Annotated in this window: 34 protein-coding genes and 1 pseudogene; 15 read left to right on the forward strand and 20 right to left on the reverse strand. The window is 64.3% G+C overall.

Annotated elements, in window-relative coordinates; all coding sequences use genetic code 11:
• Positions 1-347 precede the first annotated feature (347 nt).
• Positions 348-743 (forward strand): pilus assembly protein N-terminal domain-containing protein, encoded by a 396-nt coding sequence (locus ACFFWD_RS27085; RefSeq protein WP_376970364.1) that lies wholly within the window; start codon positions 348-350, stop codon positions 741-743.
• 207 nt (positions 744-950) lie between these two features.
• Positions 951-2,261, forward strand: coding sequence for an ABC transporter substrate-binding protein (locus ACFFWD_RS27090; RefSeq protein WP_376970366.1), 1,311 nt, complete (start codon positions 951-953; stop codon positions 2,259-2,261).
• A 194-nt stretch (positions 2,262-2,455) separates the two neighbouring features.
• Here the strand turns inward: ACFFWD_RS27090 and ACFFWD_RS27095 are convergent, their stop codons facing one another.
• The 6 genes from ACFFWD_RS27095 to pcaF all read right to left on the reverse strand — a co-directional run bounded on the left by ACFFWD_RS27095 (position 2,456) and on the right by pcaF (position 7,255).
• On the reverse strand, positions 2,456-3,625 hold the full coding sequence (locus ACFFWD_RS27095; protein WP_376970367.1) for a Gfo/Idh/MocA family protein: 1,170 nt from the start codon (positions 3,623-3,625) through the stop codon (positions 2,456-2,458).
• Positions 3,626-3,666: 41 nt separating this feature from the next.
• On the reverse strand, positions 3,667-4,131 hold the full coding sequence (locus tag ACFFWD_RS27100; protein ID WP_376970369.1) for an SRPBCC domain-containing protein: 465 nt from the start codon (positions 4,129-4,131) through the stop codon (positions 3,667-3,669).
• A gap of 10 nt (positions 4,132-4,141) precedes the next feature.
• Positions 4,142-4,465 (reverse strand): ArsR/SmtB family transcription factor, encoded by a 324-nt coding sequence (locus ACFFWD_RS27105; RefSeq protein WP_376970371.1) that lies wholly within the window; start codon positions 4,463-4,465, stop codon positions 4,142-4,144.
• Positions 4,466-4,633: 168 nt separating this feature from the next.
• Entirely contained in the window at positions 4,634-5,239 is a 606-nt protein-coding gene (gene pcaG / locus ACFFWD_RS27110; RefSeq protein ID WP_376970373.1) for a protocatechuate 3,4-dioxygenase subunit alpha, read from the reverse strand.
• On the reverse strand, positions 5,240-5,941 hold the full coding sequence (gene pcaH, locus ACFFWD_RS27115; RefSeq protein WP_376970375.1) for a protocatechuate 3,4-dioxygenase subunit beta: 702 nt from the start codon (positions 5,939-5,941) through the stop codon (positions 5,240-5,242).
• A gap of 105 nt (positions 5,942-6,046) precedes the next feature.
• A complete protein-coding gene (gene pcaF, locus ACFFWD_RS27120; protein WP_376970377.1) occupies positions 6,047-7,255 on the reverse strand; it encodes a 3-oxoadipyl-CoA thiolase in 1,209 nt (402 codons plus the stop codon).
• Positions 7,256-7,469: 214 nt separating this feature from the next.
• Here pcaF and mutS point away from each other — a divergent pair, with 214 nt between their 5' ends.
• Positions 7,470-10,196, forward strand: coding sequence for a DNA mismatch repair protein MutS (gene mutS / locus ACFFWD_RS27125; protein ID WP_376970379.1), 2,727 nt, complete (start codon positions 7,470-7,472; stop codon positions 10,194-10,196).
• 201 nt (positions 10,197-10,397) lie between these two features.
• On the opposite strand, the gene ACFFWD_RS27130 is transcribed toward mutS, so the two are convergent.
• The 3 genes and pseudogenes from ACFFWD_RS27130 to ACFFWD_RS27140 all read right to left on the reverse strand — a co-directional run.
• Positions 10,398-11,198 carry a hypothetical protein gene (locus ACFFWD_RS27130; protein WP_376970381.1) on the reverse strand — a complete coding sequence of 267 codons (801 nt, stop codon included), beginning with the start codon at positions 11,196-11,198 and terminating at the stop codon, positions 10,398-10,400.
• Between the two features lie 132 nt (positions 11,199-11,330).
• Positions 11,331-11,840 carry an OsmC family protein gene (locus tag ACFFWD_RS27135; protein ID WP_376970383.1) on the reverse strand — a complete coding sequence of 170 codons (510 nt, stop codon included), beginning with the start codon at positions 11,838-11,840 and terminating at the stop codon, positions 11,331-11,333.
• 57 nt (positions 11,841-11,897) lie between these two features.
• A pseudogene (locus tag ACFFWD_RS27140) lies at positions 11,898-12,343 on the reverse strand (ABC transporter ATP-binding protein); the annotation flags it as partial.
• A 313-nt stretch (positions 12,344-12,656) separates the two neighbouring features.
• Here ACFFWD_RS27140 and ACFFWD_RS27145 point away from each other — a divergent pair.
• The 4 genes from ACFFWD_RS27145 (at position 12,657) to ACFFWD_RS27160 (ending at position 18,607) form a co-directional block, all read left to right on the forward strand.
• Complete coding sequence (locus ACFFWD_RS27145) at positions 12,657-15,449, forward strand: [protein-PII] uridylyltransferase (RefSeq protein WP_376970385.1); 2,793 nt, start codon at positions 12,657-12,659, stop codon at positions 15,447-15,449.
• A 254-nt stretch (positions 15,450-15,703) separates the two neighbouring features.
• Positions 15,704-17,473, forward strand: a complete 1,770-nt coding sequence (locus ACFFWD_RS27150) for a PAS domain-containing sensor histidine kinase (protein WP_376970387.1) — start codon at positions 15,704-15,706, stop codon at positions 17,471-17,473.
• Positions 17,467-18,135 (forward strand): response regulator transcription factor, encoded by a 669-nt coding sequence (locus ACFFWD_RS27155; RefSeq protein WP_376970388.1) that lies wholly within the window; start codon positions 17,467-17,469, stop codon positions 18,133-18,135. Before ACFFWD_RS27150 ends, ACFFWD_RS27155 begins: the two co-directional genes overlap by 7 nt.
• Before the next feature lie 97 nt (positions 18,136-18,232).
• The gene (locus ACFFWD_RS27160; protein ID WP_376970438.1) at positions 18,233-18,607 is read left to right on the forward strand and encodes a response regulator transcription factor; all 375 of its coding nucleotides are present in this window, start codon (positions 18,233-18,235) and stop codon (positions 18,605-18,607) included.
• A gap of 788 nt (positions 18,608-19,395) precedes the next feature.
• Here ACFFWD_RS27160 and ACFFWD_RS27165 read toward each other — a convergent pair.
• A complete protein-coding gene (locus ACFFWD_RS27165) occupies positions 19,396-19,920 on the reverse strand; it encodes a methylated-DNA--[protein]-cysteine S-methyltransferase (protein ID WP_376970390.1) in 525 nt (174 codons plus the stop codon).
• Positions 19,921-20,150: 230 nt separating this feature from the next.
• Between ACFFWD_RS27165 and ACFFWD_RS27170 the strand changes: the two genes are divergently transcribed.
• A complete protein-coding gene (locus ACFFWD_RS27170) occupies positions 20,151-21,377 on the forward strand; it encodes an ABC transporter substrate-binding protein (protein WP_376970392.1) in 1,227 nt (408 codons plus the stop codon).
• 237 nt (positions 21,378-21,614) lie between these two features.
• Complete coding sequence (locus ACFFWD_RS27175; protein WP_376970394.1) at positions 21,615-22,841, forward strand: ABC transporter substrate-binding protein; 1,227 nt, start codon at positions 21,615-21,617, stop codon at positions 22,839-22,841.
• Between the two features lie 227 nt (positions 22,842-23,068).
• On the opposite strand, the gene ACFFWD_RS27180 is transcribed toward ACFFWD_RS27175, so the two are convergent.
• Positions 23,069-23,494, reverse strand: coding sequence for a DUF1330 domain-containing protein (locus tag ACFFWD_RS27180; protein WP_376970396.1), 426 nt, complete (start codon positions 23,492-23,494; stop codon positions 23,069-23,071).
• 232 nt (positions 23,495-23,726) lie between these two features.
• Here ACFFWD_RS27180 and ACFFWD_RS27185 point away from each other — a divergent pair, with 232 nt between their 5' ends.
• Positions 23,727-25,946, forward strand: a complete 2,220-nt coding sequence (locus ACFFWD_RS27185; protein WP_376970398.1) for a transglycosylase domain-containing protein — start codon at positions 23,727-23,729, stop codon at positions 25,944-25,946.
• Between the two features lie 142 nt (positions 25,947-26,088).
• On the opposite strand, the gene ACFFWD_RS27190 is transcribed toward ACFFWD_RS27185, so the two are convergent.
• The 4 genes from ACFFWD_RS27190 to ACFFWD_RS27205 form a co-directional block, all read right to left on the reverse strand.
• Positions 26,089-26,928 carry a M48 family metallopeptidase gene (locus ACFFWD_RS27190; RefSeq protein WP_376970400.1) on the reverse strand — a complete coding sequence of 280 codons (840 nt, stop codon included), beginning with the start codon at positions 26,926-26,928 and terminating at the stop codon, positions 26,089-26,091.
• A gap of 199 nt (positions 26,929-27,127) precedes the next feature.
• Positions 27,128-28,456, reverse strand: coding sequence for a polyhydroxyalkanoate depolymerase (locus ACFFWD_RS27195; RefSeq protein ID WP_376970402.1), 1,329 nt, complete (start codon positions 28,454-28,456; stop codon positions 27,128-27,130).
• A gap of 128 nt (positions 28,457-28,584) precedes the next feature.
• Complete coding sequence (locus ACFFWD_RS27200; RefSeq protein WP_376970440.1) at positions 28,585-29,352, reverse strand: ABC transporter permease; 768 nt, start codon at positions 29,350-29,352, stop codon at positions 28,585-28,587.
• Positions 29,353-29,405: 53 nt separating this feature from the next.
• Positions 29,406-30,221 (reverse strand): ABC transporter ATP-binding protein, encoded by an 816-nt coding sequence (locus tag ACFFWD_RS27205; RefSeq protein WP_376970404.1) that lies wholly within the window; start codon positions 30,219-30,221, stop codon positions 29,406-29,408.
• Positions 30,222-30,329: 108 nt separating this feature from the next.
• Between ACFFWD_RS27205 and ACFFWD_RS27210 the strand changes: the two genes are divergently transcribed.
• Entirely contained in the window at positions 30,330-31,652 is a 1,323-nt protein-coding gene (locus tag ACFFWD_RS27210; RefSeq protein WP_376970406.1) for an ActS/PrrB/RegB family redox-sensitive histidine kinase, read from the forward strand.
• A 119-nt stretch (positions 31,653-31,771) separates the two neighbouring features.
• Positions 31,772-32,326 (forward strand): ActR/PrrA/RegA family redox response regulator transcription factor, encoded by a 555-nt coding sequence (locus ACFFWD_RS27215; RefSeq protein ID WP_376970408.1) that lies wholly within the window; start codon positions 31,772-31,774, stop codon positions 32,324-32,326.
• 128 nt (positions 32,327-32,454) lie between these two features.
• On the opposite strand, the gene ACFFWD_RS27220 is transcribed toward ACFFWD_RS27215, so the two are convergent.
• Positions 32,455-32,940 (reverse strand): MmcB family DNA repair protein, encoded by a 486-nt coding sequence (locus tag ACFFWD_RS27220; RefSeq protein ID WP_376970410.1) that lies wholly within the window; start codon positions 32,938-32,940, stop codon positions 32,455-32,457.
• A 156-nt stretch (positions 32,941-33,096) separates the two neighbouring features.
• Here ACFFWD_RS27220 and ACFFWD_RS27225 point away from each other — a divergent pair, with 156 nt between their 5' ends.
• Positions 33,097-34,215: a vWA domain-containing protein gene (locus tag ACFFWD_RS27225; RefSeq protein ID WP_376970412.1), complete on the forward strand. Its 1,119-nt coding sequence runs from the start codon at positions 33,097-33,099 to the stop codon at positions 34,213-34,215.
• Between the two features lie 96 nt (positions 34,216-34,311).
• On the opposite strand, the gene ACFFWD_RS27230 is transcribed toward ACFFWD_RS27225, so the two are convergent.
• Both ACFFWD_RS27230 and ACFFWD_RS27235 read right to left on the reverse strand, forming a co-directional pair.
• On the reverse strand, positions 34,312-35,916 hold the full coding sequence (locus ACFFWD_RS27230; protein WP_376970414.1) for an alpha-amylase family glycosyl hydrolase: 1,605 nt from the start codon (positions 35,914-35,916) through the stop codon (positions 34,312-34,314).
• Positions 35,917-36,016: 100 nt separating this feature from the next.
• The gene (locus tag ACFFWD_RS27235; protein WP_376970416.1) at positions 36,017-36,829 is read right to left on the reverse strand and encodes an RMD1 family protein; all 813 of its coding nucleotides are present in this window, start codon (positions 36,827-36,829) and stop codon (positions 36,017-36,019) included.
• A gap of 174 nt (positions 36,830-37,003) precedes the next feature.
• Here ACFFWD_RS27235 and ACFFWD_RS27240 point away from each other — a divergent pair, with 174 nt between their 5' ends.
• A complete protein-coding gene (locus ACFFWD_RS27240; protein ID WP_376970418.1) occupies positions 37,004-37,672 on the forward strand; it encodes an MBL fold metallo-hydrolase in 669 nt (222 codons plus the stop codon).
• 26 nt (positions 37,673-37,698) lie between these two features.
• Here the strand turns inward: ACFFWD_RS27240 and ACFFWD_RS27245 are convergent, their stop codons facing one another.
• Together ACFFWD_RS27245 and ACFFWD_RS27250 are read right to left on the reverse strand one after the other, a co-directional pair.
• The gene (locus ACFFWD_RS27245) at positions 37,699-38,877 is read right to left on the reverse strand and encodes an extracellular catalytic domain type 1 short-chain-length polyhydroxyalkanoate depolymerase (RefSeq protein ID WP_376970420.1); all 1,179 of its coding nucleotides are present in this window, start codon (positions 38,875-38,877) and stop codon (positions 37,699-37,701) included.
• 215 nt (positions 38,878-39,092) lie between these two features.
• Positions 39,093-40,499: an MFS transporter gene (locus tag ACFFWD_RS27250; RefSeq protein WP_376970422.1), complete on the reverse strand. Its 1,407-nt coding sequence runs from the start codon at positions 40,497-40,499 to the stop codon at positions 39,093-39,095.
• A gap of 301 nt (positions 40,500-40,800) precedes the next feature.
• Between ACFFWD_RS27250 and ACFFWD_RS27255 the strand changes: the two genes are divergently transcribed.
• A complete protein-coding gene (locus tag ACFFWD_RS27255) occupies positions 40,801-42,042 on the forward strand; it encodes an LLM class flavin-dependent oxidoreductase (RefSeq protein ID WP_376970424.1) in 1,242 nt (413 codons plus the stop codon).
• The last annotated feature ends 105 nt before the right edge of the window (positions 42,043-42,147 follow it).

Below are 42,147 nucleotides of genomic sequence, written 5' to 3' on the forward strand. Positions count from 1 at the left end.
CCGGATTCGTGCCACTGATTTGCTCGACGACGGAAGCGGAATATTTTTCGTTCGAACACTTGCGCCGTCGGGCAAATCAGCGCTAACGGCGCCGCCGGACGAAGGCTGCAGCCAGAACCGTAGGGCGGATCAGCCGGAAGGCGTAATCCGCTATCGCCCTCCGCGGTGGCGGCGCGGCGGACTAGACTTCGCTTATTCGCGCAGAGCCGAGTTGGCGCGCCCCGTTAGCCGCGACGGCGCGCCGCAATTGAACCGGCAATATCCTCGCGAAGTGTGGGCCACTTCACTGCGCCGCGCCTGAGGTGCCCTAACCTTTCGAGGCGATCGAGTCCGCAAAAGGCCTTGCAATGATCACGGGTCTTCGCGCCGTCGTCCTAATCATCCTGCTGCTCGCCGCGGCGTGCGGCGCGCGGGCCGAAGATCGCGCGCTCGTGCTCCGGCCCGGCACCGCATCGCGGCTCGTGCTGGACGCGGCGTTTGCGACCGTGATCCTCGGCGATCCCCATGTTGTCGACGTTCACACCGGCGGCGACCAGTCGGTCATCGTCGAGGCGCTGAACCCCGGCGCGACGAACCTCGTCTTCGTCGACGCGCGCGGTATGGTGATCGCCAATATCAGGGTGTCGGTGTGCGATGCATCCGCATTCGGCGGCTGCGATGCCGCAGCATCCACCGGGGATCGCGGGTGGCGGAGCCCGTCATCCGTGACCGCGCCAGGACCACGACAGGACGGCGGAACTTAAGCAGCGACCACGACTTCCGCCTAGAGCTTCGGTTCTGATGGCATCAGAACCGAAGCTCTAGATTCTTGTTTTGACGCGTTTTCCTTACGCGAACCGGCATCCACTTCGCTCGAAAACGCTCTAGATTGACTTTCCAGCACCTCCTCCCAATACTCGGCAAAAATGCAGAAAAACCCGTCAAAAACGACGGTTCAATGGGAGGATGCGATGCCGACGTCACGCAGGACGCTGCTGAAGACTTCCGCGGCGGCCGCCGCTGCATTCAGCTTCGATTGGACACGCGCACAGGCCCAGTCCGAAACCGTGCGCATCGGCGTGATCTACGACCTGACCGGCCCGTTCGCCGCCGGCGGCTCGGTCGCCTCCTCGATCGGCACCCAGATCGCGATCGATCTCGTCAACGAGAAGGGCGGCATCGGCGGCAAGTACAAGATCGTCCCTGTCGCCGCCGACTCCCAGAGCAAGCCCGACGTTGCGATCAATGAGGCCAATCGCCTGATCGACCAGGAGAAGATCGAGATCCTCAACGGCGTTTATGCGAGTTCGCACGCGGTCCCGCTCGCGGCCAAGGTCGAGCAGCAGAAGAAGATCCTCTGGATCACGACCGCGGTCTCGACCGCCGTGTTCAAGGACAAGAACCTGCAATATGTGTTCCGCGCGCAAATCCATTCCGACCAATATGGCCAGGCCTTTGCGAACTTCCTCGCCGAGCACGCCAAGGGCAAGCTCGGCATGGAGGCGAAGGACGTCAAGGTCGCGATCATCCACGAGGACGGCCCCTATGGCGTCGGCGTGGCCGCCGCCGACGAGGCCTATGCCAAGGAGGCCGGGCTGCAGGTCGTCTTCAAGGAAGGCTACTCGGCCTCCGCGCCTGACCTTTCGGTGCTGGTGACCAAGATCAAGCGCGCCAAGGCCGACGTGATCTCGCACGCCGGCTACAACCCCGACATCACGCTGTTCCTGCGCCAGGCGCGCGAGAGCGGGCTGAAGTTCAAGATGCTGTTCGGTGCCGGCGCGGGCTACAGCCAGCTCGACAAGCTGCGCGCGACCTTCGGCCCCGACATCGACAATTTCTGCAACATCGATCCGGTGCCGGCGCAACTGCTCGATCCGGCCAAGCTCGCGCCCGGGGTCGGCGACCTGATCAAGACCATGATCGCGCGCTACCAGGCCAAGACCAGCGCGACCGACGTGCCGCCGCACTGCTCGATGGGCTTCAACCAGACCTGGGTGCTGCTCAATTACGTGCTGCCGATCGCCAAGGAGAAGTACGGCGGCTTCGATCCGGAGGCGATCCGCAAGGCCGCGCTCGACGTTGACATCGCACCGGGCGGCACGATCCAGGGCTATGGCGTGAAGTTCTACCGGCCAGGCACGCCGCTCTCCGGCCAGAACGAGCGCTCGACCCCGGTGGTGATGCAAAATGCCGGTGAGCACATCTCGGTGGTGTGGCCGACCAACATCAGAACGCAGGACCCGGTATTCCCGCTGCCGAAGGGCTCGACCTACGCGGCGTAGGGCTGACATGTAGCGACTCGCCGCCGCATCGGAAGTGTGCTCCCTCTCCCGCTTGCGGGGGAGGGCTGGGGTGGGGGTGCCGCCACGGTCCCGCTCTTTGAAGGGAGAGAGCCCCCACCCGGATTGCATCTACGATGCAATCCGACCTCCCCCGCAAGCGGGAGAGGTGAAGCGCGGCGCGCGGCACGAACAGATCACAGCACCACCCGCCGCCCCTCGTCCGCTGCCCAATAACCGGCGTAGTTCATCTTCGTCGTCTCATACGCCAGCGCGAGGTCGGCAAGCGGCTGCCTCCTGGTCGCGACGCATTCCATGAAATCCTGGATCTCCTGCAAATAGCCGCGGGTCCATTCCTCCTCGAGGCAGACATATTGCCAGCCGGTTTTGCGGTCGACCTTCTCGGTGATGTAGACGGAAGCGAGCTTCTCCTCGCTGGCCTGGTAGCTCGTCAGATGCGTGTTCGGCGTGATGTTGGCGAATAGTGAACCGCCTGACGTATAGGTCTCGATCAAATTGCGCACGCCGCCCATGATCATATCGCCTGAAAACACCGTCGCCTTGGTGCCGTCGGAAAAGGTTAACGTCAGCGTGCCCCAATCCTCGACATCGACCGGATTGGCCTTGATAAAGGCACGCTCCTCCGGCTTGAGGCCGGCGGTGACGTTGCCGACGTCGCAGGTGACGCTCGCGACCACGATCGTTTCACCGCGCGCGCGGGCCTCGACCTGCTTCAAATAGAGCACCGCCGACAGCGGATGGCAGCCCATCCGGATCAGCGCGCCGCCGCCGGTCATCGCCCATTGCGCGGCATGCGCCGCGTGCGAGCCGGAATGGCTCTCCTCGCCCTTCATGAACAGGATCTTGTCCTTGGTGGCGCGGATGATCTCCGCGGTCTTGGTCACCGCCGGCGCGTAGATCCAGTCCTCGGCATACATGAAAAGCTTGCCGGTCCTCTCGATCGCAGCGCGGGTTGTCTCCATCTCCTCCATCACACGCTGATACATCAGTGCCTTCGGCACATGCTTGCCGATCGGCTGCGGATCGCCCTCGCGGCCGAAATAGCCGCTGAACGGCTTCTCGCAGATCACGTGCTTGCCCGCCTGCATCGCCGCGACGATCATCGCGGCGTGTAAATTGGGCGGCGTGCAGATGTCGATGACGTCGAGTTCGCGGTCCGCAACGAGTTCGGCAAAGCTGCGGTAGGCGTTCGGAATCCGGTGCTTGCGCGCGAAGCCCACGACGTGATCGCCGCGCGCCGCAACCGCCCTCACCTCAACGTCGACGCCATAGACGCGCCGATAGGCGTACATATGCAGCTCCGACACGAAGCCGCAGCCGGCCAGACCGATCCTGATCCTTGTCATCAGAGGATATCCCCGCGCGTCAAGCCGACGGAGCGCAGCGTTCAGCTCATGCCGTCAAGCCGAGCATAGCTGGCTTCCATGCCCTGCTCCATGCCGCTCGCGAGCATCGCCGCGCGCGTCGCAGCATCGGGCAGCGTCATGCGCATGGTCATCAACGTGCCGCTGCCGTCGACTTCGAAGCGCGTCTCGACATGGTTGTCCGGCGTCGGGTCCGGCAGGTGCATGCGCTCGACATGGACGATGCGACTGAACGGCTCGAGCTCGAGATATTCGCCGGTCAGGTAAAACCCGCCGCCCTTGCCGTCCGCCCACTCGTAGCGGATCTTTCCGCCGGGACGCACTTCGCTGATGCAGACCGGCATGGTCCAACCTTCAGGACCGAGCATCCATTTCTGGACCAATTCCGGCTCGGTATGGGCGTGGTACACCGCCTCGGGCGGGGCCTTGAAGCGCCTGGCAACGACGACGTAGCGCTCGCCTTCGGTCTTCAGCGTCAGCTTGCTCATACTCTTCCTTTCACTGCTCTGGCTTCATCGCGGCGAGGACTCCGTCCAGCCGGTCGTAGTTTGCTTCCAGCGCTTGCCGCAGCATGCCGAGCCATTGATCGATCTCGGCGACCGCCGATGGCGCGAGCCGGCACGGGCGCTTGGTCCCTTCGACCCGGCGCACGATCAGGCCGGCGCTCTCGAGCACCTTGAGATGGCGGGAGATCGCGGGCTGGGTGAGCTCGAACGGCTCGACCAGCTCCATGACTGTCGCCTCGCCGAGCGCGAGCCGCGCCAGGATCGCTCGGCGCGTCGGATCGGCGAGCGCGGAGAAGGCAGCGTCGAGGTTGGCCATGATTGATCCGATCTAAGTTATATAATACATATGTTATATAACAAGAAGCGCATGTCAACCGGAATCCGCTGCGGCGAAGGCGCGCAGCGGACATTCGGGACGCGTGGCACTTAGGACTGGAATTGCGCGCCGCTGACGGCGTTGCAAAAGCAGATACGATCGGCCGGACTAGACGTCGAAGAAGACGGTCTCGTTGTCACCCTGCAGATGGACGTCGAACGTGTAGACCGCGTTGCCGGAGCCAGCCTTGCGCTTGGCGATCAAGGTCCCGCGGCGATCGGCCGGCACCAGCGCGAGCACCGGATCATTGGCGTTATCAGCCTCGTCGTCGAAATAGATCCGGGTGTAGAGGTGCAACAGCATGCCGCGCGCGAACGCCGCGAGCACGATATGCGGCGCCTGCGGCTTGCCGTCGGCATCCGGCACGGAGCCCGGCTTGATCGTGTCGAAGGCGTAGCCGCCGCTCTTGTCGGTGCCGACGCGGCCGAAGCCCTTGAAGGAGGAATTCGGCTGCGCGCGCTTGTCCTGCGGATCGGAGAAGCGGCCTTGGGCGTCGGCCTGCCAGATCTCGAGCATGCAGTCCGGGATCACGGCGCCGTCGCCGTCATAGACCGTGCCCTCGACGCGGATGCGCTCGCCCGAGGTGTCAGACGTGACGAGGTTGTTGTTGAAGGCGTCGTTCCATTCGTATTCGCCGGATGGCGTCAGCCCGTACTTGAAATAGGGGCCGACGGTTTGCGACGGCGTGATCCCATCAGGACGCTGGTTCGACACTTACTTGGTCTCCATCGGCGTGGCGTTGCGCCCGCGCAGCACAATATCGAAGCGGTAGCAGAGCGCCCATTCCGGCTTGGTGTTCTCGAGATCGAACGACGAGATCATCCGGGCGCGGGCCTTCTCATCCGTCACCGAGTTGAAGATCGGATCGAATGGGAACAGCGGGTCGCCCGGGAAATACATCTGCGTGACCAGGCGCGAGACAAAGGAATGGCCGAACACCGAGAAGTGGATGTGCGCGGGCCGCCAGGCATTGTGGTGATTGCCCCAGGGATAGGCGCCGGGCTTGATGGTGACGAACCTGTAATAGCCGTTGGCGTCGCTCTGGGTGCGGCCGGCGCCGGTAAAATTCGGATCGAGCGGTGCCGGGTGCTGGTCGACGACATGGATGTAGCGGCCGCAAGCATTGGCCTGCCACAACTCGACCAGCGTGTTGGGCACGCCGCGGCCGTCCTCGTCGCGCACGTAACCGTGCACGATGATGCGCTCGCCGAGTGGCTCGCCCTTGTGCTGGATGGTGAGATCGTTGTCGTGCTCGCGAACGGTCTCATGACCATAGACCGGCCCGGTGAGCTCCGAGAGCGTGTGCCGCATCGGGATCAACGGCTTGGTCGGCGAGCGCTTCACGGTGGAGCGATAGTCCGGCGACAGCCGTGCCGGATGGGCCGCAAGCGATTGCACCGGGTAGAGCAAGGTCATGGCGAATTCCTCCGCGGCCCACGCGCCCCGTGAGCTCACATCAGATCATTATAGTGCATAACCAAATTGGGGAAGGGCTGTTTTCAGCCCTTCCAAGCCATTGGCTTAGTTCAGCTTTTCGATCGCCGCCGCGACGCCTTGGCCAACACCGACGCACATAGTTGCCAAGGCAAGCTTCCCGCCCCGCTTCTCCATGCCGTGGACGGCGGTCAGCGCCAGCCGCGCGCCGCTCATGCCGAGCGGGTGGCCGAGCGCAATCGCGCCGCCATGCGGATTGACGAAATCTGCATCGTCCTTGACGCCGAGCTGGCGCAGGCAAGCGATACCTTGCGACGCGAAGGCTTCATTGAGCTCGATCAAATCGAAATCGGAGATCTTCTTGCCGAGCCGCTCCATCAGCTTGCGGGTGGCCGGCACCGGGCCGATGCCCATGATGCGCGGCGGCACGCCCGCCGACGCAAGGCCAAGAATTTTTGCACGCGGGGTCAGGCCGTGCTTCTTCACCGCCGCCTCGGAAGCGAGGATCATCGCGGCGGCGCCGTCATTGACGCCGGACGCGTTGCCCGCGGTCACCGTGCCCGCGTTGCGCACGATCGGCTTCAGCTTGGCCAATCCTTCGAGCGTGGTTTCGGGACGCGGATGCTCGTCCTTGTCGACGGTCACAGGGCCGGCCTTGCCGCCGGGCACCTGGATCGGGGTGATCTCCTCGGCGAAATAGCCTGATGCGATCGCAGCACCCGCGCGCTGCTGCGAGCGGATCGCGAAGGCGTCCTGGTCGGCGCGCGAGACCTGGAATTCCTCAGCGACGTTCTCGCCGGTCTCCGGCATCGCATCGACGCCGTACTGCGCCTTCATCAGCGGATTGATGAAGCGCCAGCCGATCGTGGTGTCGAAGATATCGGCCGAGCGCGAGAACGCCTCCGCCGCCTTGCCCATCACGAAGGGCGCGCGCGTCATCGATTCGACGCCGCCGGCGATCGCGAAATCGATCTCGCCGGCGCGGATGGCGCGGCCCGCGGCGCCGACCGCATCGAGGCCGGAGGCGCAGAGCCGGTTCAGGGTCTGGCCGGGAACCGTGTCGGGGAGGCCTGCGAGCAGCAGCGCCATGCGCGCAACGTTGCGGTTGTCCTCGCCGGCTTGGTTGGCGCAGCCGAAGAAGACCTCGTCGACCTGTGTCCAGTCGAGCGTCGGATGCTTGGCCATCAGCGCCTTGATCGGGGCCGCAGCAAGGTCGTCGGCGCGTACCTTGGCAAGCGAGCCGCCGAAACGGCCGATCGGGGTCCTGACGGCATCGCAAATGAACACATCACGCATTGAATCTCTCCCTGAATGCCGTGGTTTAGGCGCTGGATGGTTGGAACTTGAGTGGAGTTTTAGGAGCGTGCCCGCGACAGGTCAATTGATGCGGCTGCGCGTCAAGCGCGCATTGCCGTGACGTTCCGTCATATCTTGCGGCCGTGGAGAGGGTGGAAAACCCCGCCGTCGCGGATAGGACCGCGCGGCGAAATTCGGTAGTTTCCGGCCCCTCATGACGATTCAGCAGCCCATCCCCGTTCCACCCGAACCTGCTCCTGCCGAGGCGCCGTCGCGCGTCACGCCGATGATGGAACAGTACCTCGAAATCAAGGCCGGCCACCCCGGCCTCCTACTGTTCTACCGGATGGGCGACTTCTACGAGCTGTTCTTCGAGGACGCCGAGATCGCCTCGAAAGCGCTCGGCATCGTCTTGACCAAGCGCGGCAAGCATCAGGGCATGGACATCCCGATGTGCGGCGTGCCGGTGGAACGCGCCGAGGACTATCTGCACCGCCTGATCGGTGCCGGCCACCGCGTCGCGGTGTGCGAGCAGACCGAGGACCCGGCCGCCGCACGCGCCCGCGGCAACAAGAGCGTGGTGCGCCGCGGCGTGGTGCGGCTGGTGACGCCGGGCACGCTGACCGAAGACACGTTGCTCGACGCCCGCACCAACAATTATTTGATCGCAATCGCGCGCGCGCGGGGCTCGTCCGGCGCCGATCGGCTCGGGCTCGCGTGGATCGACATCTCGACCTCCGAATTCATGGTGACGGAGTGCTCGACCGCCGAGCTCGCGGCGACGCTCGCGCGCATCAATCCCAACGAAGCGATCGTCACCGATGCGCTCTACTCCGACAACGAGCTCGCGCCGGTGTTGCGCGAACTGCCGGCGGTCACCCCGCTGACCCGCGACGTGTTCGACAGCGCCACCGCCGAGCGGCGGCTGTGCGACTATTTCGCGGTCGCGACCATGGACGGCCTGTCGGCGATGTCGCGGCTGGAGGCGACCGCTGCGGCCGCCGCCGTCACCTATATCGACCGCACGCAGGTCGGCAAACGTCCGCCGCTGTCGCCCCCGGCGAGCGAGGCCGCCGGCACCACGATGGCGATCGATCCCGCGACCCGCGCCAATCTCGAATTGACGCGCACGCTCGCCGGCGAGCGCCGCGGCTCGCTCCTGGATGCGATCGACTGCACCGTGACCGCGGCGGGCTCGCGATTGCTGGCACAGCGGCTCGCGGCGCCGCTCACCGACGTTGCCGTGATCGCGCGACGGCTCGACGCTGTCTCGGCCTTTGTCACTGATGCCGCGGCGCGCGAGGACGTCAGAACCGTGCTGCGCGCGGCGCCCGACATGTCCCGCGCGCTGGCGCGGCTCTCGGTCGGCCGCGGCGGCCCGCGCGATCTCGCCAGCCTCCGCGACGGCCTGCTCGCCGCCGACCAGGCGCTCGACCTCTTGGCGCAGCTCGAAAATCCGCCGGCGGAGATCACCGCCGTGATGGCGGCGCTGCGCCGGCCGTCGCGCGACCTTGCCCACGAATTCGCCCGCGCGCTGTCCGAGCAGCTGCCGCTGATCAAGCGCGACGGCGGCTTCGTCCGCGAGGGCTATGAGGCCGCGCTCGACGAGAGCCGGAACCTGCGCGACGCCTCGCGCCTCGTCGTCGCCGCGATGCAGGCACGCTACGCCGAGGACACCGGCATCAAGACGTTGAAGATCCGACACAACAATGTGCTCGGCTATTTCGTCGAGGTGACCGCGCAGCACGGCGAGAAGCTGATGGCGCCGCCGCTCAACGCAACCTTCATCCATCGCCAGACGCTGGCGGGGCAAATCCGCTTCACTACCTCAGAGCTCGGCGAGACCGAGGCCAAGATCTCCAATGCCGGCGAGCGCGCACTCAACCTCGAGCTCGAGATCTTCGATCGCCTGAGCGCGATGGCGCTTGCCGCGAGCGAAGATCTGCGCAATGCCGCGCATGCCTTCGCGATGCTCGACGTCGCGACGTCGCTGGCCAAGCTCGCAGTCGACGACAATTACGTGCGGCCCGAGGTCGACGGCTCGCTCTGTTTCGCGATCGAGGGCGGCCGGCACCCGGTGGTCGAGCAGGCGCTGAAGCGCGATGGCCAGCCGTTCATCGCCAATGCCTGTGACCTTTCCCCCGCGCCGGGACACAAGTCCGGCCAGCTCTGGCTGATCACCGGTCCGAACATGGCCGGTAAATCGACCTTCCTGCGCCAGAACGCGCTGATCGCGCTGTTGGCACAGATCGGGAGCTACGTGCCGGCCTCGCGGGCGCGGCTCGGCATCGTCGACCGCCTGTTCTCGCGCGTCGGCGCGGCGGATGATCTGGCGCGCGGCCGCTCGACCTTCATGGTCGAGATGGTCGAGACCGCCGTGATCCTGAACCAGGCGAGCGAGCGTTCGCTCGTGATCCTCGACGAGATCGGGCGCGGGACGGCGACCTTCGACGGTCTCTCGATCGCCTGGGCCGCGATCGAGCACCTGCATGAGAGCAACCGCTGCCGCACGCTGTTTGCCACGCACTATCACGAGCTGACGGCGCTCTCGGCCAAATTGCCGCGGATGTTCAATGCGACGGTGCGGGTGAAGGAGTGGCAGGGCGACGTCGTGTTCCTGCACGAGGTGCTGCCGGGCTCGGCCGACCGCTCCTACGGCATCCAGGTCGCGAAGCTCGCCGGCCTCCCGCCCGCCGTGATCGCGCGCGCCAAGTCGGTGCTGGCGAAGCTGGAAGCCCAGGACCGCGGCCAGACCGCGCGTGCGCTGGTCGACGACCTGCCGCTGTTCGCCGTCCCCTCCCGCGCCGCCGCCGGCGACGCACCGCCGAGCGAAGCCGATCTGCTGGTGGACGCGGTGAAGGCCCTGCACCCCGACGAGATGTCGCCGCGCGAGGCGCTGGACGCGCTCTATGCGCTGAAGGCGAAACTGCCGAAGGGATAATAAGTAGCCCGGATGAAGCGAAGCGAAATCCGGGACGCCCTCGCCAGATGCGCGACTGACCCCGGATTGCGCTGCGCTCCATCCGGGCTACGAATTTTTTGCATCATTGCGCGAATCGTAGGGTGGGCAAAGCGACAGCGTGCCCACCATTGCCGCCAATGCTCTGATGGTGGGCACGGCGCAAGGGCGCCTTTGCCTACCCTACGCTTTTGCGCGCTTCCTTCTTCCGATCCACCACAGCGCCAGATTCCAGGCAATGCAGGTGGCGAGCGCACAGCTCAGTCCGATCGCCGAGCCGAAGTGCAGCACCGCGACATGCAGCACGGCGACGCCGAGGCCAAAGCCGAGCAGGCCCCAGGCGCTGTTGGCGAGCACGGCGGCGGTCGCAGGTCCCCCGATGCGCGGATGCAGGATCAGCATCATCGAGGAGAACACGATCGGGAACAGCGCCATCACGCCAGTGACCCGCGGCCCAACCCAGCTCGACGCCGTGACCACGGTTCCTACCAGGCTCGCGACCAGCGCCGCACGCAGCGGAATGTCGTACCAGCGCCGCGCGATCAACGGCATCTTTGCAACGTGCCGATAGGGCTTGAGCAGCGGAATGCAGATCGCAAAGGTGATGGCGTTGACGATCAGCCCGCCGGCCAGCGACCACCCGAACTGGCGGATGATCGAGGCCAGCACCAGCCACACCGCGATCGCCGAGCCGGCGCTGATCCACATCCCGAAGCGCTGCGCCAGCACGGCATAGGTCAGGGCCATATAGATCGTCGCCGCGTTGACAGGCAGGCTCGCCAGCGCGCCCTCGGCGATGAAGGCGGCATCATGATCGAGCGCGAGGAAGGTGTAGGACGGCCCCGCCGAGATCGGCAGCGTGGCAATCAGCGCCCCGATCACTGGCCCCGAACGCTCCGTGATGATGGACGCGCTGACCACGAACGCCGCAGCAATGGCCATGCGCAGCACGAGGATGAGGAGGAAGTGGAGTTCGGGGGACATCCAGTGTCGTCCCGGCGAAGGCCGGGACCCATAACCACGACTATTGGTGGGGCGCGAAAGCCGTCGAACAGAGCAGCTTGAATCGAGGGGACACGGCGTATGGGTCCCGGCTTTCGCCGGGACGACAAGAAATCACACGCGCTGCATCGTCACGGTGACCTTCGGGCCGTTTTTGATGGTCTGATAGACCACGCAATAGCGCTCGGTGAGCTTCAGCAGCAGGTCGAGCTTGTCCTGCGGCGCGTCGGTGCCGACCTCGAAGCGCAGGCGGATCTCGCGGAAGCCGACTGGAGCCTCCTTGTCGACGCCGAGCGTGCCGCGGAAATCGAGATCGCCCTCGGCGAACACGTGGCCTGATATCAGCGGCACCTCGACGGCGGTCGCGACCGATTTCATCGTGACGCCGGCGCAGGCGACCAGCGCCTCCAGCAGCATGTCGCCGGAGCAGAGCTCGAGCCCGGAGCCGCCGGTTGCCGGGTGGAGGCCGGCGATCGCGAGCGCGCGGCCGGTCTCGACCTTGCAGGAAATGCCTTCGCTCTCGATCGAGCCCTTGGCCTTCAGCGTGATCACGGCGGCCGAGGGATCGGCCTTGTAGCGCTCCTTGATCGGAGCCTGCATTGCGCGGAGTTCGGCGGCGTCCATGGTCTGTCTCCCGGCCAGTCTTCTTGTCTGCCGGTGTAAGGCCTTAATGCGCCGATGTCACCACCACATGGCTTCGCCGGCGCTTGATTTATCCGTGATGTCGCGCACCGAACGGTCCAGCGAGCGGTCGAGCGCGGTCAAGACGCGGCGCTTGAAGGTGTCGAACAGCTCCGAATTGCGGTCGCGCGGCCGCGCCAAATTGATCGTGATCTCCTGAAACAGCCGGCCCGGCCGCGGCCGCATCACCAGCACGCGATCGGCCAGCACCACCGCCTCATCGACGTCGTAGGTGACCAGGATCAAGGTCGGCCGCGTGTCGGCCCAGAGATCGAGCAGATGATCCTGCAGGTCGCGCCGCGTGAAGGCGTCGAGCGCGGAGAACGCTCGTCGAGCAGCAGCACTTCCGGCTGCGGCACCAAAGCCCGCGCAATCGCGACCCGCTGCGCCTGCCCGCCGGAGAGCTCGCGCGGCCAGGCATTGGCCTTATCGGCGAGGCCGACGCGGAGCGCCACCACATAGGCCGGCAGCACCGCGGGCAACAGGATGCGGCGGATCATCGCGGGCCCGGAGAGGCGGAAGATGCGCCCGACCTCGACGATCTTGCGATCGACTGGGCATTCGTCGATCTCCTCAGGGCAGTTATGAAACAGCCTTTTAATTCAATGAGTTAGACTTGCGGTCGACGAGAAAATCCATACTTTGGATCGCGCGGCGTAAGAACGGCTTTGCTCAAAGCGCGCCTCGCGCAGCATGAGACACTGTCCTTATACTTTGGTCAGTGACAGTCAGGGCTGGGTCCTTTATTCGGATTGGTACATGGACAGTGTTGTAGTTGAGGCCCGCCCCGACGCGGACGATCGTTTCGAGACCGCGCGGGTCACCGCCGCGATCGATGCACTCGCCGAGAAGCACTCCGGCCGCGAGGATCAATTCCGCGCGGCGATGGCGCAGCTGCTCAAGGCCGAGCTGATCGCAGCGCGCGCCACCGCGCAGGCGCTGCTCTTGAAGGACCGCCACGGCCGCCGCTGCGCCGAGCGGCTCTGCTTCGTGCAGGACGAGATCATCCGCATCCTCTATGCCGCTGCGACGCGGCATCTCTATCACTCGCCGATTCCGTCCGGCGCCGAACGCATGGCCGTGGTCGCGACCGGCGGCTATGGCCGCGGATTGATGGCGCCGGAATCCGACATCGATCTGCTGTTCATCCTGCCCTACAAGCAGACCGCCTGGGGCGAGCAGGTCGCGGAAGCGATCCTGTATTGCCTGTGGGACATGGGGCTGAAGGTCGGCCACGCCACGCGCTCGGTCGATGAATCGATCCGCCAGGCGCGCGGCGACATGACGATCCGCACCGCGATCCTCGAGACCAGGTTCCTGACCGGCGACCAGCCGCTCTATGACGAACTGGTCGAGCGCTTCGACAAGGAGGTCGTGCAGGGCACCGCCTCCGAATTCGTCACCGCCAAGCTCGCCGAGCGCGAAGAGCGCCATCGCCGCGGTGGCCAGTCGCGCTATCTGGTCGAGCCCAATGTGAAGGACGGCAAGGGCGGCTTGCGCGATCTGCACACGCTGTTCTGGATCGCCAAATATGTCTACCGCGTGCGCGAGACCGACGAGCTCCTGGAGCGCGGCGTGTTCGACGCCCAGGAATATCGCACCTTCCGCCGCTGCGCTGATTTCCTCTGGTCGGTCCGCTGCAACCTGCACTTCTTCGCCGGCCGCGCCGAGGAACGGCTGTCGTTCGACATGCAGCGCGAGATCGCCGTCCGCCTCGGCTACACCTCGCATCCCGGCATGCAGGACGTCGAGCGCTTCATGAAGCACTACTTCCTGATCGCCAAGGACGTCGGCGATCTCACCGCGATCCTGTGCGCCAAGCTCGAGGAAGAGCAGCAGAAGCCGGCGCCGGTGCTAAGCCGCATGGTGGCGCGCTTCCGCCCGAGCGCCAAGCGGCGCCGGGTGCCGAACAGCGACGACTTCATCGTCGACAACAACCGCATCAACCTCGCCGCGCCCGACGTCTTCAAGCAGGATCCGGTCAATCTCATCAGGATCTTCCGGCTCGCGCAGCAGAACAACCTCGCCTTCCATCCCGACGCCATGCGCACGGTGACGCGCTCGCTGAAGCTGATCAACACCCAGCTCCGCGAGAACGAGGAAGCCAACCGCCTGTTCATGGAGATCCTGACGTCTGATAACGCGGAGACCGTGCTGCGGCGGATGAACGAGACCGGCGTGCTCGGCCAGTTCATCCGCGCCTTCGGCAAGATCGTGTCGATGATGCAGTTCAACATGTACCACCACTACACGGTGGACGAGCATCTGATCCGCTGCATCGGCTTCCTGCAGGAGATCGAGCGCGGCGGCAATGACGAGTTCATCGTCGCGAGCGATCTGTTCCGCAAGATCCGCCCCGAGCACCGCGCGGTGATCTACATCGCGACGCTGCTGCATGACATCGCCAAGGGTCGGCCCGAAGATCACTCGATCGCCGGCGCCAAGGTGGCGCGGCGGCTGTGCCCGCGGCTCGGCTTCTCGGCCGCCGACACCGAGCTGGTGGCCTGGCTGATCGAGGAACATCTGACGATGTCCACGGTCGCGCAATCGCGCGATCTCTCCGACCGCAAGACGATCGAGAATTTTGCCGCCGTGGTGCAGTTGGTCGAGCAGATGAAGCTGCTCACCATCCTGACCACCGCCGACATCCGCGGCGTCGGTCCGGGGGTGTGGAACGGCTGGAAGGCGCAGCTGTTGCGTACGCTGTATTACGAGACCGAGCCGGTCCTGACCGGCGGCTTCTCGGAAGTGAACCGCGCCCAGCGCATCGCGGTGGCGCAGGCGGAATTCCGCGCCGCCTTCACCGAATGGCCGGAAGCCGAGCTCAACGCCTATATCGGCCGGCACTATCCGGCCTACTGGCTCAAGGTCGAGCTGCAACGCAAGATCCGCCAGGCGCGGTTCATCCGCTCAAGCGAGCAGGCCGGCCACAAGCTCGCGATCAACGTCGGCTTCGACGAGGTCCGCGACGTCACCGAGCTGACCATTCTCGCAACCGACCATCCCTGGCTGTTGTCGATCATCGCCGGCGCCTGCGCCTCCGCCGGCGCCAACATCGTCGACGCCCAGATCTACACCACGACCGACGGCCGCGCGCTCGACACCATCTCGATATCAAGAGAATACGACCGCGACGAGGACGAAGGCCGTCGCGCCACGCGGATCGGCGAGATGATCGAGAACGTGCTGGAAGGCAAGCTGCGCCTGCCCGAGGCGGTGGCGCGGCGCGCGGTGCGCAGCAAGACGCGGCCGTTCATCGTCGAGCCCGAGGTCACCATCAACAACCAATGGTCCGACCGCTACACCGTGATCGAGGTCTCCGGCCTCGACCGGCCCGGCCTGTTGTACCAGCTCACCACCGCGATCTCGAAGCTCAACCTCAATATCGCGTCCGCCCATGTCGCGACCTTCGGCGAACGCGCCCGCGACGTGTTCTACGTCACCGATTTGCTGGGCGCCCAGATCACCGCGCCGACCCGGCAGGCCGCGATCAAGAGCGCGCTGTTGCACCTCTTGTCGAGCGAGGACACCGCGGCGAAACCGGCGGCCTGACCCGATCGGAGCGAGTCGGATCAAAAGCGTAGGGTGGGCAAAGCGCGAGCGTGCCCACCTTCACCAGCACGGCGTTTGATGGTGGGCACGGCGCTGGCGCTCCTTTGCCTACCCTTGTATTAGCACGCCAAAGGTCTCGCATGATATCGTCCGGACGTCGAAAAGCTGCTAATATCCAGCCTGTTAGGAGGGCGACGTTGTCGCCGCTGATGATAGCAGTCACCTAGCGACGCAGCGCGGCCCGTGATGGCCAAGTGCTGGTGCTGCCGATGATGCGCACCCCGACCGTGAAGTCCTGGTCTGCCGAGCAGTGGCTGCTCGGCAGCATGGTGCTGGCGCTGGGTGCGGCTGCCGGCATCTGGCTGGTGCTTGGTCCGCAGCCAGCGGCTCCCGCCAATTTGATTGCCGTCGCGCTGCTGATCGCCGCGCTTGCCGCCGCATTGATCGTGATCCGCCTTTTGGGCACTAGCCAAAGGCAGACCGAAGCCGTGCTGCACGGCCGCGCGAGGGACGAAGAGCGCGCGATAGACACGCTGCGCAGCAGCGAGGCGCAATGGCAGGAGGTGTTCGAGCACAACCCCGTTATGTACTTCATGGTCGATGGCACCGGCACCGTCCTGTCCGTCAATACGTTCGGCGCGGCACAACTGGGTTACTCTGTCGGCGAACTGCTCGGGCAATCCGTGCTGAAGGTCTTTGCTGCCGAAGACCGACCGATGGTCCTGAGCAACGTTGCGACGTGCCTCGACGGGATCGGCCAACCCCACAGTTGGGAAATCCGGAAGGTCCGCAAGGACGGTTCGCGGCTTTGGGTGCGTGAAAATGCCAAGGCCGTGCGGCGGCTGGACAATCAATTGATCGTCCTGATTGCATGCGAGGACATTACTGACCGCAAGCAAGCCGAGAATGCGCTGCGGCAGAGCGAAATGTACCTGGCCGAAGCCCAGCGATTGAGCCACACCGGCAGCTTCGGCCTCAACGTTGCCAGTGGCGACCTCATCTGGTCGGAAGAGACTTTCAGAATATTCGGATTCGACAAGGCTCCGTCCATCAAGCTCGACACCGTCCTTCAGCGCATCCATCCGGATGATCGCGCGCGCGTGCAACGGACGATCGACCGCGCGTCCCGCGAGCGGACGGACTTCGAGCACGGATACCGATTGCTGATGCCCGACGGCGCGATCAAATATGTCCACGCCACTGCACATGCGGTGGCTGATGCTTCGGGCGACACTGAATTTATCGGAGCGGTCACTGACGTCACCGCCCGCAAGCGGGCCGAGGCGGAATTGCATGAATTGCAGACAAACCTCGCACATGTCACACGCGTGACCGCCCTGGGAGAACTCGCCGCATCGATCGCCCATGAGGTGAACCAGCCGCTCGCCGCCGTCGTTACCAACGCCGCGGCATGTCTGCGTTGGCTCGACCGGCAGCCACCTAACCTGAAAGAAGCGCTCGGAACCGTGCAGTCGATCATCAAGGACGGCAATCGGGCCGGCGAAGTCATCCAGCGTGTCCGTGCACTGGTGAGCAAGACGACCGATCAAAGGGCACCGCTCGACATCAACGACGTCATCAACGAGGTTGTCAGCCTGGTGCAGTATGAGCTGCTCAGCCACCGGGTGTCACTGCGGCTGGAACTCGCGCCCGCACTCCCGCTCGTCGTCGCCGATCGCATCCAGCTGCAACAAGTGATCCTCAATCTGGTCATCAACGGCATCGAGGCGATGCAGCCGGTGACGGACCGACCGCGGGAGCTCGTGATCCGGACCGGTCAGGACGACGCCCGGCAAATCCTGGTCTCGGTCCGCGACTGCGGCCTCGGGATCGCCACCGAAAATGCCGGCCGGCTGTTTGACGCCTTCTTCACCACCAAATCCAGCGGGATGGGAATGGGGCTGTCGATCTGCCGCTCGATCGTCGATGCCCACGGAGGTCACCTCTCCGTGGCGGGCAACGACGGCCCCGGCGCGACATTCGCGTTCACCCTGCCAACGCATCAAGAGGATCGTGCATGGTGACCGGGCGCTCTGCATCGCCACCCACCCTCGCAGGCGCCGAGGAGCCGATCGTCTTCGTCGTCGACGACGACGCATCGGTGCGTGACGCACTGAGCAACCTGTTCCGGTCAGTCGGCTTGCGGGCCGAGGCGTTCGGATCGGCCCACGAATTCTTGCAGAGCAAGCTTCCGAATGCCCCAAGCTGCCTGATCCTCGACATCAGGTTGCCCCGGCTGAGCGGCCTGGATTTTCAGGCCGAGCTGGCGAAGGCCGACATTCATATTCCGATCATCTTCATGACGGGTCATGGCGATATCCCGATGACGGTCAGGGCGATGAAGGCCGGGGCCGTTGACTTCCTGACCAAGCCATTCCGCGATCAGGACATGCTGGATGCCGTAACGACGGCGATCGAACGCGACAGAAGCCGTCGTGATGAAACAAGGATTCTCTCAAACCTGCGCGTGGCATTCGCGACCCTGACGCCTCGTGAGCGGCAGGTGATGACACTCGTTACGGCGGGGCTCATGAACAAGCAGGTCGCGGCCGAAATCGGCGTGGCTGAAATCACCGTGAAGATACACCGCGGGCACATCATGCGGAAAATGGCGGCGAAGTCGTTGCCTGATCTGGTGAGAATGGCGCAACTTCTCGGGATCGAGCCCGCATCGGGCCAAACCTAAGTATGATTCTCCGGTCCTGTTTTGCAGCACACTCTGCCGTTCCGCAAAGGACACCGTGTGGCTGTCTCCAGGAAGGACCTCCTTGTCTAGTCCGCCAGTGATCTCAATCATCGACGATGATGAGTCGGTTCGTGCCGCAACCCAGAATCTCGTCAGGTCGCTTGGCCATGTGGTCCACACATTTGCATCGGCTGAGGAATTCCTGCGTTCGCCGCACCTCAATGACACATCGTGTGTGATAACGGACGTCAGAATGACGGCCATGAGCGGGCTCGATCTACAAGCCCATTTGCTTGCCGACGGACGGAGCTTTCCGTTCATTTTCATCACCGCTTTCTGCGTCGAAAGCGACCGTGCCCAGGCGATGAAGGCGGGGGCAATCTGTTTTCTGAGCAAACCCTTCGACGGGGAAGCTCTGATCAAATGCCTCGATACCGCCCTGACGCGAAACGGCGCGTCGGCGAGCCAATGAGTTCAATCGGCATAGGCGGCCTGCCGGCCGCCGTCTCGTAGAACGCCGATGCTCTGCATCGGCTATGGCGCGAGCGGCCTATACCTAAGGATGATCCCGCCAAACATCTAGACAAGTTGAATGCGGGCGGCGGCAACACAAGACTGCGCGTCGTCGACCTTCGAGAGGACCGAAGGCACAGACAGCATCAGACATTTTTGATCGGCAAATGGCAATTCCTCGGAGGAAGGTCGCCATGCATACGGAACCGCGGTGCTCTCAATGTCACAGCGATAACCCCAAGATCATCTGTTTGCGAAATCCGGCACGCGAACGCTACTGCGGACGCCTGTGTCTTTACAAAGGTCAGGAGGACTTCATTCGCTGGATGCGGCGCGCCATTGCGGAGGCCGCATCATGACGAACCGTTGCGGAAATCCAGAGTGCCGGCGCCCCTTCGGATTGATCCGGCGCAGCTGGTATTTTGAGCAATTTTGCTCGACCAAATGCCGCGAGGCTTACAAGCGGCAGCTACAGCGCAACAGGGCCTACTGGAAATGGCTCTGCCACTCGCCGGAGCCGGCGGCCCAGCGAAAGAATTGATCCAACGACTGGGGTGAGCGACATCCCAAGGAGTGACCATGACGACAGTGGATGCGATGCTGGTCGGAGCGATACTGGCGTGGGCGCCTTCGCTGATTGTATTCCTCTATATTGTACGCGACCTGCGCGACATGCCCGGCAAAGACCTCGATTGATCCTCTGGCGGCGGCGCTGACGCGCCTTCGCCCGCCCTAGCGCGCGCAGACTTAGATCTCCACCCCCTCGTGGCGCAGCAACCAGCGCTTTCGCTCCAGCCCGCCGCCATACTTCACCAGCGAGCCGTTGGCGCCGATCAGGCGGTGACAGGGCAAGACGACGCTGATCGGGTTGGAGCCGTTGGCGTGGCCAACCGCGCGCATCGCGTTCGGCGCCTTCAGTTTCGCCGCCAGCGCGCCGTAGCTCATCGTGGTGCCGGGCGGGATCTTCGGCAGCGCGGTCCAGACCTTCCTTTGGAACGGCGTGCCGGCCACGCGCCATTTGATCGTGGCAAGCCGATCGAGATCGCCCTTGAAGTAGCCACTTAAGGCGGCGCGCAGATCGGACGGGGCGCCCGCTGCCGTCAGCGTCACCGCGCCGTAATGCAGCCGCAGCAAATCGCGCATCCGCGCTTCGTAATCCTCCCAATCGAGTGCGCGCAGCGCGCCGTCGTCATCGGTCACCAGCAGCGCTACGCCGATCGGCGTCTTGAGGCGATCGAGGTTGAAGGTCTGAGGTGTCTTGCGATCGGCCATCTCGTCTCGCGGGGAAATCGGCATCCTGTCACGCATATTTTCCACCGTCCGCGCGCAAGCGTCCACCCGAATTCCGCCTGCCGGTTTGGAACGCCGCGTCATGTGCCCGCTCGCGACGCGCTCGGGGCGTACCTTGCAATGCAACCACCATTCCTCCATCATCCCTGCAACGATGACATCTGCGGCACCAACCGGTGGACAAGATCATCGGCAACATGGGAGGTCAGGATATGAAGAGCGGCATTGTTCAAATGCTTGCCGGGACAGCGCTTGCGATCGCGTTGTCGGTGACATCAGCCACCGCGCAGAAGAAATATGATACCGGAGCGACCGACACCGAGATCAAGATCGGCCAGACCGTGCCGTTTTCGGGCCCCTATTCCGTCTACGCCGGCATCGGCAAGACCCAAGCCGCCTACCTCAGGATGATCAACGATCAGGGCGGAATCAACGGTCGCAAGCTGAATCTGATCCAGTATGACGACGCCTATTCGCCGCCGAAGACGGTCGAGCAGGTTCGCAAGCTCGTCGAGGGCGACGAAGTCCTGTTCACCTTCCAGGTCATTGGTACGGCAGCTAACGCCGCTGTCCAGAAATACCTCAATGGAAAAAAGGTGCCGCAACTGCTCGCCTCGACCGGGGCCGCGCGCTTCACCGATCCGCAGAACTATCCCTGGACCATCGCCTTCAACCCGAACTATGTGTCCGAAGCGCGCATCTACGCGAAATATATTCTCGCCAATCACCCCAATGCCAAGATCGGCGTCCTCTATCAGAATGACGACATGGGACGAGACTACCTCGCGGGATTGAAGAGCGGGCTCGGTGCGAAGGCGGCAAGCATGATCATCGGTGAAGTGTCCTATGAGGTCTCCGATCCGACGGTCGACTCGCAGGTGGTCAAGCTGAAATCGCTAGGCGCCGATCTGCTCTTCGACGCCTCGACGCCGAAATTCGCGGCACAGGCGATCAGGAAGGTCAATGATCTGAACTGGAATCCGGTGCACATTCTCGACATCAACGCGAGCCCGGTGTCGGCAACGCTGAAGCCTGCGGGGCTCGACATCTCCAAGGGCATCATCTCGACCAACTACGGCAAGGATCCGGGCGATCCGCAGTGGCAGAACGACCCGGGCGTGAAGGCCTATTTTGCCTTCATGGACAAATATTACCCGGAGGGCGACAAGCTCAATACGGTCAACACCTACGGTTATTCGGTGGCTGAACTCCTGGTGCAGATCCTCCGCCAATGCGGTGATGATTTGACGCGCGAGAACGTCATGCGGCAAGCAGCCAACCTCAAGAACTTCGTCGGCAGCCTGTCGCTGCCCGGCATGTCGGCAAACACGTCGCCGACCGACTATCGCATCAACAAGCAGATGCAGATGATGAAGTTCAATGGCGAGCGCTGGGAGCTGTTCGGCCCGATCATCGAGGACACCGGTCCGGCGGGCTAGCTCCGATCACGACCCGCCCAGCAAGAGACCGGCGCAGCGTTCCCCGCTGCGCCGGTTCGCGTTTGGGCCGCCCCCTACTTTCGTTGACCTGAAATCACTCACCTTTTCGGCACGGCTCATCTTGCGTTGCAACAAGGGTTCCTCCAGTATCCCCGCCCAGCGATGGCATCCCCGCGGGAATTTGGGCCTGCGGACAAGATCATCGGCCAATCATCAATCACGTGAGGAAACAGCATTATGAGGAACGGGATTTTCCATCTGGTCACGGCAACCGCGCTGACGATCGCGCTGTCGGCCTCGTCCGCCTCCGCGCAGAAGAAATACGACACCGGCGCGAGCGATACCGAGATCAAGATCGGCCAGACCAATCCATTCAGCGGACCGGCCTCCGCCTATGCCACGATCGGCAAGACCCAGGCCGCCTATATCAAGATGATCAACGATCAGGGCGGCGTGAACGGCCGCAAGATCAATCTGATCCAGTATGACGACGCCTACTCGCCGCCGAAGGCGGTCGAGCAGGTGCGCAAGCTCGTCGAGAGCGACGAGGTGTTGCTCACCTTCCAGCTGCTCGGCACGCCGTCGAACGCGGCGGTGCAGAAATATCTCAACTCCAAGAAGGTGCCGCAGCTGTTCGCCGCAACCGGCGCTTCGCGGTTCTCCGACCCGAAGAACTATCCCTGGACGATGGGTTTCAACCCGAACTACTTCGTGGAGGGGCGAATCTACGGCCAGTACATCATCAAGAACCATCCGAATGCCAAGATCGGCATCCTTTATCAGAACGACGACCTTGGTAAGGACTACCTGAACGGCATCAAGGCCGGCCTCGGCGACAAGGCCGCGAGCATGATCGTGGCCGAGGCTTCTTACGAAGTCTCCGATCCAACCATCGATTCGCAGATCCTCAAGATCAAGGACGCCGGCACCGACCTGTTCTTCTCAGCCTCGACGCCGAAGCAGGCGGCGCAGGCGATCAAGAAGATCCACGAGCTCGACTGGCACCCGGTGCACATCCTCGACATCAACGCCACCTCGGTCGGCGCGGTGATGAAGCCGGCGGGGCTCGAGGCCTCGAAGGGCGTGATCAGCGTCAACTACGGCAAGGATCCGCTCGATCCGACCTGGAAGGACGATCCGGGCATGAAGAAATATTTCGAGTTCATGGCGAAGTACTATCCGGATGGCGACAAGGATTCGAACTTCAACTCCTACGCCTACTCGACCACGCAGCTCCTGATCCATGTGCTCAAGCAATGCGGCGACGACCTGACACGCGAGAACGTCATGAAGCAGGCGACCAGCCTGAAGAACGTTCAGCTCGACCTGTCGCTTCCGGGCATCGTCGCCAACACCTCGCCGACTGACTACCGCGTCAACAAGCAGCTTCAGATGATGAAGTTCAACGGCGAGCGCTGGGAACTCTTCGGCCCGATCCTCGAGGACGCCGGCCCGGCGGGCTAGCGATGCCGCAGGATTGAGATGCAATCGGCGGCCTCAAGGGCCGCCGATTTGTTTTTGATCTGCGTAAAAATCTATCCCCGTCATGCTGAGGAGGCCGTGCAGCGGCCGTCTCGAAGCACGACGGCCCGACCGTGGCCGTGCGTCCTTCGAGACGCGCGTTCCGCGCTCCTCCAGCGACAACGGCGAAGCCGTTGCGCGGGGATGACGGGGATAGCGATCAACTCGGCCTACTTCGGAATCTCCCCGAACGTCTTGCCGATCGGCAACACGGCATGCCGGATCAATCGCGAATCCTCCACCGCGGCCTGGCGATGCTTCACCGCCTCGCGATAGACGGGATCGCGGATCATCTCGACGAAGGCTTGGACGCTCGGATACTCCGCGATGAAGCAGTGGTCCCAGCGCTCCTCTTGCGGGCCGATCAGCATCAACTCGAACCGGCCCTGCCAGACGATGCGGCCGCCGAGCCGCTCGAACACCGGCCCGCTCTCGCGGCCATAGGCCGCATAGGCTTCCGCGCCTGTCGCCTTGCGGCCGTCGGGATAGGCGGCCTGTTCGCGGAGGCGGACCAGGTTGAGCATGTGGATCGGTCCCGGCCGGTTGTTGTCCCGGAATTGCGCGAAGATTTCCTTGGTCGGATCGATGTGGCCCATGCGGTGCTCCTTTGATGATCCACCGCTATTTAGCAACGCGGCGCCCTACCTCCTAATCCCGCGTTAAGCTTTGCGTAACCGCCCCTTAAACCGGGAACGCTAGCGTGCGCGCCGGACCGGAGCCCGGTTCTGATTCCATCAGAACCGGGCTCCTACTTCTTGTTTTGACGCGTTTTCTTCACGCGAACCGGAGTCCACTTCGCTTGAAAACGCTATCGTGTGAGCGTTGCGTATGGCGTGGGGACGGAAAAAAGGCGGTGCGCGCAAGGAGCCGCTGTTCGGGCTTCCGGCCGCGCTTGCCGATCTGCGGCTGTCGCCCGACGACCGCGTTCCCGGCGGCGGCGACGACAAGCCCGCCAAATCCAAACGCAGGAGTGACGATTCCTCTAGCGAGAAGCCGCGCGCCTCGCGCAGCGGCAGCAAGCGCCGCAGCAAGTCGCGCGGCATTCGCGTCGGCCGCCTGTTCTACTGGACCGCCGTGCTCGGCCTGTGGGCCGGGATCGCGGTGATCGGTGTCGTGGTGTGGGTCGGTGCGCATCTGCCGCCGATCCAGTCGCTGGAGATTCCGAAGCGGCCGCCGACGATCCAGATCGTCGGCCTCGACGGCAGCGTGCTGGCACAGCGTGGCGAGATGGCCGGCGCCAATGTTGCGCTGAAGGACCTGCCGCCCTATCTGCCGAAGGCGTTCATCGCCATCGAGGACCGCCGCTTCTATTCGCATTATGGCGTCGACCCGGTCGGCATCCTGCGCGCGGCGGTGACCAACATCCTGCATCGCGGCGTTTCGCAGGGCGGCTCGACGCTGACCCAACAGCTCGCCAAGAACCTGTTCCTGACCCAGGAACGCACCATGCAGCGCAAGCTGCAGGAGGCCGAGCTCGCGCTGTGGCTCGAGCGCAAACATTCCAAGAACGAGCTGCTCGAGCTCTACCTCAACCGCGTCTATTTCGGCTCCGGCGCCTATGGCGTCGAGGCCGCGGCGCAGCGCTATTTCGGCAAATCGGCGAAGAACGTGACGGTAGCGGAGGCCGCGATGCTGGCCGGCCTCGTCAAGTCGCCGTCGCGGCTCGCGCCGAACCGCAATCCGGAAGGCGCCGAGCAGCGCGCGCAGGTCGTGCTTGCGGCGATGGCGGACGCCAAATTCATCACCGAGGCGCAGGCCAAGGCCTCGATGGGCCAGCCCTCGATCAATGTGAAGCCGGCCGGCGCCGGCACCGTCAACTACGTCGCCGACTGGATCGGCGAAGTGCTGGACGACCTCGTCGGCCAGATCGACCAGGACATCGTGGTGCAGACCACGATCGATCCGAAGCTGCAAGGCGTCGCGGAGGCCTCGATCATCGACGAGCTCGCGGCCAAGAGCGTGAAGTTCAACGTCAGCCAGGGCGCGCTGGTGGCGATGACGCCCGACGGCGCGGTGCGCGCCATGGTCGGCGGGCGGAACTACTCGGAAAGCCAGTACAACCGTGCCGTCACCGCCAAGCGCCAGCCCGGCTCGGCGTTCAAGCCGTTCGTCTACCTGACCGCGGTCGAGTCCGGGCTGACCCCGGACACGATCCGCCAGGATGCGCCGCTCGATATCAAGGGCTGGAAGCCCGAAAATTACACCCATGAGTATTTTGGTTCGGTGACGCTGACCCAGGCGCTGGCGATGTCGCTGAACACGGTCGCGGTGCGGCTCGGCCTCGAGGTCGGCCCGAAGAGCGTGGTGCGTACCGCGCACCGGCTCGGCATCTCCTCGAAGCTCGAAGCCAACACATCGATCGCGCTCGGCACCTCGGAAGTGTCCGTGATCGAGCTGGTCGGGGCCTACGCGCCGTTCGCCAATGGCGGGCTCGGCGTCTCGCCGCATGTGGTGACGAAGATCCGCACAAGCACCGGCAAGGTGCTGTACGACCGGCCCGCGGACCAGCTCGGCCAGGTGATCGAGCCGCGCTATGTCGCGATGATGAACAGCATGATGCGCGAGACCTTGATCTCGGGCACCGCGCGCAAGGCCGAGATCCCCGGCTGGACGGCGGCGGGCAAGACCGGCACCAGCCAAGATTATCGCGACGCATGGTTCATCGGCTACACCGCCAATCTCGTCACCGGTGTCTGGCTCGGCAATGACGACAACTCGCCGACCAAGAAGGCGACCGGCGGCGGCCTGCCGGTGGAAGTGTGGTCGCACTTCATGAAGGCTGCGCATCAGGGCGTGCCGGTGGCGGCGTTGCCGAACTCACAAGCGAGTTGGGGGCCATCGAACCTGATGCAGATCTCGTCGCAGATCAGCCCGCCGCAGGCCACGGTGGGTCGGGCACCGCCGCCACCGATGCCGGCTCCATCCGCCGGCGGCTATCGCCCGCCACCGCCGACCCGCGCCTCGGCGCCGCCGAATCCAAACGCGCGCCCCGAACCGGCGGCAGGATTGGATGGCTGGCTGGTGGACCGGCTGTTTGGCGGACGTTGACGGTGTTGTAGCCCGGATCGAGCGCAGCGAACCCCATCGCTTTCGCCTGTCATGATGGGTTTCGCTTCGCTCTACCCATCCTACAAGCTGGTTCGCCCGCTTTCGCGGGTGATGACAGCACGACGTGAGGCGAAGAACGAGGCTAATCCTCGATCCCGTAGCGATGCAGGTCGTTGCCGTGGGTATCGAGCCAGCTCTTGGCACGATCGACCGACGAACAGATCCGGCCGACAACCCGCCAGAACCGCGCCGAATGGTTCATCTCGACGAGGTGCGCGACCTCATGCGCGGCGAGGTAATCGAGCACGAAGGCCGGCGCGAGGATCAGCCGCCAGGAGAACGACAATGAGCCATGCGAGGTGCAGGAGCCCCAGCGGCTCGACTGGTCGCGGATCGAGATTCGCTTGACCCGTACGCCGAGTTCCGCGGCGTAATGCTGCGCGGCCTTCTGCAAATCCTTGCGCGCCTCGCGCTTGAGGAAATCGTGCACGCGGCGGTCCATGTGCTCGACGCCGCCGGCGACGCACAAGACCTTCTCGCCGGAGTCACGGGTCTCGGTCCACACCGTGCCGCGCTCGCCGGCGCGATGCACCAGCCGATGCGGCACACCGCGCATTGGCACCACCGTACCGGGTTGAAACGGCGCAGCTTTCGGCAAGCGACCAAGGCGAGCGGCAATCCAACCACCGTGGAGCTGCGCGAAGTCCTTTGCTTCCGCGATCGTGCCGCGAGGCGGCATGGTCAGGATCGCTTCGCGGTCGGTGGGATGGATTCGCAGGGTGTAGCGGCGCGCGCGTCTGTGCCTACGAAGCCTGATGGCGAAGTATTGAGAGCCGTGTCTGACCAAAACAGTCGCGGGTTCGGCGGGCCGCCGATAGAGGAGCGCGCGAGTAGCCATTTCTGAGAGTCCGGGGAGCAGGAGTTCACCCGGATTCTGCCATATCCGCCGCCAGGGAAAGCGCTCGGCGCAAAAACAAATCATTTGCCCAATATACAGGGGCTGGTCAGTTATTGACCCCTACCTGCAGGGGGCGGAACCGACTTTTTTTAAAGTGAATCAACCTTGCAAGCAGCGCTCAAGGAATGAGGCCACACTCATCCCTTGAGCGACCCGGGAATCGGGATTCTTTTAGTTAATTCAGCGACTTATGCGACCACCGAAATCGCGGCTGAGTCGATACCTATTCAGCAGCCCGGACCAGAGCGAGCCTCGTATTGGCCGCCGAGACCATGAAATCGGAGATCCGCGGAACGATTTCGGAGCGGAAACGCGAGCCGTTGAACACGCCGTAGTGCCCAACCCCCTTCTGCACGTAATGCACGCGGCGTTGATCGGGGATCGAGGTGCACAGCGCATGCGTTGCCTCGGTCTGGCCGAGGCCCGAAATGTCGTCCTTCTCACCTTCCACCGTCATCAGCGCGACGCGACGGATCTTCGACGGCATCACTGGCTGGCCGCGATGGGTCATCTCGCCCTTCGGCAGCGCGTGCTTGACGAAGACGGTGTCCACGGTCTGCAGGTAATACTCCGCCGTGAGGTCCATCACCGCGAGATACTCGTCATAGAACTCACGGTGCTTGTCGACGAGATCGCCGTCGCCCTTCACCAGATTGGCGAACAGCGACTTGTGCGCGTCCATGTGCCGATCCAGGTTCATGCTGATGAAGCCGTTGAGCTGCAGGAAGCCCGGATAGACGTCGCGCATCACGCCCGGATGCGGGAACGGCACCTTGGTGATAACATTGTTGCGGAACCACTCGATGCCGCGCTCTTCGGCAAGCTGGTTCACCGCGGTCGGATTGCGGCGGGTGTCGATCGGGCCGCCCATCAGCGTCATCGACAACGGCACGAAGGGATCGTTGTTGGCTTCCATCACGGAAACCGCTGCAACGACCGGCACCGACGGCTGGCACACCGCGATGACGTGCATGTTGCCGCCGAGCGTATGCAGCATATCGATCACGTAGTCGACGTAGTCATCGAGATCGAAGCGGCCGGCCGCGAGCGGCACCATGCGCGCGTCGGCCCAATCGGTGATGTAGACCTCATGCGTCGGCAGGAAGGCCTCGACGGTTCCGCGCAGCAGCGTCGCGTAATGGCCCGACATCGGCGCGACGATCAAGACGCGCGGCTGCGGGTTGCGCAGCGGGCGCGTCAGATTGCGGTCGAAATGCAGAAGACGGCAGAACGGCTTTTCCCAGATCGAACGCACCTCGACGGGCGTGCGGATGCCGTTGACCTCGGTCGTCGGCAGGTTCCATTCGGGCTTGCCGTAGCGGCGCGTGGTACGCTCGAACAACTCGCTGGCCGCGGCGATCGACTTCCCGAACTCGGTGTGCGACCACGGATTGAGCGGATTCTGGAACAGGATCTTGGTGGCGTCGGCGACTGCGCGCACCGGATTGAGCGACGCATGCGCCATCTCGTACATCCAGTACAGCGGCGTCGTGAGTGCCGGACTGCCTCCCACCGCCAGTGGCGGGGCACCGCCAAATTCACCAATCGGCATCGTCTTCAAGACCCCCTGTTTTGCGCCGCAGCATACTGACGAATGCGTAATATTGCGTCAATGCGACGATCGGCAAATTTAGGGGCCGTCACCAGCTAAAAGGGCGAAAATCCACGGGAAAGTGACCTTTATTCACCTCCTGACAGCAGCGAGCCGTTGCGCTTGGCGCTGCGCAAAAGGGCAATGAAGGTCGCAAAAGATGCAACGAACAGCCCGGCGTTGATGACGAGCGCATCGATCATCAGGTCGGCGCGGAAGACATGATCGATGAGAAGCGCGCGCATGCCCTCGAACACGTAGGTCGGCGGCAGCGTCCAGGCGATGTACTGCAGCCAGACCGGCAGGACGTCGGCCGGATAGTAGATGCAAGCGAGCGGCATCACCGCGAACATCAGCGTCCAGACGATGCTCTCGGCACCCAGCCCGTTGCGCAGCACGAGGCCCGAGGCGAACACGCCGACCGACCAGCTCGTGAAGATCAGATTGCAGAAGAACGCGATCAGCGGCAGCCCGAGGCTGTAGAAGTTGAAGCCGAAAAACCACAGCGCCATCAGCGTCATCGGGATCACGCCGATGGCGAGCCGGATCACGCTCATGATCATCAGCGAAAGCAGGAACTCGATCGGCTTCAGCGGGCTCATCATCAGGTTGCCGAGGTTGCGCGACCACATCTCCTCGAGGAACGAGATCGAGAAGCCGAGCTGACCGCGGAACAGGATGTCCCACAGGATGACCGCGCCGATCAGCGTCCCGCCGGCCCGCGCGAAGAAGCCTGATGTCTGGGAAATGTAGGTCTGTAGAAAGCCCCAGGTGATGATCTGCAGCGTCGGCCAGTACACGAGCTCCAGCAGCCGCGGCCATGACGAGATCAGGAGATACCAATAACGCAGCACCATCGCATTGATGCGATGCAGTGAAATCCTGCGATCATGACGGCTGACGATCTCGCTCACGTCGTGCCCTCCCGCACCCGGCCGCGCGCGACGTCGAGGAACACCTCTTCCAGCGTGTCGCGGTTGTAGCGCGCCATGATCCCGTCGGGACTGTCGTCGTCCTCGATCTTGCCGCGCTTCAAGATGATGACGCGGTCGCACAGACGCTCGACCTCCAGCATGTTGTGCGATGCAAGCAGGATCGTCGCGTTGTGGGTCTTGCGATAGGTCTCCAGGTGCTGGCGCACCCAGTCGGCGGTATCGGGATCGAGCGAAGCGGTCGGCTCGTCCAGCAGCAACAGGTCCGGCTCGTTGATCAACGCCTTCGCCAAGGCGACGCGCGTCTTCTGTCCCGCCGACAGCTTGCCGCTGGCGCGGTCGATGAAGTCCGTCAGGTCGAGGTCGGCCGCAAGCTGCGCGATGCGTTCGCGCAGCTGCTTCACCGCATAGAGCCGGCCGAAGATGGTGAGGTTCTGCCGCACGGTGAGCCGCATCGGCAAGTCGACATAGGGGCTTTCGAAATTCATCCGGCCGAGAACGTCATAGCGCTGCTCGGGGATATCAGCGCCGAGCACCTGGATGCGGCCCGAGGTCGGCAGCACCAGGCCCATGATCATCGCGATCGTCGTGGTCTTGCCGGCGCCGTTGCCGCCGAGCAGCCCGGTGATGCTGCCGCGCGCGATACGGAACGTGACGTCATCGACCGCGCGGGTGGTCTTGTAGACCTTGACCAGATGCGCGACATCGATCGCCGCCGGCGCTGTTGGATCGGCTGCCGGCGCTTGGACATCGGCCGCCGGCGACTGCCCCTGACCTGTCTCGCGTTGCTGCATTTGGCCCGTTCATTGGGCCATTGCGACAATAAGCGCAAGGGTTGCCCCGAAACCATTGAGCTAAGTCGCGAATTTGTGCGCCAACCGCAGTGCAGCTAAAGTCCTGGAATGACCGACGTCGCAGCTTCCGATTTCCGCCTCCCACGCCGCTATGTCCGTCTGGATACGATTCTGCGGCTGCGTTGGCTGGCGGCGCTCGGCCAGCTCGTTGCGATCTTCATCGTCGCGCAGGGGCTGGAATTCGAACTCCCTATCGTTCCCTGCGTCGGCATCGTCGCGTTCTCGGCCATGCTCAATCTCGGGCTGCAGATCGCCTTCAACCCGATGCAGCGGCTGGAGCCGGTCTATGCGGCCGCGCTGCTCGCGCTCAACATCGTCGAGCTCGCCGGGCTGCTCTATTTCACCGGCGGCCTGCAGAACCCGTTTTCATTCCTGTTCCTTGCGCCGGTCCTGATCTCGGCGACGGTGCTGCCGATCCGGCTGACCATCGCGCTTGGCTGCCTCGCGGTGGCCTGCGCCTCGGCCTTGTTCTTCTTCCATCTGCCGCTGCCATGGGAGGCCGACGATCCCCTGGTGCTGCCGCCGGTCTATCTGCTCGCCGTCTGGCTTTCGATCGTGCTCGCGATCGGCGTCACCAGCCTCTACGCGTTCCAGGTGACCGAGGAGGCACGCAAGCTGTCCGATGCGCTCGCCGCGACCGAATTGGTACTGACGCGCGAACAGCATCTGACCCAGCTCGACGGCCTTGCCGCGGCCGCCGCCCATGAGCTCGGCACACCGCTCGCGACCATCTTCCTGATCGCGCGCGAGCTCGAGAAGACGGTCAAGGACCCGCAGCTCGCGGCCGACCTGAAGACCCTGCACGAGCAGGCGCAGCGCTGCCGTGACATCCTGAGCAAGATCGCACAGCTCTCCTCCAGCGGCGCGCCGTTCGACAACATGAAGCTGTCGACGCTGATCGAGGAGGCGGTGGCGCCGCATCGCGATTTCGGCATCAACATCAAGGTGCGGCTTGCTGTCGCACCTACGCGCGAGCCCGCCTGCGCCCGCAATCCCGCGATCCTTTATGGCGTCGGTAATATTCTCGAAAATGCCGTCGATTTCGCGCACCAGGCCGTCGAGGTTAACGCGTGGTGGAATGCCGAGACCGTCGAGATCGTAATCTCCGACGACGGCCCCGGGATCGCGCCGGCCCTGCTGAAACGGATCGGGGAACCTTATTTGTCGCGCCGCCGCGGCGCGGATGAAGTGAAAAGCACGCATGGCGGCCTTGGTCTGGGCGTTTTCATCGCCCGCACGCTGCTGGAACGGACCGGCGCAAAGGTCTCGTTCTCGAACCGCACCTTCCCCGATCACGGCGCGGTCGTGCAGATTGTCTGGCCCCGCGACCGTTTCGAGGCGGTCGAAACAGAACCTGAACCGGCGTCTTAAGAACGATTCTCGATAACGCGTCTGTCATTAGGGACGACGGCGCCGCGACTTTAGGCTGCCTTGGCAGCGCCGCAGTGCGACGCCATATGTTTGGTATTGGACACAGGGAAAACAGGACCGTGAACGCCATCGCCGAACTGAATGATCTCACCGACCGCTCGCTCCTCATCGTCGAGGACGACAAGCCGTTCCTGGAGCGCCTGTCGCGCGCCATGGAAACGCGCGGCTTCGCGGTGAAGTCGTGCGATACGGTGTCCGACGGCCTGGCCGAAATCGGCCGCGCCGCGCCGGCCTTCGCCGTGGTCGACCTCCGGCTCGGCGACGGCAACGGCCTCGACGTCGTGTCGGCGCTGAAGCGCAAGCGCCCCGACGCGCGTGCGATCGTGCTCACCGGCTACGGCAACATCGCCACCGCCGTCACCGCCGTGAAGATGGGCGCCGTCGACTATCTGTCGAAACCGGCCGATGCCGACGACGTCGTCGCAGCGTTGCTGGCGAGCGGCACCGAGAAGTCCGAATTGCCGACCAATCCGATGTCGGCCGACCGCGTGCGCTGGGAGCACATCCAGCGCATCTACGAGATGTGCAACCGCAACGTCTCGGAAACCGCGCGCCGGCTCAACATGCACCGTCGCACGCTGCAACGTATCCTCGCCAAGCGCGCGCCGCGGTAAGCGTCGTTTCACGTCGTTCTTCGTCATGGCCGGGCTTGTCCCGGCCATCCACGTTTTTGGTGCCGCGCGGAGAATAAGACGTGGATGCCCGGGACAAGCCCGGGCATGACGACGACGAAGCGACGTCTCTAAAACTCCCCATGCCCCTGTGGATCGACCAGCCGGTTCATCCGCTGCGCCGCGGCGATCGCAAAGCGCACCATCATCGCCTTGCGGGTCGGTGCCGGCAGGCGATGCTCCGGCGCCTCGCAATGCAGATGCGCGCCGTAGGCGTCGGCGATGATCAGCCCGGTGTCGGCGGGAAAGATCTCGCACGACAGATCCTGCGTGAAGGCAAAGAACAGCCGGTCGCAGTGCATCCGGTAGTCCTGCCATTTCTGGTCGGCGCGCAAATCCTCCACCGAGGATTTGATCTCGACGATCCAGATCTCGCCGCGCTCGTTCAGCGCCACCAGATCGGCCCTGCGGCCCGACGGCAGCGGCAGTTCGCTGATGCAGGAAAATCCCAGCGATCGCAAAAGCCTCGCCGTGCCGCGCGCGATCGCAAGCGCGGTCTCCGACTTGCGTCGGTCGGGTGCTGGCACAAGCGCGATCTGGCGGGCGGGCGATTCCATCCCCTGAAGACTAGCCGATTCCGCGGAGGCCGCCCAACGGGCTGCGGCCCGAATCGGCCGCAAATTCGCGGCCGGGCCGCCTTGTTTTGGGCCTCAAGCCACCGTGAAGCCGATGGAACTTTGGTTCCGAGGGGACGGAACCACTGGAGGAAGCCCATGAGGTCACGCATCACGCTTCGCTCGCTCGCCTTCGCTCTCGCAGCCCTTCCGCTATCCGCAGGACTATCCACCGCCATCGCCAAGCCTGTGGTCGAGGTCGCCTTCGTGCTCGACACCACGGGGTCGATGGGCGGACTGATCGAGGGCGCCAAACGTAAGATCTGGTCGATCGCCACCGCGATCGTCGATTCCAACCCCGACGCCGACATCCGCATGGGGCTCGTCGCCTATCGCGACATCGGCGACGACTATGTCACCAAGAAGATCGAGCTTACCCGCGACATCCAGGACCTCTACGCCAATCTACTTGAGCTGAAGGCGCGCGGCGGCGGCGACTGGCCCGAGAGCGTCAACGAGGCGCTCGATGTCGCCGTCAACAAGCTGCAATGGACGAAAGGCGCCGACGGCACGCGCATCGTGTTTCTGGTCGGCGATGCGCCGCCGCACATGGACTATGCGCAGGACACCAAATATCCGGTCACGCTCGCGGTGGCCAAACAGAAGAACATCATCGTCAACGCCGTGCTCGCCGGCAATGCACGCGACACCGAGCGGGTGTGGCGCGACATCGCGCAGAACGGCAACGGCGAATTCATCCCGATTCCGCAGGACGGCGGCCAGGTCGTCCTGATCGAGACGCCCTACGACGAGGACATCATCATCCTGCAGCGCGAGATCAACGGCACCGTGATCCCCTACGGTCCGCGCGCGTTGCAGCGGCGCACCGAATCCAAGACCAAGCAATTGTCTGAAGTCGCCGCGGCCTCGCCGGCGCGCGCCTCGGAGATGGCGAGCTTCATCAACAAGCGCGCGAAGGCGACCTCGGAAGCCGTCACCGGCGAAGGCGACCTCGTCGCTGATGTTGCCACCGGCGGCAAAGATGTCTCCGGAATCAAGGACGAAGACCTGCCGGACCACCTCCGCGCCATGACGCCCGCGCAGCGCACCGCCGAGATCAACAAGCAGATCGAGCAGCGCAAGGCGCTCAACGAGAAGCTCGCCGCGCTGGTCACCAAGCGCGACAAATACGTCGCCGACCAGCGCACCAAGGCCCCGAAGACGTCGTCCTTCGATCGCGTCGTCGAGGAGACGCTGAAGGCGCAGGTCAAGCGGTAGGATCTGGCGATACACCCTCCATTCCCTCCCCCGCTTGCGACCCGCCAGCGGGAGAGGGAGCCCGACCATTGTGCTCTCCTTACGAGAGGTTGATCGTCACGGCGATGGCGGCCCGAGGATCACACCTTCATTGCCGCGCAGTTCGAGCACGCCTTCGACCTTCTCGCCCTCCCGGTCCAGGGCGGTCGACAGCAGGATCTCATTGCTGAAGCCAATCGCGCTTGACGTGATGGTCGCCGGCTCAGCGCCGAAATTCAGCGCGATCACCACCACGCCTTCCTCGCAACGCCGCCGATAGAACAGGACATTGCCCTGCGCCGCCACCGGCTCGTAGCTGCCGCTGACGAGCTGCGGCAGCCTTCGCCGCAATGCGATCAGCGCCTTGTAGAGATTCAAGATCGACGACTTGTCCGCTTCGAGGCTCGCGACATTCCCCCTGATGAAATCGTGCGCCACTGGCAGCCACGGCGTGGCGTTCGAAAAACCGGCATTGGGCCCGGTGCTCCATTGCATCGGCGTGCGGCAGCCGTCGCGGCCGACGCCGATATCAGGCACGTTCTTCTCAAAGGGATCGCGCACCTGGTCCGGCGCGATGGGTTGCTGGCGCAGGCCGATCTCGTCGCCGTAGTAGAGCGTCGGCGTGCCGCGCAGCGTCAGGAGCAGCATCGCCGCGACCCGCGCCTGGTCCGGCCCGACCCGGCTCGCGACCCTCGGCCGGTCGTGGTTGCCGAGCACCCAGTTCGGCCACGCGCCCGGCGGCAGCGCCTTCTCGTAGTCGGCGATGATTGCCTCGACCGAGCGCGCGCTCCATAAGGTCGACAGCAGCGCAAAATTGAACGGCATCTGCGCGCCGCGCAGATCATTGCCGTAGTAGGCGACCAGCCGATGCAGCGGCAGATAGACCTCGCCGATCAGCACGCGATTGTCGAACTCCTCGGTGACGCGGCGCATCTCGGTAATGACGGCATGCACTTCGGGCTGATCAGTCGAATATTGCGTCAGGACCTTCTCGTGCGGCGGGCGGCCCTCGCGATAATGCGGGTTCGGCGGGTTGTCGCGGAATTCGGCGTCCTTGATCAGGTGCCAGATCACGTCGACGCGGAAGCCGTCGACGCCCTTGCCTAGCCAGAAGCGCATCACGTCATAGATCGCCTGCCTGACGTGCGGATTGCGCCAGTTGAGGTCGGGCTGCTGGGTCAGGAAGGCGTGATAGTAGTATTGACCGGACGCATCATCATACGTCCACGCGCTGCCGCCGAATTCCGACAGCCAGTTGTTGGGAGGCCCGCCGCCGGGCGCCGGGTCGCGCCAGATATACCAGTCCCGCTTCGGGTTATCGCGCGAGCTCTTCGCCTCGATGAACCAGGGGTGCTGGTCGGAGGTGTGGTTCGGCACCAGATCGAGGATCAGCTTGAGGCCGGCGTCGTGAGCGGCCGCGATCAACTCGTCGAAATCCTCCATCGTCCCGAACAGCGGATCGATGCCGGTGTAGTCGGAGATATCATAGCCGAAATCGACCATCGGCGAGGGGAAGATCGGCGACAGCCAGATGGCATCGACGCCGAGCCGCGTCAGATAAGGCAGCCTTGCGATGATGCCCTTGATATCGCCGACGCCGTCGCCATCGGTGTCCTGAAACGAACGCGGATAGACCTGATAGAAGATCCCGTGCCGCCACCAGTCTCTGTCGCCGTGATCCATCCCGCCCCCAAGCTCGCAAGCCGGCCCAACGAAGGCAACGCCCGATGCCGCCGTTTGGTTCAGGGATGACCTGCAATTCGGGAAGGAAAATGGCGGCTGATCAGTGCCGGCCCATAGCGATCTGGTAGATGGAGATCAGGACCTCGAACAGGATCAGGAGGATGATGATCAGCTCCAGCCGCAGCGAGCGGCTGGTGTCGATGATATCGGTCAGCACCTGCGCACTCTCGGCGATGACGGCGAGCTTGCGGTTCAACGCTTCCGCACGTTCCTTCAATTCGTATTCATCCTCGAGCCGGGAATAGAGCCGCTCGAGCTGCGGCTTGTCCCAGAGGATGTCAGGCTTCTCCGCGATCTCGACCGGGCCGGCCACGCGATGCCGCAGCGACAGCGCGTTGCCGATATGCTTGAGGATCGCGATGCGGCCGCCATGCATCCGCCCGCTCTTGGCAAGGTCGCGCGCGAACGGCTCGGTGGTGTCGAACACCGCCGCGACCTCGCGCTCGTGGCGGGCCAGCACCACGCTCTTGGCGAGCGCCTCACCAACCAGAATCAGCCGCTCGGGCGACAGGCTTTGCAGGTAGATCGGGCCACCGGGCGGAATCTGGTCGTCCTTTTCGGAGGCGAGCTCGATGATCGCGATCTCCTCCTCGCGCCGCGTGAACGGGCCAGCCATGCGCGACTGCAGCCCGCGCAGGAATTCATCCTCCTCCAGCGCGTTGAGGCCGATCAGGACGACGACGCCGTAACGGAACAGGATCGCGACGCCATTGTCGCTGACGCGGAAGGCCAGCGGCGTGGTCGCCAGCACGTCGCCGCGCTCGAGGCCGGATGTGTTGATGCGGTCCGCGACGAAGAAGGCGCGTGCGGTGGTCCGGGGTCCGCCGAGCGGCGATTTGGAGGCCTGGGTCATGGAATTCCGGACTGCGAGGGCCTAAATCACGGTGGAGAGCAACGGCATACCGACCTGCCCTCAAATTGTGCGGTCGAACCCGACCTTATCACGGTCTGTTTTGGGATCACACGCCACCCGATGTGCGTTTCCGGTCCGTGTTGACGGCTCCTTCGGGAGGCCTATGGTGACCTCATGGATGACAAGACCGAGACTAAGCCGAAGGCTGGCGCGATCATCGTGCCGGTGACGCTGTTCGAACAGAACTGCACCATCATTTGGCATGAGCCGACCAAGAAGGCCGTGGTGATCGACCCCGGCGGGGACGTGCCGAAGATCCAGGCCGCGATCAAGCAGACCGGCGTCACCGTCGAGAAGATCTGGCTGACGCACGGCCACATCGATCATGTCGGCGGCGCCGCGGAGCTGCGCGACGCGCTGCAGGTCAAGATCGAGGGCCCGCACATCGCCGACAAGTACCTGCTCGACAATGTCGTCTCGAGCGGCGAACGCTTCGGCATGACGGGTGTGCGCAATTTCGGCCCCGACCGCTGGCTCGACGAGGGCGACCAGGTCTCGATCGGCGACCTCACCTTCGACATTCTGCATTGCCCCGGCCATTCGCCCGGCAGCGTGGTGTTCTTCAACAGGGAACTGCGCTTCGCCCATGTCGGCGACGTCCTGTTTGCCGGCTCGGTCGGGCGCACCGACCTGCCGGGGGGCAGCCATGCGACGCTGATCCAGTCGATCAAGCAGAAGCTGCTACCGCTCGGCGACGATGTCGGCTTCATCTGCGGCCACGGCGCGGGCTCGAGCATCGGCCAGGAGCGGATGACGAACCCGTTCCTGACCGGCGAGATGTAAGCCGCCCGCGGTTCTAGCTTCGGCTGCTATTTCATCAGGCCCGCGGCGGTCAGCGCGCGGGCGATGACGCGGCCGACATTGATGCCATTGCCGCGCGGCTTTCGCGGGCGGCTGCTGCGGCGACCCGACGCCGCCGGTTCAGGCTCCGAGGCCGGCACCGGTATAGTCATCGAGATCGTGTCGGCGCGCTCGCGCGGAACACCGGTCGGCGCGACGTGCGGCTGGCGAGCCTGATCGGTCAGGCCGAAGAACGCCGCGATGTGATAGGACGAGGAAATTCCGGCCTCGATCAGGAACGCCCCCTCGACGCCATAGCGCTCGTCATTGCCGGCGAGGCCGAGCGGCGTGCCGTGCGCCATGTCGGTGATCGAATAGGATTCGACCAGCGTCTCGCCATCGGCATCCCACCAGACCTCGCGCGGATGACCGTCGACATCGGCCTTCGACATCGCAGCAGACGGCAGGCCGTGAACGTCGAGCCACTGCCTGACGATCGCATCGGCATTGCCCGGATGCACGGTGCGGTCGGCGCTGCCGTGCCACACCGAGATCTTCGGCCAGGCGCCGTTGTGCTTCGAGGCCTTGCGCACGCGATCGCCGAGCTCCGGCGCGGCCAGTGTGCTGCCATGCATCATGGCGTGCAGCGCCTCGCGCAAATTGCTCGCGACGCCGAACGGCAGACCCGCAATGATCGCGCCGGCGGCAAACACATCCGGATAGGTCGCGAGCATGACGGAGGCCATCGCGCCGCCGGCAGAGAGGCCGGTCACATAGACCCGGCGCGGATCGATGTCGTGCGTGCCGACCATGTGCGCGATCATCTGCCTGATCGAAGCAGCCTCGCCGCGGCCACGCGCGATGTCTTCCGGATCGAACCAGTTGAAGCAGGTGTTGCCGTTGTTGACAGACTGCTGCTCCGGCATCAACAGCGCGAAGCCGTAATGCTCTGATAGCGTCGACCAGCCGGCACCGTGATCATAGGACGCCGCAGTCTGGCCGCAGCCATGCAGCACGACGACGAGCGCGGGCGACCGCGCCAGCTGCGCGGGCACGAACGAGAACATCTTCAGTGCGCCGGGATTGGCGCCGAATCCGGTCGTCTCGACGAGCGGCGTCGGTGCGGCGGGCGTAAACGCGCCGAGGCCGTTGAACGCATTCATCTTCGGCAGATGACGCAGAAATTCGACGTTGTTGACGAGTGACAACAGCAGCTCCGGTGATTGTTTTCGCGATCCTTACCTTCACCAGATAATTGCTGCATCGCAAAATAGAAAGGCCGTGCGCTGTCATTCCCCCGGAATTGTGAGATTCCGTTAACGCGCGATCAGGCGCTAAAGCGCGATGAGGATGAGCCTTCATCGCGCTTTAGCTCTTTGTTTAGGCATGATCTTTTCGGAAAACCGCTTCACACTTTTCCAGATCATGCTTTGGCGCGACGCATCCATGACAGAAATGCGGCGGAACTCATGATCGACAGCACAAACAATGCGCATGCCGCAAACAGCGCCACACGTGCTGACGTCATGGCCTCGATCGCGAAGAACACGGCGCCGATCGCCGCAACGCCTGCCGCGTTTCCAATCTGCGTCGTCGTGCCGTACATGCCGGAACCGGCGCCGGCGCTCGCCGGCTTCACGGTCGAGAGCACCGCGCTCGACAGCGGCGCCATCACCAGTCCCTGGCCGTAGCCGAAGATCATCAGGACCAGCGCGAGCATCAGCGCCGACGGCGCTGCTGTTGTCTCGACCATCGTCACGAGCGCTGCAAGCCCGACGACCTGCAGGCCACACCCCTCGATCAGCACCAGCGTCCCGCGATGCAGCGCCCGCACGCCGCTGTGGCGCGAGGCGACCACGAAGGTCAGCGCCAGCGGCACGAACACGAGCCCCGCCTGCAACGGCGCAATCTGCAGCGCCTCCTGCATGAACATGGTCATGACCAGATAGAAGGAGAGATTGGCGAAGAAGAAGAAGAACACCGCGACCAGCCCGCGCATGAAGGCGAGATCTGACAACAGCGACAGGTCGATCAACGGCATGCCGCCGCGGCGCGCGACACTCCGCTCCAGCCGCACGAACGCCGCGATGATCGCAACCCCCGCCGCCATCACCAGCCACACCCACGCCGCCCAACCCACATCGTGGCCGAACAGCAGCGGCCCGATCAGGCAGAGCAGGCCGGCAAACAGCACGATTGCGCCGGGAAGATCGAGCCTTGTGCCGACGCGGCGCGGCACCGTCGGCATGATCGAAAGCGCAGCCGCGATGATGACGGCGCCACAGGGCACGTTGACGAAGAACACCGCACGCCAGCCGAGGCCGGCGAGATCGAGCGTCACCAGCACGCCGCCGAGCATGAAGCCCGCGGCACCGGCAAGCCCGAGCACGATGCCGTAAATACCGAACGCCCTTGCGCGGGCGGAATCGGAGAACAACAGATGTAGCGTCGCCAGCACCTGCGGCACCATCAGCGCCGCGGTCGCGCCCTGCGCGAGCCTTGCCGTGATCAGCTCGGGCCCGGATTGCGCAAGCCCGCACCACAGCGAGGTCAGCGAGAAACCGGCGACGCCTGCGACGAACACGTTCCTGGTGCCATAGATATCGCCGAGCCGGCCGCCGGTGACCACCAGCGTCGCGTAGCCGATCAGGTAGATCGCGATCACGGCCTCGATCTGCGCCGGGCTCGCATGCAGCTCGACGGCGATGGTCGGGATCGCGACATTGACGATGAAGGCATCGACGCCGAACATGAACTGCGCGGCGACGACGATCGCGAGCACCCACCAACGGCGGGATGTATCCACCGGCGTCGAGACGATCTCGTGCATGCGTGGTCATCCTGTCCAAGAATACGTTGCCACCATCATCAGCAGATTCCGGTCATCGCCTCGATTACCTCGGACGTAAGCGTCGGTTCACGGGCGCGTCATCCTGACGCCGTCCCGTCCGCGCCGGCTCCGCCCGCGCAACTTGCGTTGATGCGCTGGGAAACATTCCGGACGGCGGCAAGCGGCGCCGATTTGCGCAACAACCATGCGGGCGCCGCAGCCCCGGAGCATTGCCTTGCTCCGGCCCAACCCGTAGTTTGGCGAAAAGCCCCCGATAACGAACGTCCGGAGAGAACGACCCATGGCGCGCCTCAAGTTCGGAGCCTTCCTCGCCCCGCATCATCCGATCGGCGAGCATCCGATGCTGCAATTCCGCCGCGACCTCGATTTCGTCGAGCAGCTCGACGCGCTCGGTTACGATGAATTCTGGTGCGGCGAGCATCATTCGTCGGGCTGGGAGACCATCGCCTCGCCGGAAATGTTCCTGGCCGCGGCCGGCGAGCGCACCAAGCGCATCAAGCTCGGCACCGGCGTGATCTCACTGCCCTATCACCATCCCTTCAACGTCGCCCAGCGCATGGTGCAGCTCGACCACATGACCGGCGGCCGCGCCATTTTCGGCTCCGGCCCCGGCGCGCTCGCCTCCGACGCGCACACGCTCGGCATCGACCCGATGACGCAGCGCGACCGCCAGGACGAGGCGATCGCGGTCATCCGCCGCCTGTTCAACGGCGAGCGCGTCACCGCCAAGAGCGACTGGTTCGAGATGCACGACGCCGCGCTGCAGATCCTGCCGTTGCAGGAGGACATGCCGTTCGTGGTGGCCTCGCAGATCTCGCCGTCGGGCATGACGCTCGCCGGCAAGTACGGCATCGGCATCATCTCGCTCGGCTCGATGTCGACCCAGGGCCTGATGGCGCTGCCGCAGCAGTGGCAGTTCGCCGAGGACGCCGCCAAGAAGGCCGGCACCACAGTGAGCCGCGCGAACTGGCGCGTGCTGTTGTCCTGGCACATCGCCGAGACGCGCGAGCAGGCGCGGCGCGAGGCCGGCGCCGGGCTGATGCGCTGGCACAACGAGTATAATGTCGGCACCCTGATGCGGCCGGGCCTGACGGCGTTCTCCTCGCCGGATGAAGCGGTCGACAAGACCGCGTTCGTGGAAGGCGCGGCGTCCACGATCGGGACCCCCGACGACCTCGTGAAGATGATCAAGAACCTGGTCGACGTGTCCGGCGGCGTCGGCGCGATCATCGGCTTCGCGCATGACTGGGCCAACCCGGAAAACACCCGCCGCAGCTGGGACATGGTCGCGCGCTACGTCGTGCCCGAGATCAACGGCTATATCGACGGCCTGCGCAAGTCGCGCCAGTTCGTGATCGACAACCGCGCGGTGTTCGAACGCGCAGGACAAGCCGTGATGGCCAAGATCATGGCCAACGACAAGGCCGCCGCCGCGCTTCAGCAAACCGGCCCGGGCCGCGTCGCGATTCCGGCCGTGAACGCGCCCGATCTCGCGAAGGAAGCGGCGAAGCAGAAGGTGTGAGGGCGTCATCCGCGCTCCATCAAGTCGTCCCGGCGCAGGTCCCTGCCCCGTCATCCTTGTATGGGGTGTGAGGTGTCAAGAGGGCGTCGTTTGTTGGCGGCGGTC

Origin of the sequence: Bradyrhizobium erythrophlei, assembly GCF_042430365.1 — a bacterium.
GTDB lineage: Bacteria > Pseudomonadota > Alphaproteobacteria > Rhizobiales > Xanthobacteraceae > Bradyrhizobium > Bradyrhizobium erythrophlei.

Excerpts from the sequence above, each read along its gene's own strand:
- ACFFWD_RS27085 (WP_376970364.1), top strand. The coding sequence starts at position 348 with ATGATCACGGGTCTTCGCGCCGTCGTCCTAATCATCCTGCTGCTCGCC.
- ACFFWD_RS27090 (WP_376970366.1), top strand. The coding sequence starts at position 951 with ATGCCGACGTCACGCAGGACGCTGCTGAAGACTTCCGCGGCGGCCGCC.
- ACFFWD_RS27095 (WP_376970367.1), bottom strand. The coding sequence starts at position 3,625 with ATGACAAGGATCAGGATCGGTCTGGCCGGCTGCGGCTTCGTGTCGGAG.
- ACFFWD_RS27100 (WP_376970369.1), bottom strand. The coding sequence starts at position 4,131 with ATGAGCAAGCTGACGCTGAAGACCGAAGGCGAGCGCTACGTCGTCGTT.
- ACFFWD_RS27105 (WP_376970371.1), bottom strand. The coding sequence starts at position 4,465 with ATGGCCAACCTCGACGCTGCCTTCTCCGCGCTCGCCGATCCGACGCGC.
- pcaH (WP_376970375.1), bottom strand. The coding sequence starts at position 5,941 with ATGACCTTGCTCTACCCGGTGCAATCGCTTGCGGCCCATCCGGCACGG.
- pcaF (WP_376970377.1), bottom strand. The coding sequence starts at position 7,255 with ATGCGTGATGTGTTCATTTGCGATGCCGTCAGGACCCCGATCGGCCGT.
- mutS (WP_376970379.1), top strand. The coding sequence starts at position 7,470 with ATGACGATTCAGCAGCCCATCCCCGTTCCACCCGAACCTGCTCCTGCC.
- ACFFWD_RS27130 (WP_376970381.1), bottom strand. The coding sequence starts at position 11,198 with ATGTCCCCCGAACTCCACTTCCTCCTCATCCTCGTGCTGCGCATGGCC.
- ACFFWD_RS27135 (WP_376970383.1), bottom strand. The coding sequence starts at position 11,840 with ATGGACGCCGCCGAACTCCGCGCAATGCAGGCTCCGATCAAGGAGCGC.
- ACFFWD_RS27145 (WP_376970385.1), top strand. The coding sequence starts at position 12,657 with ATGGACAGTGTTGTAGTTGAGGCCCGCCCCGACGCGGACGATCGTTTC.
- ACFFWD_RS27155 (WP_376970388.1), top strand. The coding sequence starts at position 17,467 with ATGGTGACCGGGCGCTCTGCATCGCCACCCACCCTCGCAGGCGCCGAG.
- ACFFWD_RS27165 (WP_376970390.1), bottom strand. The coding sequence starts at position 19,920 with ATGGCCGATCGCAAGACACCTCAGACCTTCAACCTCGATCGCCTCAAG.
- ACFFWD_RS27170 (WP_376970392.1), top strand. The coding sequence starts at position 20,151 with ATGAAGAGCGGCATTGTTCAAATGCTTGCCGGGACAGCGCTTGCGATC.
- ACFFWD_RS27175 (WP_376970394.1), top strand. The coding sequence starts at position 21,615 with ATGAGGAACGGGATTTTCCATCTGGTCACGGCAACCGCGCTGACGATC.
- ACFFWD_RS27180 (WP_376970396.1), bottom strand. The coding sequence starts at position 23,494 with ATGGGCCACATCGATCCGACCAAGGAAATCTTCGCGCAATTCCGGGAC.
- ACFFWD_RS27185 (WP_376970398.1), top strand. The coding sequence starts at position 23,727 with ATGGCGTGGGGACGGAAAAAAGGCGGTGCGCGCAAGGAGCCGCTGTTC.
- ACFFWD_RS27190 (WP_376970400.1), bottom strand. The coding sequence starts at position 26,928 with ATGATTTGTTTTTGCGCCGAGCGCTTTCCCTGGCGGCGGATATGGCAG.
- ACFFWD_RS27195 (WP_376970402.1), bottom strand. The coding sequence starts at position 28,456 with ATGCCGATTGGTGAATTTGGCGGTGCCCCGCCACTGGCGGTGGGAGGC.
- ACFFWD_RS27200 (WP_376970440.1), bottom strand. The coding sequence starts at position 29,352 with ATGGTGCTGCGTTATTGGTATCTCCTGATCTCGTCATGGCCGCGGCTG.
- ACFFWD_RS27205 (WP_376970404.1), bottom strand. The coding sequence starts at position 30,221 with ATGCAGCAACGCGAGACAGGTCAGGGGCAGTCGCCGGCGGCCGATGTC.
- ACFFWD_RS27210 (WP_376970406.1), top strand. The coding sequence starts at position 30,330 with ATGACCGACGTCGCAGCTTCCGATTTCCGCCTCCCACGCCGCTATGTC.
- ACFFWD_RS27220 (WP_376970410.1), bottom strand. The coding sequence starts at position 32,940 with ATGGAATCGCCCGCCCGCCAGATCGCGCTTGTGCCAGCACCCGACCGA.
- ACFFWD_RS27225 (WP_376970412.1), top strand. The coding sequence starts at position 33,097 with ATGAGGTCACGCATCACGCTTCGCTCGCTCGCCTTCGCTCTCGCAGCC.
- ACFFWD_RS27230 (WP_376970414.1), bottom strand. The coding sequence starts at position 35,916 with ATGGATCACGGCGACAGAGACTGGTGGCGGCACGGGATCTTCTATCAG.
- ACFFWD_RS27235 (WP_376970416.1), bottom strand. The coding sequence starts at position 36,829 with ATGACCCAGGCCTCCAAATCGCCGCTCGGCGGACCCCGGACCACCGCA.
- ACFFWD_RS27240 (WP_376970418.1), top strand. The coding sequence starts at position 37,004 with ATGGATGACAAGACCGAGACTAAGCCGAAGGCTGGCGCGATCATCGTG.
- ACFFWD_RS27250 (WP_376970422.1), bottom strand. The coding sequence starts at position 40,499 with ATGCACGAGATCGTCTCGACGCCGGTGGATACATCCCGCCGTTGGTGG.
- ACFFWD_RS27255 (WP_376970424.1), top strand. The coding sequence starts at position 40,801 with ATGGCGCGCCTCAAGTTCGGAGCCTTCCTCGCCCCGCATCATCCGATC.